The 56808-nt window shown below is 72.1% G+C and carries 49 protein-coding genes and 1 tRNA gene (2 of these 50 cut by a window edge); 21 read left to right on the top strand and 29 right to left on the bottom strand.

Features of this window, described 5'->3' with window-relative positions; all coding sequences use genetic code 11:
- The 5 genes in view from ACIBHY_RS04470 to ACIBHY_RS04450 are tightly spaced (at most 16 nt apart) and all read right to left on the bottom strand, a layout consistent with a single transcriptional unit that may run on beyond the window.
- Positions 1–714, bottom strand: partial view of an ABC transporter ATP-binding protein gene (locus tag ACIBHY_RS04470; protein WP_397256039.1) — the 5' portion only. The gene continues 21 nt to the left of window position 1, outside the view; only the first 714 of its 735 coding nucleotides appear in the window; the start codon lies at positions 712–714; its stop codon lies beyond the left edge, outside the window.
- A complete protein-coding gene (locus tag ACIBHY_RS04465; RefSeq protein ID WP_397305938.1) occupies positions 711–1481 on the bottom strand; it encodes an ABC transporter permease in 771 nt (256 codons plus the stop codon). Before ACIBHY_RS04465 ends, ACIBHY_RS04470 begins: the two co-directional genes overlap by 4 nt.
- Complete coding sequence (locus tag ACIBHY_RS04460) at positions 1478–2845, bottom strand: ABC transporter substrate-binding protein (protein WP_397305937.1); 1368 nt, start codon at positions 2843–2845, stop codon at positions 1478–1480. Before ACIBHY_RS04460 ends, ACIBHY_RS04465 begins: the two co-directional genes overlap by 4 nt.
- A gap of 16 nt (positions 2846–2861) precedes the next feature.
- Entirely contained in the window at positions 2862–3089 is a 228-nt protein-coding gene (locus tag ACIBHY_RS04455) for a ferredoxin family protein (RefSeq protein WP_184961290.1), read from the bottom strand.
- 2 nt (positions 3090–3091) lie between these two features.
- Positions 3092–3811, bottom strand: coding sequence for a GntR family transcriptional regulator (locus tag ACIBHY_RS04450; protein ID WP_397305936.1), 720 nt, complete (start codon positions 3809–3811; stop codon positions 3092–3094).
- A gap of 185 nt (positions 3812–3996) precedes the next feature.
- Between ACIBHY_RS04450 and ACIBHY_RS04445 the strand changes: the two genes are divergently transcribed.
- The 3 genes from ACIBHY_RS04445 (at position 3997) to ACIBHY_RS04435 (ending at position 7158) form a co-directional block, all read left to right on the top strand.
- Positions 3997–4908, top strand: a complete 912-nt coding sequence (locus ACIBHY_RS04445) for a hypothetical protein (RefSeq protein ID WP_397305935.1) — start codon at positions 3997–3999, stop codon at positions 4906–4908.
- Between the two features lie 238 nt (positions 4909–5146).
- Entirely contained in the window at positions 5147–5989 is an 843-nt protein-coding gene (locus ACIBHY_RS04440; RefSeq protein WP_397305934.1) for a sulfotransferase family protein, read from the top strand.
- Positions 5986–7158, top strand: coding sequence for a glycosyltransferase family 4 protein (locus ACIBHY_RS04435; RefSeq protein WP_397305933.1), 1173 nt, complete (start codon positions 5986–5988; stop codon positions 7156–7158). The genes ACIBHY_RS04440 and ACIBHY_RS04435 overlap by 4 nt, the downstream gene beginning before the upstream one ends.
- Here ACIBHY_RS04435 and ACIBHY_RS04430 read toward each other — a convergent pair.
- Complete coding sequence (locus ACIBHY_RS04430; protein ID WP_397305932.1) at positions 7146–8009, bottom strand: LysR family transcriptional regulator; 864 nt, start codon at positions 8007–8009, stop codon at positions 7146–7148. The two genes, ACIBHY_RS04435 and ACIBHY_RS04430, sit on opposite strands and share 13 nt — an antisense overlap.
- Positions 8010–8122: 113 nt before the next feature.
- Between ACIBHY_RS04430 and ACIBHY_RS04425 the strand changes: the two genes are divergently transcribed.
- The 6 genes from ACIBHY_RS04425 to ACIBHY_RS04400 all read left to right on the top strand — a co-directional run bounded on the left by ACIBHY_RS04425 (position 8123) and on the right by ACIBHY_RS04400 (position 14543).
- Positions 8123–9016 carry an MBL fold metallo-hydrolase gene (locus ACIBHY_RS04425; protein WP_397256055.1) on the top strand — a complete coding sequence of 298 codons (894 nt, stop codon included), beginning with the start codon at positions 8123–8125 and terminating at the stop codon, positions 9014–9016.
- Positions 9017–9111: 95 nt separating this feature from the next.
- Positions 9112–10785, top strand: coding sequence for an ABC transporter substrate-binding protein (locus ACIBHY_RS04420; protein WP_397305930.1), 1674 nt, complete (start codon positions 9112–9114; stop codon positions 10783–10785).
- Between the two features lie 2 nt (positions 10786–10787).
- On the top strand, positions 10788–11702 hold the full coding sequence (locus ACIBHY_RS04415; RefSeq protein ID WP_397305929.1) for an ABC transporter permease: 915 nt from the start codon (positions 10788–10790) through the stop codon (positions 11700–11702).
- On the top strand, positions 11699–12682 hold the full coding sequence (locus tag ACIBHY_RS04410; RefSeq protein WP_397256061.1) for an ABC transporter permease: 984 nt from the start codon (positions 11699–11701) through the stop codon (positions 12680–12682). Before ACIBHY_RS04415 ends, ACIBHY_RS04410 begins: the two co-directional genes overlap by 4 nt.
- Positions 12679–13623: an ABC transporter ATP-binding protein gene (locus ACIBHY_RS04405; RefSeq protein ID WP_397305928.1), complete on the top strand. Its 945-nt coding sequence runs from the start codon at positions 12679–12681 to the stop codon at positions 13621–13623. The genes ACIBHY_RS04410 and ACIBHY_RS04405 overlap by 4 nt, the downstream gene beginning before the upstream one ends.
- A complete protein-coding gene (locus tag ACIBHY_RS04400; RefSeq protein WP_397305927.1) occupies positions 13620–14543 on the top strand; it encodes an ABC transporter ATP-binding protein in 924 nt (307 codons plus the stop codon). Before ACIBHY_RS04405 ends, ACIBHY_RS04400 begins: the two co-directional genes overlap by 4 nt.
- A gap of 38 nt (positions 14544–14581) precedes the next feature.
- Here ACIBHY_RS04400 and ACIBHY_RS04395 read toward each other — a convergent pair whose 3' ends face one another.
- The 3 genes from ACIBHY_RS04395 to ACIBHY_RS04385 form a co-directional block, all read right to left on the bottom strand.
- Entirely contained in the window at positions 14582–15094 is a 513-nt protein-coding gene (locus ACIBHY_RS04395; protein WP_397256067.1) for a 2'-5' RNA ligase family protein, read from the bottom strand.
- On the bottom strand, positions 15091–15624 hold the full coding sequence (locus ACIBHY_RS04390) for a TetR/AcrR family transcriptional regulator (RefSeq protein ID WP_397256069.1): 534 nt from the start codon (positions 15622–15624) through the stop codon (positions 15091–15093). The genes ACIBHY_RS04395 and ACIBHY_RS04390 overlap by 4 nt, the downstream gene beginning before the upstream one ends.
- Positions 15625–15688: 64 nt before the next feature.
- A complete protein-coding gene (locus ACIBHY_RS04385) occupies positions 15689–16297 on the bottom strand; it encodes a DUF2867 domain-containing protein (RefSeq protein WP_397305925.1) in 609 nt (202 codons plus the stop codon).
- 80 nt (positions 16298–16377) lie between these two features.
- On the opposite strand from ACIBHY_RS04385, the gene ACIBHY_RS04380 reads away from it, so the two are divergent.
- Both ACIBHY_RS04380 and ACIBHY_RS04375 read left to right on the top strand, forming a co-directional pair.
- A complete protein-coding gene (locus ACIBHY_RS04380) occupies positions 16378–16974 on the top strand; it encodes a TetR/AcrR family transcriptional regulator (protein WP_397256073.1) in 597 nt (198 codons plus the stop codon).
- A 50-nt stretch (positions 16975–17024) separates the two neighbouring features.
- Entirely contained in the window at positions 17025–17510 is a 486-nt protein-coding gene (locus ACIBHY_RS04375) for a GNAT family N-acetyltransferase (RefSeq protein WP_397305924.1), read from the top strand.
- Here the strand turns inward: ACIBHY_RS04375 and ACIBHY_RS04370 are convergent.
- The 3 genes from ACIBHY_RS04370 to ACIBHY_RS04360 form a co-directional block, all read right to left on the bottom strand.
- A complete protein-coding gene (locus tag ACIBHY_RS04370; protein ID WP_397305923.1) occupies positions 17488–17970 on the bottom strand; it encodes a hypothetical protein in 483 nt (160 codons plus the stop codon). The two genes, ACIBHY_RS04375 and ACIBHY_RS04370, sit on opposite strands and share 23 nt — an antisense overlap.
- A 439-nt stretch (positions 17971–18409) precedes the next feature.
- Positions 18410–19141, bottom strand: coding sequence for a hypothetical protein (locus ACIBHY_RS04365; protein ID WP_397256078.1), 732 nt, complete (start codon positions 19139–19141; stop codon positions 18410–18412).
- 616 nt (positions 19142–19757) lie between these two features.
- Positions 19758–19834: transfer RNA gene (locus tag ACIBHY_RS04360), tRNA-Pro, on the bottom strand.
- A 146-nt stretch (positions 19835–19980) separates the two neighbouring features.
- Between ACIBHY_RS04360 and ACIBHY_RS04355 the strand changes: the two genes are divergently transcribed.
- Positions 19981–21924: a S9 family peptidase gene (locus ACIBHY_RS04355; RefSeq protein WP_397305922.1), complete on the top strand. Its 1944-nt coding sequence runs from the start codon at positions 19981–19983 to the stop codon at positions 21922–21924.
- 11 nt (positions 21925–21935) lie between these two features.
- Positions 21936–22715 carry a carbonic anhydrase family protein gene (locus tag ACIBHY_RS04350; RefSeq protein ID WP_397305921.1) on the top strand — a complete coding sequence of 260 codons (780 nt, stop codon included), beginning with the start codon at positions 21936–21938 and terminating at the stop codon, positions 22713–22715.
- On the opposite strand, the gene ACIBHY_RS04345 is transcribed toward ACIBHY_RS04350, so the two are convergent.
- Genes ACIBHY_RS04345 through ACIBHY_RS04330 form a run of 4 tightly spaced genes read right to left on the bottom strand, consistent with a single transcriptional unit; the run spans position 22703 to position 26655 of the window.
- Positions 22703–23356 (bottom strand): DUF2461 domain-containing protein, encoded by a 654-nt coding sequence (locus ACIBHY_RS04345; protein WP_397305920.1) that lies wholly within the window; start codon positions 23354–23356, stop codon positions 22703–22705. The genes ACIBHY_RS04350 and ACIBHY_RS04345 overlap by 13 nt on opposite strands.
- A gap of 17 nt (positions 23357–23373) precedes the next feature.
- A complete protein-coding gene (locus ACIBHY_RS04340; RefSeq protein WP_397256085.1) occupies positions 23374–24510 on the bottom strand; it encodes a 3-deoxy-7-phosphoheptulonate synthase in 1137 nt (378 codons plus the stop codon).
- On the bottom strand, positions 24507–26075 hold the full coding sequence (locus tag ACIBHY_RS04335) for a (2,3-dihydroxybenzoyl)adenylate synthase (RefSeq protein ID WP_397305919.1): 1569 nt from the start codon (positions 26073–26075) through the stop codon (positions 24507–24509). The genes ACIBHY_RS04340 and ACIBHY_RS04335 overlap by 4 nt, the downstream gene beginning before the upstream one ends.
- A 10-nt stretch (positions 26076–26085) precedes the next feature.
- The gene (locus ACIBHY_RS04330) at positions 26086–26655 is read right to left on the bottom strand and encodes a pyridoxal 5'-phosphate synthase (protein WP_397305918.1); all 570 of its coding nucleotides are present in this window, start codon (positions 26653–26655) and stop codon (positions 26086–26088) included.
- Between the two features lie 47 nt (positions 26656–26702).
- Between ACIBHY_RS04330 and ACIBHY_RS04325 the strand changes: the two genes are divergently transcribed.
- Positions 26703–27362, top strand: a complete 660-nt coding sequence (locus ACIBHY_RS04325) for a methyltransferase (RefSeq protein WP_397256090.1) — start codon at positions 26703–26705, stop codon at positions 27360–27362.
- Between the two features lies 1 nt (position 27363).
- On the opposite strand, the gene ACIBHY_RS04320 is transcribed toward ACIBHY_RS04325, so the two are convergent.
- From ACIBHY_RS04320 to ACIBHY_RS04280, 9 genes are read right to left on the bottom strand one after another with little or no spacing between them, the layout of a single operon-like run.
- Positions 27364–28113 carry an ABC transporter permease gene (locus ACIBHY_RS04320; RefSeq protein WP_397256091.1) on the bottom strand — a complete coding sequence of 250 codons (750 nt, stop codon included), beginning with the start codon at positions 28111–28113 and terminating at the stop codon, positions 27364–27366.
- Entirely contained in the window at positions 28110–28889 is a 780-nt protein-coding gene (locus ACIBHY_RS04315) for an ABC transporter permease (protein WP_397305917.1), read from the bottom strand. Before ACIBHY_RS04315 ends, ACIBHY_RS04320 begins: the two co-directional genes overlap by 4 nt.
- Positions 28886–29821: an ATP-binding cassette domain-containing protein gene (locus ACIBHY_RS04310; RefSeq protein ID WP_397256095.1), complete on the bottom strand. Its 936-nt coding sequence runs from the start codon at positions 29819–29821 to the stop codon at positions 28886–28888. Before ACIBHY_RS04310 ends, ACIBHY_RS04315 begins: the two co-directional genes overlap by 4 nt.
- A gap of 29 nt (positions 29822–29850) precedes the next feature.
- Positions 29851–30222, bottom strand: coding sequence for a nuclear transport factor 2 family protein (locus ACIBHY_RS04305; protein ID WP_397256096.1), 372 nt, complete (start codon positions 30220–30222; stop codon positions 29851–29853).
- Between the two features lie 23 nt (positions 30223–30245).
- Entirely contained in the window at positions 30246–31025 is a 780-nt protein-coding gene (locus tag ACIBHY_RS04300) for a thioesterase II family protein (RefSeq protein WP_397256098.1), read from the bottom strand.
- Positions 31022–32104, bottom strand: coding sequence for a Gfo/Idh/MocA family oxidoreductase (locus ACIBHY_RS04295; protein ID WP_397305915.1), 1083 nt, complete (start codon positions 32102–32104; stop codon positions 31022–31024). The genes ACIBHY_RS04300 and ACIBHY_RS04295 overlap by 4 nt, the downstream gene beginning before the upstream one ends.
- Positions 32101–33147, bottom strand: coding sequence for a saccharopine dehydrogenase NADP-binding domain-containing protein (locus tag ACIBHY_RS04290; RefSeq protein WP_397305914.1), 1047 nt, complete (start codon positions 33145–33147; stop codon positions 32101–32103). The genes ACIBHY_RS04295 and ACIBHY_RS04290 overlap by 4 nt, the downstream gene beginning before the upstream one ends.
- Positions 33144–38654: an amino acid adenylation domain-containing protein gene (locus ACIBHY_RS04285; RefSeq protein WP_397305913.1), complete on the bottom strand. Its 5511-nt coding sequence runs from the start codon at positions 38652–38654 to the stop codon at positions 33144–33146. Before ACIBHY_RS04285 ends, ACIBHY_RS04290 begins: the two co-directional genes overlap by 4 nt.
- On the bottom strand, positions 38651–45241 hold the full coding sequence (locus ACIBHY_RS04280) for an amino acid adenylation domain-containing protein (protein WP_397305912.1): 6591 nt from the start codon (positions 45239–45241) through the stop codon (positions 38651–38653). The genes ACIBHY_RS04285 and ACIBHY_RS04280 overlap by 4 nt, the downstream gene beginning before the upstream one ends.
- 311 nt (positions 45242–45552) lie before the next feature.
- Here ACIBHY_RS04280 and ACIBHY_RS04275 point away from each other — a divergent pair, with 311 nt between their 5' ends.
- From ACIBHY_RS04275 to pabB, 5 genes are read left to right on the top strand one after another with little or no spacing between them, the layout of a single operon-like run.
- Positions 45553–46269, top strand: a complete 717-nt coding sequence (locus tag ACIBHY_RS04275; RefSeq protein WP_397305910.1) for a Phenylacetic acid catabolic protein — start codon at positions 45553–45555, stop codon at positions 46267–46269.
- Positions 46248–46835: a hypothetical protein gene (locus ACIBHY_RS04270; RefSeq protein ID WP_397246757.1), complete on the top strand. Its 588-nt coding sequence runs from the start codon at positions 46248–46250 to the stop codon at positions 46833–46835. Before ACIBHY_RS04275 ends, ACIBHY_RS04270 begins: the two co-directional genes overlap by 22 nt.
- Entirely contained in the window at positions 46828–48354 is a 1527-nt protein-coding gene (locus ACIBHY_RS04265) for an AMP-binding protein (RefSeq protein WP_397305909.1), read from the top strand. The genes ACIBHY_RS04270 and ACIBHY_RS04265 overlap by 8 nt, the downstream gene beginning before the upstream one ends.
- Before the next feature lie 4 nt (positions 48355–48358).
- Positions 48359–49198: an aminotransferase class IV gene (locus ACIBHY_RS04260; RefSeq protein ID WP_397305907.1), complete on the top strand. Its 840-nt coding sequence runs from the start codon at positions 48359–48361 to the stop codon at positions 49196–49198.
- Positions 49186–51267: an aminodeoxychorismate synthase component I gene (gene pabB, locus ACIBHY_RS04255; RefSeq protein ID WP_397305906.1), complete on the top strand. Its 2082-nt coding sequence runs from the start codon at positions 49186–49188 to the stop codon at positions 51265–51267. The genes ACIBHY_RS04260 and pabB overlap by 13 nt, the downstream gene beginning before the upstream one ends.
- On the opposite strand, the gene ACIBHY_RS04250 is transcribed toward pabB, so the two are convergent.
- From ACIBHY_RS04250 to ACIBHY_RS04240, 3 genes are all read right to left on the bottom strand, one after another.
- Positions 51206–51913 (bottom strand): response regulator transcription factor, encoded by a 708-nt coding sequence (locus ACIBHY_RS04250; RefSeq protein ID WP_397246749.1) that lies wholly within the window; start codon positions 51911–51913, stop codon positions 51206–51208. The genes pabB and ACIBHY_RS04250 overlap by 62 nt on opposite strands.
- A gap of 74 nt (positions 51914–51987) precedes the next feature.
- Positions 51988–53184 carry a cytochrome P450 gene (locus ACIBHY_RS04245; protein ID WP_397305904.1) on the bottom strand — a complete coding sequence of 399 codons (1197 nt, stop codon included), beginning with the start codon at positions 53182–53184 and terminating at the stop codon, positions 51988–51990.
- A 70-nt stretch (positions 53185–53254) separates the two neighbouring features.
- Positions 53255–53833 (bottom strand): helix-turn-helix domain-containing protein, encoded by a 579-nt coding sequence (locus tag ACIBHY_RS04240; protein ID WP_397246745.1) that lies wholly within the window; start codon positions 53831–53833, stop codon positions 53255–53257.
- A 67-nt stretch (positions 53834–53900) separates the two neighbouring features.
- Between ACIBHY_RS04240 and ACIBHY_RS04235 the strand changes: the two genes are divergently transcribed.
- Positions 53901–54815, top strand: coding sequence for an NAD(P)/FAD-dependent oxidoreductase (locus ACIBHY_RS04235; protein WP_397246743.1), 915 nt, complete (start codon positions 53901–53903; stop codon positions 54813–54815).
- Between the two features lie 10 nt (positions 54816–54825).
- Here ACIBHY_RS04235 and ACIBHY_RS04230 read toward each other — a convergent pair whose 3' ends face one another.
- Positions 54826–55962 (bottom strand): agmatinase family protein, encoded by a 1137-nt coding sequence (locus ACIBHY_RS04230; protein ID WP_397246741.1) that lies wholly within the window; start codon positions 55960–55962, stop codon positions 54826–54828.
- A 40-nt stretch (positions 55963–56002) separates the two neighbouring features.
- Between ACIBHY_RS04230 and ACIBHY_RS04225 the strand changes: the two genes are divergently transcribed.
- Positions 56003–56808, top strand: partial view of a sodium:solute symporter family protein gene (locus ACIBHY_RS04225; protein WP_397305903.1) — the 5' portion only. 640 nt of this gene lie beyond the right edge of the window; only the first 806 of its 1446 coding nucleotides appear in the window; its start codon is at positions 56003–56005; its stop codon lies beyond the right edge, outside the window.

The raw sequence follows: 56808 nt of genomic DNA, 5'->3' as shown, positions 1-56808 counted from the left end.
GGCGCGCAGGTCGTCGCGATCGTCTTCTGGGCGGACCTCGATCACCGCGCGCAGCGCGCCGCCGCCGATCACCGCGACGCGGTCGCCGAGCAGCAGCGCCTCGTCCACGTCGTGGGTGACGAACACGACGGTGGCGCGGGTCTCACGCAGCACTCCGAGCAGGAGCCGCTGCATCTCGGCGCGCGTCTGCGCGTCCAGCGCGCCGAAGGGCTCGTCCATGAGTACGGCCCGCGGCGCCCCGGCCAGCGCGCGGGCGAGTTGCACCCGCTGCCGCATGCCGCCGGACAGCTCGCGGGGCAGCAGGCCGGCCGACCCGGTGAGGCCCACGCGGTCCAGCCAGGACGCCGCCGCTGCCCGGCGCGCGGCCCGCGGCACCTTCCTGAGCGCGAGCGGCAGTTCCACGTTGCGCCGCACGGTCCGCCAGGGCAGCAGGCCGTCGTCCTGGAAGACCATGGCGCGATCGGCGGAGGTGGCGGCCACCACGACGCCGTCGGCCAGGACCCGGCCGGCGGCGGGCGCCAGCAGCCCGGCCAGTGCGCGCAGCAGCGTGGACTTGCCCGACCCCGAAGCGCCCGCCACGGCCAGCACCTCCCCCGGCCGGATCGCCAGGTCCAGCTCGCGCAGCACGGGCGCGCGGCCGTAGCCGAGGGTGAGCGCTTCGACGGCGAAGGCCAGCCCGCGCACGGCGGGGGGCCGCTCGGTCAGCGTGGTCACGTGACGCTCCCTTCCCCGCGCGGCAGCCAGCGGGTGACCCGGCGCCCGGCCAGCTCGACGGCGGCGGAGGTGAGCCAGCCGAGCAGGCCGATGGTGGCCATGCCGACGATCACGGCGGGGTAGTCGACCAGCGTGTAGGAGTTCCAGGTGCGGTAGCCGACCCCGAACTCGCCGGAGATCATCTCCGCGGAGATCACGCAGATCCAGGCCACGCCCATGCCGACCGACAGCCCGCCGAACACGCCGGGCAGGATGCCGGGCAGCACGACGTGCCACAGCACGTGGCGGCGACCGGCGCCGAGCGTCCTGACCGCGTCCTCCCAGAGCGTCGGCAGCGCGCGTGCGGCGTGCCGCGTGCTCACCATGATCGGGAAGAAGGCGGCGGCGAAGGTGATGAAGACGATGCCCTGCTCGTCGGCGGGGAACAGCAGGATCGCGATCGGCACCAGCGCGATGGCCGGGATCGGCCGCACCACCTCCAGCAGCGGCAGCAGCAACGGCCCCGCCCGGCGCGAACGGGTGACCAGCACGCCCGCCGCGACCCCGGCCACGGCGGCGATGGCGAAGCCGGTGAGGATGCGCAGCAGGCTCTGCAGCAGGTCGAGGTAGTACAGGGAGGTGGTCAGCTCGGCGGCGAAGCGCACCGCGACCTCGTCCAGTGACGGCAGCCGGTCGAAGCGCAGCCACAGGCGGGCGTCGGTGACGGTGAGCACCTGCCACAGCGCGGCGGCGGCCAGCAGCGAGCCGATCCTGGCGGCCTGTCTCATCGCGCCGCCTCTTTCTCCAGGGCTTCGGCGTAGGTGACGGGCTTGGCGCCCGGGTGCGCCGCGCGGTAGGCGTCGGCGCCGTCGCGGGTGGTGAAGGGCAGGTAGTCGCCCTTCTCCCGGAGCCAGACCGACTTGTCGGCGAACCAGCGGGTGCCGGTGGCGGCGTCGGGCACGTACGCGGCGCGGACCTCTCCCGCCCCGGCGGCGGCGATCTGGCGCAGCAGGCAGGTGGGGGTGGCGGCGGGCCGGGTGCCGCCCGCCGCCAGCCACAGCTCCGAGGCGGTACGCGGGTCGGTCACGGGGACGCCGCAGGCCGGATCGGCGCCGGTGATCTTCGCGGGGTTGGCGGTCGAGGCGGTGTCGGCGTCGTAGGCGGGGCCGTACGCCTCGCGGAGGTAGGAGTCGTTGACGAAGCGGGAGAGGTCCACCCCGGCGAAGTCCTGACTTATGCGCTTGAGGTAGGGAATGTCGTGCTGGTGGGCGGCCTTCAGCTGCGGCTTGAGCGTGACGTCGAACGTCGCGATGCCGCCGGGCCCGTTGTACAGGTAGACCACCTCGGGCGGCAGCCCGGTCGCCTTCGCCACCAGCTCAGCCGCGCGCAGCGGGTTGTCGTGCAGGTAGCGGGTGGCGTCCAGCTGCGCCTTCAGGAAGGCGTCCACGACCTGCGGACTCTCCTTCGCATACGGCTCGCGGACCACCACCCCGTGGAAGGTCGGCACCCGCAGGGCGGAGCCGTCGTAGATCAGCTTGGCCTTGTCCTGGAAGACCAGCAGCCCCGGCCAGGCCACGAACTGCGCGTACGCCTGCACGCCGCCGGCCTCCAGCTGCGAGGCGCCGACCGGCGGCTGGTGGTTGACCACCTCGACGTCGGCCGCCGGGTCGAGCCCGGCCTTCTCCAGCGCCTGGACCAGCGTGCCGTGCCCGGCCGAGCCCACGCTGGCCGAGACCTTGGCGCCCTTGAGCCCGGCGAGGGTGGTGACCTTCGAGGCGGGCGGGACGACCACCATGTTGAGGCCGCCGCGCAGGTTGTAGCCGGTGATCGAGACCAGCTCGGTGTTCTTGGCGCGGGCGGCGTTGATCAGCAGCGGGTAGTCGCCCATGGAGCCGATGTCGATCTTCCCGGCGACCATCTTGGCGGTGATCGGGGCACCGGTGTCGTGATCCTGCCACTCGACGGCGTACCCGCCGCCCAGGCGCTTTTCCAGGTAGCCGAGCTCGCGCAACAGGGTTCCGGCTGTCACGGTGTTGATGGTCTTGGACTGGTAGCCGACGACCAGCTTCTTCTTGCCGGGGGCGGCGGCCGTACCGGACAGGGAACAGCCGGCGAGCGCCAGCAGGAGGGCGGCGGCGAGGACCACGCGCATGGCTCGTCCTTTCAGCTCAGCGCAGCAGGTAGGGGATGTCGATGGTGACGGCGTCGACGGGGCAGCGGGCCGCGCACGGACCGCAGTACCAGCACTCGTCGACGTGCATGTACGCCTTGCCCGTCTCGTCGCTGATCGCGAGCGAGTCGAGCGGGCAGGCCTCCACGCAGAGCGTGCAGCCGTCGATGCAGAGGGACTCGTCGATGGTGACGGGCACCTCGACCCGCTGGGTGATCAGAGCCATGGCTACTCCCGGTTCAGGTGGCCGCGCATGGTCAGCCGGTCGCCCCTGAAGCGGATGAACTCCAGGTCGACCGGGCGGCCGTCGGACAGGTGGGTGAGCCGCTCCACCATGAGCAGCGCGGCGCCGCGCGGCGCTTCGAGCGCGGCGGCGGTGTGGGCGTCGGCGTTGACCGCCTCCAGGCTGAGCTCGGCCGTGCCGAGCGGCTGCCCGGCGATGGCTTCGAGCAGGACGAAGATGTCGTTGTGCGCCAGGTCGGCGTCGAAGAGCGGCTCGCCGACCGCGCGCACCAGGTATGTGAGGTCGAGGGAGAGCGGCACGCCGTTGAGCCGCCGGAGCCGTTCGAGGTAGACGACCGCCTCGCCCGGCGGCACCCGCAGCCGCCGGCTGACGGCGGCGGGCGGCTCGATGAGGGTCATGGTCCGGACGAGGTTGACCACCTCGCCGTGTTCGTGGAGGGTCTCGGCGAGTCCGAGCAGCCGGTGCAGCCCGTGGGGGTACTTCTGCGCCGCCACCGTGGTGCCCACGCCGGGGCACCGCTCGACCAGCCCTTCCTCCCGCAGGAGGTCGAGGGCGGCGCGGACGGTGTTGCGCGAGATCCGGAAGTCACGGGCCAGCGCCGCCTCCCGGGGCAACCGGCCACGCCCGAACTGCCCGTCCACGATCTGCCCGCGCAGCAGATCGGCCACCTGCCGGGCCCGATCCGCCCGTCGCCGTGTCTCCACACGGCCTAACCTAGCAATCCGGTAGGTTAATAGGGATAACGGCGAGATTGCGCCACCCGCCCACCCACCCCACCAGCACGACCAGCCAAGATCTGCCACTTGCCTGCGGCGCCAGACCCCCTCCACTACTCTCTGACGCTGGGCGACATTTCCGTATCTTTCACACCTTCTGGCGGAGGAGGCGAGTGAGACAAGACAGGTGGGGCCTGGCGCAGATCGCCGGACTCGGCGGCGCACTGGTCGGATATCTGGGTCTCGGGGTGGCGATCTGGAACCTGACCCAGCAGATCCTCCCTCTGGTGGTGTACGCCCTCCTGGTGATCACGGCCATGCTGGCCACCCGCATCCACACCGGGCAGAGGGAGATCCGGCAGCTGGAGGCCCGCTGCCAGAAGCTGACGGCCCACACCCAGGAGAGCGCCCACCTGCAGAGCCTCACCCAAGGGCTGTCCGGCTTCGTCTCCTATCTCACCGAGGAGCCGCGCGCCGACTACGTTCACCACTTCACCCATGTGACCGAGGAATACGCGATCCACGGTGACGACGGCACGTACAACTGGACCCTTCGCGGGCACAACGCCACGGAACATCCGTCAGAGCGGCTCCACGTCAAGTTCTACGGCGACCGGCCGACCACCGCCAAGGCCCTCGACATCACGGTCGTGGACATGCTCAGGCCGGAGGAGGACCCGAAGGTCGAGCTGGTCAAGGACATGCCCCTGTTCAAGGCCATCGCGATCGCGTTCGATCCCCCGCTGCCGCCGGGCGGCGAGTTCTTCCTCAAGGTCAGCTGCCGGTGGAACGACACGTTCACCAGGGAACGCGAGCATGACTACATCATCTTCACGATGGGCAGGGTGGCGACCCAAGGCGTGGACCGCATCGTCGGCCGCCTCATCTGCGATCTTCCGATCTCGGAGTTCGTCATGGAGGAGTTCAGCCCGAGCGGGCTCGTGCGCGCGACGATCCAGCCGCACCAGGCCGAGTCCACCTTCCACCGCACCATCCTCGAATGGCAGGGCCGCGACCCGCGCAACATCTTCCTGCTGAAGTTCCGCAAGGAGGTTCCGCTAGGAAGTGCGGGCCGGGACGCGTGAGGGGTCCGCCTGCGCGGGGAGCTTCTGGCGGCGTGGGCATGTCAGCCGCACGGTCGCCCATACTCCGACGACCGTCAGCGTTGCGTAGAACAACACAATCCAGGCGATCATTGTCCTGACTCCCTTGACCAGGTTTCTCGAAAGATTCTTAACAATAGGTACGCGGCAAACAACCTAAAAAGGGCAAAGGATATGGCTGCCAGCTGGGCTTCAGATTCGCGGAGTACCGTCCGGCGGCATGACATGGCAGCGCAGGTTCAACAAGGCGCTGGCCAGATACACGGGATACCAACTCAAGCGCCCGGAAAAGGGAGAAACCCGTCCCGCTGAGCTCGGGACCGTCCGGCCGCCCGCCCATCCCGGCACCGATCGGCTGCTCGTCGCGCCGGTGTTCGTGATCTGCCCGGTGCGTTCCGGCTCGACGCTGCTGCGGGCGATGCTCAACGCGCACTCCCAGCTGCACGCCCCGCACGAGCTGCACATCCGCCGCCTGACCGTCGGATTCGGTACGAGGCTCGCGCAGCACGCCATGACCGAACTCGGGCACAACCGCGCCGATCTGGAACACCTGCTGTGGGACCGGGTGCTCCATCGCGAGCTGGTGCGCAGCGGCAAGCCGTACCTGGTGGACAAGACGCCCGCCAACGCCTTCGCCTACCGGCGGCTCGCCACGTGCTGGCCGGACGCGCGGTTCGTGTTCCTGGTGCGGCATCCGGCCGCGATCGCCGCCTCCTGGTACGAGGCCGCGCCCGAGCGGCGTACCCGCGAGGAGGCGGCGGCCGACGCGCTGCGCTACATGAACGCGGTCCAGCGCGCGAGAGAGGCCCTGCCGGGACCGACCGTCCGCTACGAGCACCTCACCGCGGCCCCCGAGCGCGCCACCCGCGCCGTCTGCGGCTTCCTCGGCCTCGCGTGGGAGCCCGGCATGATCGAGTACGGCCGGCCCGAAGTGATCCGCAAGGGCCTGGGCGACTGGACGGACAAGATCGCCTCCGGCGTCGTGCAGCCCGCGCGCGAGACCCCGTCCGGCACCCCGGAGATCCTCGGGCCCATCTGCGAGGCGTGGGGATACACACCATGAACGTCCGCTACCTGCTCCTGCACGCCTACGGCATGGGCGGCACCGTGCGCACCGTCCTCGGCCAGGCCGGGGCGCTGGCCCGCCTCGGGCACGAGGTGGAGGTCGTCAGCGTCGTACGCCGCCGCGACGAGCCGCACTTCCCCTTCGAGCCGCGGCTGCGCGTGTCCACGCTGGTCGACCAGCGTGACGGGATCGCCGCCGACTCCACGGCGCGCAAGGCGTGGCGGCGCGTGCGCGGCAAGGTCGTGCCGCCCGGCGAGTTCGCCGCCGACTACTTCACCGAGCGTGTGGAACGCTCCGTCATCGACTACGTGGCCGGGGTGCGCGGCGGCGTCCTGGTCACCACCCGGCCCGCGCTGAGCCTGATCGCCGCGCGCCGCGGTTCGCGCCGGGTGGTCCGCGTCGCGCAGGAGCACATGCCGCTGTCGGCCTACCGCGAGCCCGTGCGCGCGCAGATCCTGCGCCACTACGCCAAGCTCGACGCCGTGGCGGTCCTGACCGCCGCCAGCCGGGACGAGTACCGCACCGCCCTGCCCGCCACCCCCGTCGTCCGCATCCCGAACGCCGTGCACACCGACGGCACCGCCGCCGCCACGCAGAACAACCCGGTGGTGATCGCGGCCGGCCGCCTGGTCCACCAGAAGGGCTTCGACCTGCTCATCCCCGCCTTCGCGCAGGTGTCGGCCAGGCACCCCGAGTGGAAACTCCGCATCTACGGCACCGGCCCCAAACACCCCCAGCTGACCGCCCTCATCCGCGACCACGGCCTCCAGGCCAGGGCCCGCCTCATGGGCCGCACCCAGAACCTGGACGCCAAGCTCGCCGGTGCCTCCGTCTTCGCCCTGAGCTCCCGCTTCGAGGGCCTGCCCATGGTCATGATCGAGGCCATGACCCACGCGCTGCCGATCGTCGCCTTCGACTGCCCGACCGGCCCGGCCGACGTGCTGACCGACGGCCGCGACGGCCTCATCATCGCCCCCGGAGACGTCGGCGCCTTCGCCGCCGCCCTCGACCGCCTCATGTCCGACCGCGCCGAACGCCTCCGGATGGGGGCGGCGGCGGCGCGTACCGCGGGCGGATACGCGATCGAGGTGGTGATGCCGATGTGGGAGGACTTCTTCGGCGAACTGCTGAGCGGCGAGCCGGTCACCGACAGCTACTGGCCCTGACGCTCGCGGTAGCTCGCCACCGCGGTCCGGACGAACGAGCGGATGAGCGGGTTGGCGTCACCCTCGTTCCACGCCACCACCACCCGGCTGGGCGCCATGTCGGTCAGCGGCACCACGGCCAGTTCCGCGGGCGGGTGGTGGCCGAGCGGGGTGAGTCCGACCGTCCCGTTCCAGAGCACGGCCTGCACACACTCCTGTACGGCCCGCACCACCGGCCCTTCCCTGGCCAGCCCCCCGTTCCAGTACGCCTGCCAGATCGGATCGGTCCCGTCGGGGAACTGGAACCAGCGCCGTCCGGCCAGGTCGGCCAGGGTCAGGTGATCGCGGCCGGCCAGCGGGTCGTCGGCGCGCAGCACCGCGCCCACCGGGTCGGCGCGCAGCACGTGCACGCTCAGGCCGCTCTCGTCGAACGGCCCGCGGGTCAGCGCCACGTCGACGAGTCCGGCGCGCAGCCCGCAGGTCGGATCGGTCAGGTCGGCGTCGCGGATGCGGACCTCGACGCCGGGGTGCGACCGCCGGTACTCGGTGGCCAGCCGCGTCGCGCCCCGGTCGGCGCTGTCGCTCAGGAAGCCGACGGTGATCGACGATGCACCCGCGGCCACGGCGACGCGGGCGCGTACCCGGTCGGCCTGGTCGAGCAGGGTGCGCGCGTCGTCCAGCAGCGCCGCGCCGGCGGCGGTGAGGGTGACGCCCGCGGCGGAACGGAGCAGCAGCGTGGCGCCCAGGTCGGACTCCAGTTGCCTGATGGCCCGGCTCAGCGGCGGCTGGCTCATGTGCAACCGGGCGGCGGCCCGGCCGAAGTGGAGTTCTTCGGCGACCGCCACGAAGTAGCGCAGCGTGCGTAGCTCCATGACCCGCGACGATACCCGCACGGTATCGGCGCCACCCAGCCGGACTTGGACGGCGCGGCCGGCGCGGTGCTGCACTGGACGCGATCAGTCCTCTATGTCAAGGAGAGCGCCGCATGTCCGGATACTCCCATCCCGATCCCGTCGTGGACGTCACGGACGTTCAGGAACTGGGCCGCGACCTCGTGGTGATCCCCAACCGGGACGTGGAACTGGTGCCGAACATCGGCGTGATCGGCGGCACGCAGGCGGTCCTGGTCGTCGAGACCGGCCTGGGCCCGCGCAACGCCGCGAAGGTGCTCGCGTTCGCCGCCGAGTACGCGAAAGGCCGCCGCCTGTACCTGACCACCACCCACTTCCATCCGGAGCACGCGTTCGGCGCGAGCGCGTTCGGCGAAGAGGCGACCTTTCTCGTCAACGCGGCGCAGGCCGACGACATGGCCGTCAAGGGCGCCGGATATCTCGCCATGTTCGGTGGATTGGGAGAGCCGGTCGCGCGTGAACTGGAGGGCGCCCGGGTGCCCGTTCCGGATGTCACCTACGACGGCTCCCGCGAACTCGATCTCGGCGGCCGGGTGGTGCGCCTGCGTCCGACCGGGCGCGCGCACACCAAGGGCGACCAGGTGATCACCGTCCCCGACGCGGGCGTGATGTTCACCGGAGATCTGGCGGAGGCCGGGCAGTTCGCCATCTTCCCGTGGTTTCCGCCGCACGACACGGACGTCTCGGGCGTGCGCTGGATCGAGGTCATGGAGCGGCTGTCCGGGGAGCGGCCCCGGGTGGTGGTGCCGGGCCACGGCGCCGTCGGCGACGCGCGCCTGCTGGCCGAGGTCCGGGACTACCTCAGGGAACTGCGCGAGGAGACCTGGAGGCGCAGGGACTCGGCCATGCCGGAGGAGACGATCGCGCGGGAGGTCACCGCCCTCCTGGTGGAACGGCATCCCGAGTGGCGGATGCGGGAGTGGATCGAACGCGGGGTCGGCTGCCTGTGCGCCGAGCACCCGAGCTGATCCAGATCCACTCTTGTAGTGCTATGTGCAATGTGCAATGTTATACAGCAGTCTTCGGGGACCCGCACAGGCACCAGATCAGCAACGGAGCGATCATGAAAACGATGCCGAAGAAGCTCGGCCTGCTGGCCGTCGCGGCCCTCTTATGCGGCGCCTGCGGAGGCGTCAGGCAAGCGAGCGGCGACCGGCCCGCCGAAGAGGGCGGCACGAAGGGCGGAACGCTCACCGTCCTCGCGATCAGCGACTTCGGGCACCTGGATCCCGCGCGGAACTGGACCATGCCGGACATGATGTTCGGCACCCGCCTGATCTACCGCACGCTGACCACCTACAAGGCGGGCAGCTCGGAGATCGTTCCCGACCTCGCCACCGACCTGGGCACCTCCGCGGACGGCGGCACGACCTGGAAGTTCACGCTCAAGGACGGGCTCAAGTACGAGGACGGCACGCCGATCAAGGCCGCCGACATCAAGTACAACGTCGAGCGCTCGATGTCCCCCGACATCAGCAGCGGGCCGGACTACGCGCAGAAGCTGCTCGTCGGCGGCACGGACTACAAGGGCCCCTACGACGGCAAGAGCCTCGACTCGATCGAGACTCCCGACGACAAGACGATCATCTTCAAGCTCAGGCGCCCGGCCGGCGAGTTCCCGTACACGGTCACGCTGACCACCTTCTCTCCGGTGCCCCCGGCCAAGGACACCAAGGTCGAGTACGACAACCGCCCCTTCTCCTCCGGCCCGTACAAGATCGAGAAGTACGACCGCGGCAAGGAGCTCGTCCTCGTGCGCAACGAGCACTGGGACCCCGCGACCGACACGGTACGGCTCGCGCTGCCCGACCGGATCCACGTCAAGCAGGGCCAGGACAAGGACACCGTCACCGACCGCCTGATCGCCGCGTCGGGCGCGGACGCCACCGCCGTGGCCTGGGGCTCGGCGGGACCGCAGAGCCTGTCGAAGATCCTTCCCGACCCGCGGGCGAAGGAACGCCTGTTCACCGGCGTCACGGGCTGCACGAGCACGCTGGTGTTCAACATGAACAAGAAGCCCCTCGACGATCCGAAGGTGCGCCAGGCGATTCACTACGCGCTCGACAAGGAGTCGGTGCAGACCGCGATGGGCGGGCCGAACATGGCCGACATCGCCACCGCCTACCTGCCGCCCGCCATGACCGGCGGCGCCAGGCAGGACGTGTACGAGATCCCGCCCGCCGGCGACGTGGCCAAGGCCAGGAGCCTGCTGGCCGAGTCCGGGATCGCCACCCCGCTCAAGGTGAAGCTGACCGCCACGACCGGCTCGTCGAACAACGTCGAGGTGGCGATCCAGGAGAGCCTGAAGAAGATCGGCATCGAGGTCGAGATCAACGCGGTCGACGGCTCCGTCTACTACGACCTGCTCGGCGACCAGGCCAAGGCCGACGAGATGGGCGTCTACGGCTGGTGCCCCGACTACCCCAACGGCTCCAGCTTCCTCCCGCCGCTCTTCGACAGCCGCGGCATCAAGAAGACGGGCAACAGCGGCAACGTGGCCTACTTCAAGGACGCCGCGATCGACAAGAAGATCGACGACATCTACGCCATCCTCCAGAAGGACGCCTCCAACAAGGCCTGGCAGGAGCTCGACTCCCAGATCATGCGTCAGCTGCCGCAGGCGCCGCTCTACCTGGAGAAGCGCGGCTACCTGGTGGGCAAGAACGTCATGGGAGCGGTCAACCACCCGGTCTGGGCCGCCCAGCTCGACTACGCGGTCATCGGCGTCAAGAAGTGACCGTGGCGACCGCGGTCCGGCCACGCTCCCCGGGCGGCATCGCGCTGGCCCGGCTGCGCGCCGACCGCCCGGCGATGGCCGGCCTCGTCCTCGCGAGCACGCTGGTCATGCTGGCCGTACTGGCTCCAGTGATCACCGCGTGGACGGGCTGGGCACCCGAGACCCTCGACAAGGCCGCCGTGGACCCCAACCTCGGCGGCCTCCCCCGCGGTCCGTGGGGCGGCGTCAGCGCCGCCCATCTGCTCGGCGTCGAGCCGGTGACGGGCCGCGACGTGCTCAGCAGGATCCTGTACGGCGGGCAGATCTCGCTGCTCATCGCCCTGCTCGCCACGGTGATCACGGTGATCACGGGCATCGTCCTCGGCCTGCTGGCCGGGTTCCTCGGCGGCTGGGTCGACACGGTGATCAGCAGGCTCGTCGACCTGCTGATGTCCTTCCCCAGCCTGATCTTCATGATCGCGATTCTGTCCGTGGTGCGCGACATCAACCGGATCGTGCTGCTCGTGACCGTCATGGCGATCTTCGGCTGGACCGTGGTGGCCCGCATCGTCCGCGGCCAGGTGCTCACGCTCCGGCACAGCGAGTACGTCGAGGCCGCCCGGGTCGGCGGCGCGATGACCGGCCACATCCTGCGCAAGGAGGTGCTGCCCGGCCTGAGCGCGCCGCTCCTCGTCTACGCCACCCAGGCCATCCCCGCCTACATCGGGGCGGAGGCGGCGCTGAGCTTCCTCGGAGTCGGCGTCAGGCAGCCCACCCCGTCCTGGGGCCAGATGATCAACAATGCCCGGGGCTGGTTCATGACCGATCCGATGTACCTGGCCGTGCCCTGCCTCTTCCTGGGACTCACCGTGCTCGCCTTCACCCTGCTCGGCGACGGCCTGCGCGATGCCTTCGACCCGAAGGAGGCGAGTTCGTGATCGGGTACGCGCTGCGCCGCCTGGGCGCGATGGCCCTCATCCTGCTGGCCATCTGCGCCATCACCTTCGCCGTCTTCTACCTGCTGCCCGACGACCCCGCGCTGGACGCCTGCGGCAAGAGCTGCACGACCGAACGGCTCCAGGACGTCCGGCACGCGATGGGCCTGGACCAGACGGTGATCGTCCAGTTCGTGACCTATCTGGCCGGCATCTTCACCGGCCGCGCGCTGGGCACCACCGGGCTGGAGTGCGCGGCGCCCTGCTTCGGCTACTCCTGGCAGTTCGCCACCCCGGTCTGGGACCTGCTGCTGGACCGCCTGGCGGTCAGCGCCTCCCTGGCCGCGGGCGCCGCCGTCCTGTGGCTGGTGACGGGCGTGGCGCTCGGCGTCGTCGCGGCGCTGCGCAAGGGGTCGCTGCTGGACCGCGGGATCGTGCTGTCGGCGCTGACGACCACCTCCGTGCCGGTCTACCTGGTCGCCGCGCTCTTGCTGTACGTCGTGGTCCTGCGGGGCGAACTCCTGCCCTTCCCCGACTACCAGCCGCTTCTGGAGAACCCGGCCGCCTGGCTGACCAGCCTGATCCTGCCGTGGATCGCGCTGGCGGCCCTGTACGCGGCCATGTACGTCCGGCTCACGCGTGCCTCGATGATCGAGACGATGGCGGAGCCGTACATCAGGACCGCGAGGGCGAAGGGCCTGCACGAGCGGACGGTGGTGGTCAAGCACGGGCTACGCGCCACGATGACGCCGATCCTCACCATCTTCGGCATCGACCTGGGCGGCCTGCTGGCGGGAGCCATGATCACCGAGACGATGTTCGGGCTGCCGGGGCTGGGCAAGCTGACCTTCGACGCGATCGCCAGATCCGACCAGCCCGTGGTCCTCGGCGTGACGCTGCTGGCGGCGTTCTTCGTCACTTTCGCCAACCTGGCCGTGGACCTGCTCTACGGCGTGATCGACCCGAGGGTGAGGTACGCGTGATCCTCGACGTCACCGGCCTGTCCGTCAGCTTCGGCGCCACCGCGGTGGTCGACGGCCTCTCGCTGTCGGTGGACCGCGGCCACACGCTGGGCATCGTCGGCGAGTCCGGTTCCGGCAAGTCCGTCTCGTCGCTGGCCGTCATGGGGCTGCACCGCGAGGCCACCGTGACCGGTTCGATCCTCTTCGACGGGGACGAACTCGTCGGAGCGCCCGCCGAGCGGCTGCGGCGGTTGCGCGGCTCCCGGATGGCGATGATCTTCCAGGATCCGCTGACCTCGCTGCATCCCTTCTACACGGTCGGGGAACAGATCGCCGAGGCCTACCGGCTGCACCGCCGTACCGGCAGAAAGGCCGCGCGCGAGCGTGCGGTGGACATGCTCGCCGAGGTCGGCATCCCCGACCCGCGCCGGCGCGCCGGTGAGCACCCGCACCACTTTTCGGGCGGCATGCGCCAGCGGGTCATGATCGCGATGGCGCTGGCCTGCGAACCCGACCTGCTCATCGCCGACGAGCCGACGACCGCCCTCGACGTGACCGTCCAGGCGCAGATCCTCGAACTGATCAAACAGATCCAGGAAGACCGCAGGCTGGCCGTCATCATGATCACCCATGATCTCGGCGTGGTCGCCCGCGTCGCGGACGAGGTCCTGGTCATGTACGGCGGGCGCGCGGTGGAAAGAGCCGAGGCCAGGACGCTCTTCAAGGATCCGCGCCACCCGTACACCAAAGGGTTGCTCGCGTCGATTCCCGGCATGGACCCGGACCCGGCGGGCCGGCTTCGGGCGATCCCCGGCGCCCCGCCCTCGCCGCGGGCCTTCCCGGCCGGCTGCCGGTTCCACCCACGCTGCCCCTCGGCCATGGCGGTCTGCTCGGCAGAGGCCCCGGCGCCGGCCGGCACCCGCCGCATGATCGCCTGCCATCTCGAAGGAGCGCAGTCATGACCCTGCTGTCCGTCCGCGACCTGCGGGTGGGGTTCAAGACCGGTCGCCGCGCCGAGGTCAAGGCCGTGAACGGGGTCACCTTCGACCTGCCCGCCGGCGAGACGCTGGGGCTGGTGGGAGAGTCCGGCTGCGGCAAGTCCACCACCGGGCGGGCCGTCGTCCGCCTGCTGGAGCCGACCGCCGGCAGCGTCCACCTGGACGGGCGTGACATCACCCACGCCGGCCGGCGCGACCTCCTGTCGTCGCGCAAGGACATGCAGATGATCTTCCAGGACCCCTTCGCCTCGCTGAACCCCCGGCAGACGGTCCACCAGATCGTCTCCGGCCCGCGGCGCCTGCTCGACCACGCGGGCACGGCCGAACTCCTGACCAGGGTGGGACTCTCGCCCGAGCACGCCGGCCGCTTCCCCCACCAGTTCTCCGGCGGCCAGGCCCAGCGCATCGGCATCGCCCGCGCGCTGGCGTCACGGCCGAAGCTGATCGTCTGCGACGAGCCCGTCTCGGCGCTGGACGTCTCGATCCAGGCCCAGATCGTCAACCTGCTCGCCGACCTCCAGGCGGAGCTCGGCCTGGCCTACCTGTTCATCGCGCACGACCTGGCCGTGGTACGCCATGTGAGCACCCGCGTGGCGGTCATGTACCTGGGCCGGATCGTGGAGATCGGGCCCCGGGAGCGCCTCTACGCCGATCCCGCCCACCCCTACACCCGGGCGCTGCTGTCGGCGATCCCCGTGCCCGACCCCGACACGGAGGCGAGCCGTCAGCGGATCGTGCTCAGAGGCGACCCGCCCAGCCCGGCCGCCCCGCCGCCCGGCTGCTCCTTCCATCCGCGCTGCCACCTGGCACAGGACCTCTGCCGCGTGAGCGCACCGGAACTACGTGAGGTGAACGGCCGTCAGGTCGCCTGCCACCTGGCCTGAAGCCCCGCCCCCCGGACCTCCGGCGAGAGGCGATGGCGTCAGCCACGGTGATCCGCGGTGCGGGCACGGCCGAGAGAAAACCGGCGCAACACGGAGAAGGATCCCGCGCCGGCCTCGGTGAATCGGATCTCCGTCACCCTGAACTCCCCCGCGAGTTCACGCCCCGCGAGCGCGGCCGCGCACCGCGCGCCCCACGTGGACGTGCGCGGGTGGGCGATCGTGGCGTGGGGCGGGACGTCCATGGCGGCCATGGGTGGCGACAGCAGCTCGCGGCGCAGGTCCGTCCAGGCGCCGTCCACGTCGTGAACGCGGACGAACACGCCGCCGTCCATCGCGAAGACCCGGCCCAGCCGCAGGCGGAAGGGCGGCCGCTCGCCGGCGTGCGACTCGGCGCGCTTCAGCAGCAGAGTCTCGTCGAGGGTCTCCTCGGGATACACGAGGGTCACGTGCGCCGGCACCACCTCGGCCATGCGCGGGTCCCACTTCTGCCGCAACCGCTCCAGCGGCTCGGCCGCCGGCCCCCGCAGTGCGATGGACAGGTGCCGTCTCACCCGAAGTCCGCGCCGAGCACCACGGCGTACAAGGCGCGCAGTTCGCGGCCGGTGATCGGCGGCAGCATGTGGTTGGCGCCGACCAGGATCAGGTAGAGCAGCTTGCCCATCACCTCGGAGGCGGCCGGATCGCCGGACCGTTCCCGCCAGACCGTCCGCAGGAACTCGATCCGGGTGTGGTCCACCCTGCGCAGCATGGCGGCGACGTCCTGGTCCTGCATCGCCCAGGCGCGGATCGCGACCTCCGGGTCCGACGTGGGTTCCTTGGCCACCAGTTCCAGCAGGCGTTTGATCTTCTCCTCCGGGGCCGGGTCGCCCGCCAGGGCCGTCTCGATGTAGCGGGTGGTCATCGTCGCCTCGTAATGCTCCAGCAGGGCGGTCTTGAACCCGGGCATGCCCTTGAAATGGTGGTAGAACGAGCCCTTCGTCAGTTCCAGCCGGGCCATCAGCCGCTCGATGGTCAGGCCCGGTGCGCCGTGCTCGGCGAGGATCACCAGCCCGGCGTCCAGCCAATCCTGTCGGTTCGCCACGAAGCTCCTTCTGGGGTACGTGCCTCGACCATACCCCAGGGTATGCCGCACCCGAAGAACTTGATCACCTGGCTTCTCCCCAGGAGAGCAGGCGCGCGCGGTCCCGCCAGGCGCGTTCCCACTGGCGGGTCAGCGCGGGGTAGACGATCAGGTGACGAAACGGGGCGATGGCCGCCATGTACAGGCGCCCGAAGAGGCCGTTGGGCTTGACCAATGCCGTGCACCTCAGGTGGTACGTGCCGTCGCCGTTCGGCAGCCAGCTCAGGTGCATGATCGTGTGGACGGTCTTGTTCGCCAGTTCGCGGGCGGCCTCCCGGTCCAGGAAGTACACCTCCGTGAACGGGTCGGTGCACGGCGGTACGCCGTCGGCGGTCTGGGCCAGTTCGCGCGGCAGCCGGTCGCGCAGCGAGGCGACCCGGTGCCCCAGTCCGGTCCTGGGCGCGTCCCAGCCGAACAGGGCGCCGATCTTCCAGCGCAGCGCGAGCATGAATCGGACCACGGCGGGCTGTCCGCCGGCGTCGTAGGCGGTCCGTAGCGCGGCGAGCATCACGGGGAAGTCGTCGGGGCCGGCGCCGGGGGTGCGGAAGGTCCACACGTCCTCGACCCGGAAGTCGGGGGTGAACTCGTGGATCCGCCAGGGCTGGGCGAGATGGGCGGTTGCCGGGATGCGCATCTGTCATTCCTTCCGATTTTTCGAGACTCCAAGTTCCGTAACTACGAGTTCCGTAACTCCTAGTCCCGTATCATGCAACCATGACCGATCGAAAGCAAGTCCGCGGTCGCGGGGGCCGGCCCCGCGACAGCCGCGTCGACGACGCCATCGCCGCCGCCGTACGGGAGGTGCTGTCCGAGGCCGGGTACGCCCGGCTCACGATGGGCGAGGTGGCCACGCGTTCCGGGGCGGGGAAGGCGGCGATCTACCGGCGGTTCGCCAGCAAGCAAGAAATGATCTTCGATGTCCTCGTGGAGGGCGAGTTCCTGCCGGTGCCGTCCGACCGCGGTTCGCTGCGCGCCGACCTGGCGGCCGTGCTGGCCGAGAGCGCGGACAGTTTCGCCTCGGCCCCACCCGGCACGGTCCCCGGCCTGCTGGCCGACATCCAGGCCGACCCCGAACTCCACCAGCGGTTCGTCACCAGGTACGTCGGCGCCCAGCGGCAGACCTTCGAGGAGATCCTCGACCGTGCGGCGCTGCGCGGCGAGCTCGCCAGGCGGCCCGACCCGGCCATCCTCAACGCCCTGGTGGTCGGACCCGTCTTCGCCTGGCTGTTCCTGCTGGACGGCGCCCCGGACGGGCTCCCCGCGCTCACGTCCGCACTGCTCGACGCGGCCCTCGCACTCACCGCCGGCTAGGACGCCCCCAGACAATACCGTTTAGTATGCTATCGAAAGGAAGCTTTCCCATGGATATTCGCCCCGTCGAGCCCGCCGACCTTCCGGCCCTGGTAGATCTGGCCTGCACGGTGTTCGGGCCGTTCTATCTGGACTCCCTCCGGCCGGTGGTCGGCGAAACCGTCTTCGCCAACCGGCACGGTGACTGGAAGGGCGACTACCGGCGCCACCTGGCCGGTGTGCATGACCCGGCCAACGGGAAGTTCGCCGCCGTCGCCCTGGCCGGCGGCCAGGTGGCCGGCTTCGCCGGCTGGGCCGTCCAGGAATCCGAACGTCACGGCGAGATCGACATCCTGGCGGTCCACCCGGAGCACCGGCGGCTAGGGCTCGGCCGGGCGCTGCTCGAACACGCCCTGGACCAGATCAAGGCCACCGGGGCAGTGGAGATGATCTCGATCGGCACCGGCGGCGACGACTTCCACGCACCGGCGCGCGCCCTCTACGAGTCGTTCGGATTCACGCCGTTCCCGCAGGTCACCTATACGAGGCCGATCTGAGCGCCGCCGGACGGAACGGCGCCGCGAGAACGAGCCCGAAACACACCGCGGACATCACGGTGAACACGATGATCGGCTCGGGAAAGTACGCGACGCTCAGCCACACCGAGAATCCCGAAACCGCGGTGCACACCAGGCTGAAAGGCGACCAGCGCCGCAGCAGCCCCGGCGCCTCACGGACGGCGACGACCACCGCGACCGCGAACATCACCGCCAGCATCCCCATCTCGGCGCTGGTCCCGTCGTTGAAGTCCCGCACCGTGACCTGCCGCCCGTTCTCGAACATCGGACTCGCGGTGACCGCCGCCAGATCGGCGACGGCCCGCTCCCCCGCCGGAAGCGGCCCGGTGAGCGGCGAATGGAACATCAGCAGGTGCGCCACGCCGACCAATCCGATCAGCGTCGCACCGGTGTAGAACAGGCGACGCGACCACGGCTCCATGACAACCTCCAGGAACATACTATACCGTATGGTATGGACGTGAGACAGCGTACTCCCTCCATCCCCCCGAACGCCAGCGGCCCCCCGGACTACCCAAGCCGGGGGGCCTTAGATGTTGCCGCCATGTGCGGCGCCAGCTGCTTTTAAGAGGCTGGATCAGTCCTGACGACGTGTGCTCTGCCATTGAGCCACCGCGGCACGAAGAGCCGCGGGCCGGATTCGAACCGGCACCTCAACCATCACAGTCCACCTCGGTCGATCTGGCGCTCGACGGCAATGCTGAATCTGGAGCGAGAATCTGAACGTGATCGGCTGCCTCTACCGCTTGGGCTACCGGGACGCGTAGTGCCCCGGGAAGGTGTCGAACCTCCACTGTGGCCGTTTGGTCAGCTTCAGCCTCAGCCTCAGCTTGCGCTCCTGGCGCACCCTCGCACGCGGGCGAGGGGGTCGATGGGTCCTACCCGAGCAGGTAGGAGAACACCTTCTCGCCGATCTTCCGGTCGACGATGTCGGTGCCGTTGGCTTCCTCGCGGGCGAACTTGACGGCGTCCTGCAGCTTCTGCACGCGCGCCAGCAGTTCGTTGACACGACGCTGCGGCAGCGCGCCGGAGAAGGCGACCTTCGTCCAGTAGCCGACCACGATGTCCTCGGTGAACACCTGCACCTGGGCCGGGTGCTTGTCCGTGGCCTCGGCCAGCACATGGTTGCGCGGCACCTTCTTGGTCCGGGTCGTCTTGACCGGCTCGGTCCGCCACGCCTCGGTGTGCTCGTCCTGGCTCCAGGTCTCGGCCGGGTCGAGGGTCGGCAGCTTGGAGATGAAGGTGTGCACGTCCGTCAGCTGCTTCTCCAGGAACAGCAGGTAAGTGACCGGCACGTCCTCCAGCAGCACGGCGCCGTCCACCTTGACGCTGGCCGTGGCCTGGCAGTTCGCCCAGTCCTTGGTCGCGGTGACGTCGAACAGCCTGGTCAACGTGGCGCCGACACCCTTCAGCACCGCGTCGGCCTGCACCTGCACGCGCGTGGACTCCGGCGGCAGTTGCTCGCCCTCGTCGTCGATCGGCTGGTAGGTGCGGGAGATGCCGGACAGCAGCGGCGTCTTCTGGATCTGGTGGTAGGCGTCGGTCACCTTGCGCTGGACGTCGGACTTCACGCCCTTCTCCACGGCGAGGATCTGGTTGAGCTTGGTCACGAACCCGACCATAGAGGTACGTGCGCCGCGTCACATCCCATTTACCTCCTCGACGCACGCGCAGGCAATGGTGATCATCGTCCCCTGCCGCGCGTCCACATGGGTGAGACTCCCCGACCCGAAACACAGCCGGCAGGGAAACGCGGCGGACACGAAGGGGTCCTGCCACACCCGATGCTGCCAGGCCGGCGGCAAGGGAGGAGCCGGACGATCGGCCCCCCGCTCGGCCGGCTCATTGTCCCCCCCGACCCAGCCCAGCCCACCACAGAACTGACAGCCCAGAAACAGGCCGCCGACGCGCTGACCCTTCCGGCCCCCGCACTCAGGACACTCGATGGGGTCGGTCACGCTCTGCCGGTGCCTTGGCAGTGCGTACACGGGACCCAGGTGCGTTCCCGGTCCCGCGTACCGTTGAGCTCCATCCACTCCCCGCCGGCGCCGAGACACGTACCGCACACGGGTTTCTCATCCTTGCCCATGCTCATGACGGTACGGCGGGCAGCGGTGGTGTGTCTGCTACCAGAAGAGGCTGATGAGGGTAGCTTTACCGCGACCCCTCAAAAACGATCAAGGGCCCTGGCTCACCGAAGTAAGCCAAAGCCCCCATCCGACCATCTGGTCGGGACGACAGGATTTGAACCTGCGACCCCTTGACCCCCAGTCAAGTGCGCTACCAAGCTGCGCTACGTCCCGCCAAGGCCCTGCTGGAAGCTCGTTCCGTGCGGCCTTGCGTGGAAAACACTATCACGGGTGACGGACCTCTCTGTGCCATTAACGGCGAGGCCCGGAGGGGTGGGAACAAGGTCATCCGGGCCGTGGTCGAGGGTAAGGAGTCGGTCATGAAACCTTCGGATATTTCCCTGGTGCAGGTTCTCGGTACGCCGGCCGTCTCGCCTGACGGGCGCCATGCGGTGGTCGCGGTCACCCGTCCCGATCTGGAGGCGGACGCCTACCGGGGCGGGCTCTGGGTCGTTCCCACCGATGGGTCCGAACGGGCCCGGCGGCTCACCCATGGGCCGCTGGACAGTGCGCCGGTCTACTCGCCGGACGGGGTGTGGCTGGCGTTCTTGCGTTCGGGGCCGGGGGTCAAGCCTCAGGTCCATGTGATGCCGGTCGCGGGTGGGGAGTCGTGGCGGGTCACCGAGCAGAGGTCCGGCGCCGCGGAACCGGCCTGGAGCCCGGACTCGTCTCGGCTGGCCTTCGTGGCTCAGGTCAAAGAAGCTCAGGCCCAAGAAGCTCGGGGCACGGACGCGAGAGGCACGGACGCGAGAGGCACGGAGGAGGGGGCCGAAGAGGGCAAGCGTGGGCCGCGGCGGATCACGGCTCTGCGCTATCGGTGGGACGGGGCCGGGTTCACGGACGACAGGTACGCGCAGGTCTTCGTGGTCGATCCCTTCGGGGACGAGCCGCCCGTACAGGTGACGGAGGGCGAGTTCGATCATCGTGGGGTCGCCTGGAGTCCCGCCGGGGATCTGCTGGCCTTCAGCGCGGCCCGCCATCCCGGCCGTGGCGAGGACTTCTTCAGCGACGTGTGGGTGTGCGCGCCGGACGGCACCGGCCTGCGGCGGGTGACCCGGACGGATCTCACGGCCACGCAGCCGGGTTTCGGACCGGACGGCGGGCTGGTGTTCGTGGGCGCGGATCCGGGCGAGGAAGGGCGCAGGCTGGTCGCTCGGCAGACCGGGGTGTGGTCGGTGCCGGTGGACGGGTCCGCGCCGCCGCGCAGGCTGACCGATGCCGAGCTGCACAACATGCCGTCGATCGGCAACGAGCGGCTGGCCGTACCCGCGAAGGACGGGGTGCTGTGCGCGGTCGAGAACAGGGGCGCGGTCGAGTTGCTGCTCGTGCCCTATGGCGGCGGGGAGCCGGGGGTCGTGGTCGGGGGGCCGCGGGAGGTGCGGGGGGTGGGCCACGCGGGCGGGACGACGGTGGCGGTGGTGTGCGACGCGAGCAGCCCGGCGGAGCTGGTGGCGGTGCGGGACGGGGTGGAGGTGCGGCTGACGGAGTTCGGGGCGGGGCTGGAGGTGCTGCCGATCGAGGAGGTCGACGCGACCGCGCCGGACGGGTATCCGGTGCACGGGTGGATCGTGCGGCCGGAGGGTGAGGGGCCGCATCCTGTCCTGCTGATGATCCATGGCGGGCCTTTCGCGCAGTACGGCTGGCGGGTCTTCGACGAGGCGCAGGTGTACGCCTCGACCGGGTACGCGGTGGTGATGGGCAATCCCCGTGGTTCCTCCGGCTACGGGCGGGCCCATGGCGCGTACATCGTGGGTGATGTCGGGCGGCGCTCGGCCGTCGATCTGCTGGCGTTGTTCGACGCGGCGCTGGCGACCGGCGGCCTGGACGCCTCCCGGGCGGGCGTGCTCGGCGGTTCGCACGGCGGCTTCATGACCACCTGGCTGGCCGCGCACCACGGCGGGCGTTTCCGCGCGGCGGTCAGCGAGCGGGCGCTCAACGCGATCGACAGCTTCCACGGCAGCAGCGACATCGGCTGGGCCTTCCCCTTCGACCTGTACGGCGAGCCGTCCACCTGGGCCGGCCAGAGCCCGCTGACCCACGCCGGCCTGATCACCCTCCCCATGCTGATCATCCACTCAGAACACGACTGGCGGGCACCGGTGGAGCAGGCGCAGCGCCTGTTCGTGGCGCTGAAGCTGCGCGGCGTTGAAACGGAGATGCTGCTGTTTCCCGATGAAGGACATGAGATGTCCCGTTCTGGCCTGCCCAGTCGGCGAATTGCCCGATTCGACGCCATCCTTGACTGGTGGCAACGTCACCTCTGACGGAGAAAACCATGGAAAGGTCGCACATGCGCATCGCCCGATTAATGGCCGCGATCACCCTCGTGATCCCCGCGCTCTTAGCCACCTCGGCCCAGGCACGATCCCCCGCCTGCCCCGGCACCGGCACCGACGCCGCCGTCGACAGCCCCGTCGAGATCGACGCGGCGTCCGCCTGCCCGGCCGCCCACCCCCGCCTCACCGTCTCCTACGCCCCGGCCGTCGACGGCACCGTCACCCTTCAGGACAGGGAACCGCTGGGCGGCGCCCCGAGCGAACACGACGACATCCGCTTCCTCCCGGACGGCTCAGCCTCCCGCGTGGTCTTCGGCGGCAGGAGCTACACCCTGCTGAACGTGCACTACCACGGCCCGGCCGAGCACAAGTTCGCCGGACAGGGCTTCGCGCCCCTGGAAGCCCATCTGGTCCACGAGCTCGCCGGACCCGCCCAGGGCTACCTGGTCCTGTCGGTGCTGGTGAACGCCCGGCGCGACGACTGGTCGGAGCACGACGCCCTCCTGCGCGAGCCGCCTTCCACGGTCGGCGCCACCAAGCGGGTCCACGGGGTGAACCTCGCGGCCCTGCTGCCGGCCCCCGGCAGGCGGGCCTTCTACCGCTACACCGGCTCGCTCACCACGCCGGAGTACGACAAGCCGGTCACCTGGATCGTCTTCCGGCAGCCCGGCTCCGCCACCCCGCGCCACATCGCCGGCGTCCGCGAGCTGTGGGACGAGCACGGCAACAAGCGTCCCCTGCAGGACAACCCGGTTCCGCCGAACGTCTACCGGCACTGACGCGCCCCGGTCCCCCGTGTCTGGGAAGAGGCGCGGGGGCCGGTCAGCCACTCCAGCAGCGGTCGCAGGTCGCGCCAGGCGTCGCGGACCGCGCCGAGCGCCTGTCCGCCGGTCGTCCTCGACTTGGGCAGGCGTTTCTCGGCCCCCAGCGACTTGTAGCGCAGCAGGTCGATGCGCGGATGGTCGGCGGAGTAGCCGCGTGGCCGCGTCTTGACCCGCTCCCCCACGAGCGAGAAGCCCTTCTTCTCCAGCCGCTCGACGATCGTGCGCAGTTCCTCGCCCGCTTCGCCGTCCACGGCCTCGCGGTAGCGGCGGGTGTCGTCGGTGTCGAAGGCGTGGAAGCCGCCGCCGACGTGGATGCCGTCGGCGCCGAGCATGAGGTAGTAGCCGGCGTGGCCCTCGGCGGCCACGGTGACGCCCTGGCTGGTCTTGTAGGGCGACTTGTCGGTGCTGAAGCGGGTGTCGCGCTGGGGTCTGAACAGCTTGGCGGGCCCGAACTCGTCCTCCAGCCCTTCCAGCATCTCCTCCAGCGGCTCGCGTACGGCCCGCTCGTAGACGTCCTTGTGGGCGTGCCAGAACTCCTTGGTGTTGTCGGCTTCCAGCCGCTTGTAGAAGTCGAAGGCCTTGGCGGTCAGGGGCACGGTGGGTTTCCTCCGTTTCAGAGCAGTCCGGCGAACCGTTCGACGACCTCGGCCGCCTGGGCGGCGTTGAGGCGGGGGTCGCAGGCCGTGCGGTAGCGCGGCAGGCGTGGCGCCCGCGCGCACGGCGCGGGCGTGGCGATGCACTCGGTGACGTCGTCGGGCGTCATCTCCAGGTGCAGCCCGGCCGGATGGCGGTGGCGGGAGCGCAGGACGCTGACGAATGCCGTGACCTCCTCCAGGATCGCCTCCATGGGCCGGGTCTTGGGCCCGGCTCCCATGCGGACCGTGTTGCCGTGCATCGGGTCGCACAGCCACACGACCGGCATACCCCGCCTGCCGACCTCACCCACGATCTCCGGCAGGAGGCTGCGCACCCGGGTGCTGCCCAGGCGGACGATGAACAGCAGCCTGCCGGGCAGGGCGCCGGGGTTGAGCAGGCGGCTGAGGCGGGCGGCCTGGGCCGGGGTCGTGGCGGGACCGAGCTTGACGCCGACGGTGTTGCGGACGGACCGGGCGAAGGCGACGTGCGGGCCGTCGGGCCGGCGGGTGCGCTCGCCGATCCACACCGAGTGGGCGGAGGCGGCGTAGCCGTCGCGTACCAGCGGGCGCTCGTAGTCGAGCAGCAGCGCCTCGTGGGAGACGTAGGCCCGTTCGAGCGGCGGGCGGCCGGGCCAGGACTCGCGCACCACGCGCAGGACCGAGCGGGCGCATCGGTGGGCGCGCAGCAGGCGTCCGGGGTCGGGGCGGCGGGCACCCGGGTCTCCGGCGGGGCTGTTGACGGCGTCGCCCCGGTAGGAGTGAACGAGGGTGCCGTCGGCGGTGATCTCGTGGGGGGCGGAGCGGGGTTTGCCGTACTGGCCGGCCAGGCGGCCCAGCGGGAGCGTGGGGGCGCCGGTGCTCGCGGTGATCGTGGCGGCCAGGCCGTACAGCTGGGCGAGTTTCGCGCGCACGTCGGACGGGCCGGACTCGCGGAAGCGCTCGGCGCAGTCGCCGCCCTGGAGGACGAAGCCGCGGCCGTCGCCCGCGCGGGCGACGGCGGCGGTGAGCCGGTCACACTCGTGCGCGCCGACCAGCGGCGGCAGGCCGTGCAGGGTTTCGACGACCCGGCCGAGCAGCGCGGGGTCGTCCCAGTCGGGTTGCTGGGCGGCGATCACGGCGCCTCGTCCCGCAGCCGGGCCTTGTCCACCTTGCCGACGGGGGTGAGCGGCAGGCCGGGCACGACGACCATCCGGTCGGGGATCTTGTAGGCGGCCGCGCCGCGCTCGCGCATGAACGCGCCGATGGCGGGGAGTGTGGGCGGTTCGTCCCCGGCGACGATGTAGGCGCAGGTGCGTTCGCCCAGGTAGTGGTCGGGCACGGCGATCACGGCGGCGGCGCGCACGTGCGGGTGGGCCAGCAGGTGCTCCTCGACCTCGTCGGCGGGCACCTTGTCGCCGCCGCGGTTGATCACGTCCTTGACCCGGCCGCAGACGACGAGGTGGCCGCTCGGGGTGACGCGGGCGAGGTCGCCGGTGCGGAAGAACCCGTCGGGGGTGAAGGCCCGCGCGTTGTGATCGTCCGCGCGGAAATAGCCCCTGATCGTGTACGGCCCGCGCACCAGCAGCTCACCGGCCTGACCGGCGGGCACCTCGACGCCCGACTCGTCCACGACGCGGATCTCGTCATGCTCCGACAGCGGCCTTCCCTGGGCGCCGGCCCGCAGGTCGGGCCCGTCGTCCGGCGGGCTCTGGCTGAGCAGCCCCTCGGCCATGCCGAACGACTGCTGCACCCGGCCGAGCCGCGCCTCGACGTCGGCCACCAGTCCGGGGCCGGCCGCGGCGCCGCCGAGCTGCACCAGGCGCAGGCTGTCCAGGCGGTGCGGGGTCCACGCGGCGGCCTCGGCCCACAGCAGCCCGAGCGAGGGCACGAGCCCGGTGACGGTGACGCGTTCGCGCTCGATGATCGGGAAGGCGTCGTCGGGGCCGGGGGTCGGGGTGAGGGCGACGGCGCCGCCCGCGTGCAGGGTGCCGAGCACGCCGGGGCAGCCGAGCGCGTAGTTGTGCGCGACGGGCAGCGCGGCCAGGTAGACGTCGTCGGGGGTCAGCCGGGCGTTGGCGGCGCTGAGCCGGAGGTTGCACAGGTAGTCGTCGTGGGTGCGCGGGATGAGCTTGGCACGGCCGGTCGTGCCGCCGGACAGCAGGAAGAGCGCGACGTCGCCGGGGCCGGGCGGCTCGAGGTCGGCGGGTTCGGTGTAGAGGGCGTCCAGGGGGGTGAACTCCTCCGGCTGCCCGGCCACGATCACCTGGCGGGGGCCGTGGATCCGGCGGGCCAGTTCGCGGTGGTCGAAGCCCTGGTGGTGGTCGGGGATGACGTAGGCGGCCGGTTCGGTCCGCGCGGCGAGGTGGCCGATCTCGTCGTGGCGGTGCGGGGGCAGCGCGAGTACGGGAGCGGCGCCCAGCGTGAACAGGGCGAACAGGGTGTCGATGAGCTCCGGGGAGTTGGGCAGGTGCACGATGACGCGTTCGCCGGGCCGTACACCGAGATGGTGCAGGCCGGTGGCCAGGCGGGCGGCGCGCCCGGCGAGGTCGCGGTAGGTGCGGCGCTCGCCGGTGGCGGTGACGAGCGCGGTGCGCTCGTCGTGGGCGTGGAGCAGGGAGCCGAGGGTCCGGCCGCTCCACAGGCCGAGTTCGCGGTAGCGGCGGGCGCTCTCCTCCGGCCACGGTACGCATCCGGGGATCATGCGGTCCTCCTCAGGGGGCCAGCCGCGTCGCGTGCCAGCCGCCGGAGGCGTGGCGGTAGCGGACGCGGTCCTGGATCTCGTCGGCCCTGCGCTGCCAGAACTCCATCTCCCGCGGCGTGAGCCGGTAGCCGCCCCAGTGGACGGGGCGCGGGACCTCCTGGCCGGTGAAGCGGGCGCGGTGGTCGTCGAAGCGGGCGCGCACGGCCTGCCGGTCGCCGATCTCGCTCCGCTGGTCACTGCTCCAGGCCAGCAGCTGCAGGGTGCGGGGCAGGGTGGCGAAGTGGGCGTCGGACTCGACCTCGCCCAGCCGCGCGACCAGGCCCTCGACGCGGACCTGACGGCCCTTCTCCAGCAGGGCGAAGCACAGGGCGGCCATGGGGTTGACCGCGACGTCGGCGGCCTTGCGGCTGGCGTGGTTGGTGAAGTACACGAAGCCGTGGTCGACGTAGGCCACGTCCACCCAGCGGGCGGAGGGCCGGCCGTGGTGGTCGGCCGTGGCCAGCACGGCGAAACCGGGCATCTCCCAGCGGGCGAACTCCCGCAACGGATCCACTGCTTTTTCGGTGAGCATTTTCTGCATCTGCCATTCTCTGGTCAGTTGAAACACTATTGCCTATAATCGCATTCATGCAAGAAGCCGCAGCGAAACTCATCACCCGCCATCGCGAAATAACCACTCCGCGGACTTTCGAGCTGCTCGGCCTCGAATGGGACCTCCTGCCGGGCGTCTACGCCCCGCACCTGTCCCAGTCGTCGGCCCTTTACGCCGAATGGCTGCCCTATCCCCTGCACGGCTCGTTCTGCGAGGTCGGCAGCGGCACCGGCTACATCTCGGTGCTGGCCGCGCTGCGCGGCTGCGCCTCGGTGACGGCGCTGGACCTCAGCGCGGCGGCCGTGGACAACACCCGGCTCAACGCGGTACGGCACGGCGTCGACGAGATCGTCCACACCGCCCAGGGCGACCTGTTCGAGCCGCTGACCAGTGAAGACCGGTTCGATCTCATCTACTGGAACTCCAACTTCGTCGAGGGTGAGCCCGCCGACGCCCTGGAGCGCGCGTTCTTCGATCCCGGCTACGCCGCGCACGCCGCCTACTTCCGCGACGCCGCGGCGCACCTGGAGCCGGGCGGCCGGCTGCTGCTCGGCTTCACCGACCTGGGCGACGAGAACCGGGTGCGCGCGCTGGCCGCGGAAAACGGCCGGCGGGCCGCGACGCTGCGCGCCGCGAAATGCGCAGCGGAAAAAGGGCACATCGAATACCGCCTCCTCGAATTCCAGCAGCGATAATTCAGCGGTAAAGGCGGACGGCGAGCGGCGCCAATATGGCGGTCGCCGCCACCGCCCATGCCGCGGTGAAAAGCACGGGCACCAATACGGGACCGCCGCTCGAAAGGCCGACGAGCGCGTCACCGGCCACCGACAGCGGATTGGCCCGCACCACCGGCTGCAGCCAGCCGGGAAACTGCTCGGCCGGCACGAACCCCGACGACAGGAACAGCAGCAGCGTCACCGGCGTGTTGAGCGCCCCGCTGACCGCCTGCTCGCTGGAGGCCGACAGCGCCACGACGACGGCCAGCCACAGGAAGATCCAGGCGAACAGCGCCACCACCGCGAAGAAGGCGAGCACCGCCACCGGCCCCTGGCTGAACCGGAACCCGGCGGCGTACGCGACGGCCGTGGTGAACGCGCCCACGAGCACGGCCCTGGCCAGGTCGGCGGCGATGCGCCCGGCCAGCACCGGCAGGCGGCCGATGTCCATGGCCCTGAACCGGTCGGTGATGCCGCCACGCAGGTCGGCGAAGAAGCCCACGCCGGTGCCGACCGCCCCGTACGCGGCACTGAACAGCACGATGACCGGGGCGAGCCGGTCGATGTACGGGCCGCGGGAGGCCTGGCCGACGAGTTCGCCGAAGACCAGCAGCATGAGGAACAGCAGGATCACCGGGAACATCACCGAGTCCGCGACGAGGCGCGGGCTCCTGACGAAGCGGCGCAGGGTGCGACCGGCGAGCAGGCCGGTCTCGGCAAGGGTGCTCATGTCGCCCTCCTGAAGGCCCGGACGGCCGCCGCCGAGAAGACCGCCAGCAGCCCGGCCAGCCACGCCAGCGCCTTGACCACGGGCCCGGCCGTCGGCCCGCCCTCGGCCAGCGCGCGCAGCGCGTCCAGCACCGCGGTGACCGGCTGGTGGCGTACCACCGGCTCGATCCAGCCGGGGAAGGCGTCGGCGGGCACGAACGCCGAGGAGACCATCAGCAGCGGCAGGTAGATGACGTGCAGGGTCGAGGAGACCGACTCCGGGTCGCGGGAGGCGAGCCCGAGCGCGCCGGTGCCCGCCGAGATCGTCAGCGCGAAGGCCACGGACAGGGCGACGAAGCCCAGCGCGGCCAGGGGGCCGGCCTGGAAGCGGAACCCGGCCACGTACCCGGTCGCGACGATCACCGCGATGGCCAGCAGCGCCCGTACACCGTCGGCGGCCATCCGGCCCACCACCACGGCGCCCCGGTTGATGGCGAGCGCGCGGTAGCGGGCCAGCATGCCGCTGCGGCGGTCGGAGGAGGCGAAGAAGGCCGCGGTGATCGCCACGGAGAACATCCACTGCACGACGATCGCCGGTGGCAGGAACTGGGCGTAGTCGATGCCGCGTACCCGCAGCAGGTTGCCGAACAGGGCCAGGAAGCCGAAGACGAAGATGATCGGGAAGATCACCATCGTGCTCACGGTGTCGGCGGCCGAGTTGAGCCGGATGTTGCGCCCGGCCAGCAGGAGTCCCTGCCCGAACAGGTTGCCGAGCCCGGCCTCGCTCCTGGCCGTCATGACACGGCCTCCTCGCGCGGGTGCCCGGTGAGCGCGATGAACGCCTCGTCGAGCGTGGGACGGCGCAGCCGGATGTCGTCGGCCTCGACGCCCCGCTCGCGCAGGGCCGCGACGACCTCGGCGAGCGTGCCGCCGTCGGCGTCGCGGACGATGACCAGGCCGCCGGACTCCTCGACGTTCTCCACGGTGCCGCGCAGCGCGCGCAGGGCGTCCTCGGGCGGTTCGGCGCGTACTTCGCAGACCTGCCCGCCGACCTGCTTCTTGAGCTCGCCGGGCGTACCCTCCGCGATCACCTCGCCGCGGTCGATGAGCACGAGCCGGTCGGCCAGGCGGTCGGCCTCCTCCAGGTACTGGGTGGTCAGCAGCAGCGTGACGCCCTTGTCGCGCAGCGAGGCGACCACGTCCCACATCTCCTGGCGGCCCACGGGGTCCAGCCCCGTGGTGGGCTCGTCCAGGAAGATCACCGGACGGCTGACCACCAGGCTGGCGGCCAGGTCAAGGCGGCGGCGCATGCCGCCGGAATAGGACGTGACGGGCTGGTCGGCGGCCTCCGCCAGGCCGAACCCGGTCAGCAGTTCCCCGGCGCGGGCCACGGCCGCCGCCTTGCCGAGCTTGAGCAGCCTGCCGAACAGCACGAGGTTCTGCCGTCCGGTCAGCACGTCGTCGACCGCGGCGAACTGGCCGGTCAGCGCGATGGACGCGCGTACGCCCGACGGGTCGCCCGCCACGTCGTGCCCGGCGACCGACGCTCTTCCGCCGTCGAGCGGCAGCAGCGTGCTCAGGCAGTTGATCACCGTGGTCTTGCCGGCGCCGTTGGGGCCCAGCAGGCCCACCACCGCGCCCGGCTCGACGGTGAAGGACACCTCGTCCACGGCCGTCTTGCCGCCGAAGACCTTGCGCAGGCCCTCGACCTCGACTCCCCCTCCGTTCATGCCGCTCATCTCCTCGATGTGGGTGACCGTCAGCCGTCCTGCTTCACCGGCGTCTGCTGGTGGAAGGCGAGCTTCCAGGCGTTGCCGCCGCGCTCGTAGACGCTGGTCATGTAGAGCTGGAAGGCGAACCCGGCCTCCTTGAGCCGGACGGTGGCGCGGTAGGTGATCAGCGCCGCGTCGCCGCCGAACTCCAGCACCTTGACGTCCTCCAGCGTGTAGTCGTCGAAGGGGGCCTTGTTGGCCTCGATGTCGGCGGCCAGCTCCGCGCCGGTCTGCGGGCCGTCGGGCTCGACGCAGATCGTGCGCTCGGTGACCAGCTCGCGGTAGAAGTCGCCGTTGCCGACCGAGATGGCCGCCCAGCCCTGCTCCTCGAGCTCTCGCAGTTCCTTCTCGACGCTCATGCCCGGTGTCTCCTCTGCTTCGGTTACGGGGTCGAGGGCCAGCTGCCGGGCAGGCCACAGAACTGCAGCACCTGCTCGACCAGCTCGCTCTCGTGGGGGACGAGGTAGAAGTGGCCGCCGGGGAAGTCCCTGAGCCGGAACGGGCCGGTCGTGCAGCCCTTCCAGGCGGCGGCCTCGTCGTGGTCCGCCTCGGGGTCGGCCGCGCCGACGGCGGCGCAGATCGGGGTCGCGATCGGCGTCGTCCCGTGCGGCCGGTAGGTCTCGATCAGCCGGTAGTCGGCTTCGAGCGTGGGCAGGATCAGCTCGCGCAGCGCCGGGTCGTCGAGGACCTCGTCGCTGGTGCCGCCGAGCCTGCGCAGGTCCTCCAGCAGGGCCCGCTCGCCGCCGAGGTGCACCTGCGCCGGGCGGGCCAGGTGCGGCGCGGGGCGGCCTGAGACGACCAGGCCCGCGATCGGGCCGCCGAGCAGGCTCTCCAGGCGGCGGGCCGTCTCGTGCGCGACGGCGGCGCCCATGCTGTGGCCGAACAGGGCCAGCGGCACCTCGCTCATCGGGGCCAGAGCGGCCGCGACCGGTCCGGCCAGCTCGTCCACGCTCGCGGCGTGGGGTTCGCGCAGGCGGTCCTGGCGGCCGGGGTACTGCACGCCGTACAGCTCGACGCCTTCGGGAAGGCGCGCGGCCCAGGTGCGGAAGAACCCGGCGGCGCCGCCGGCGTGCGGGAAGCAGACCAGGCGCAGCCTGGGCACCTCCTGGACGCGCAGGGGCCGCAGCCACTGCTCGCGCTGCCGGGTGGTCGTCGTGGTCATGCCGGTGAGTCCTCCAGTTCGGTACGGGCGGCCGCGATCAGCTCGGCGGCGGGCATCGGGCGGGGCGGCGGCCCCGACAGCCGCTCGGGGAATCCGAGGGAGGCGGCCATCGCCTGCCAGATCCCGCTGACCGACAGGTAGTACTGCCCCTCGCGCAGCGGATCGATCCTGTCACCGGCGGCTTTCCACAGACCGCTGATCGCGCGGTGGGCCGCCGCGGGCCAGTGGACCGCCAGGATCTCGCGGTAGCTGGGCGTCTGAGCTGGGCCGATGACGGTGCTGGCGGGCAGGTCGAGGGCGGGGTCGGCGGCGTCGGCGAATCTGGTGGTCTTCCTGGCCTCCTCCGGCAGGTGCGGCCGCGGCGACCACAGGACGGGGCCGTGGGTGCCGGCCAGCGTGAGCGTGCCGCCGTCCGCGCCGACGGTGATCCGGTGCAGCAGGTGGGCGTGGTTGTCGGGGTCGGCGGGGTGGAGCTGGTTCTGCACGCGCAGCGTGAACGGCGTCCCGGCGAGGGTGCCCTCGATCGTGCGGAAGGGACCGGAGCCGGTCGGCGCGGGCAGCTCGTAAGGACGCAGCCCGCCGAGCGCCCGGCCCAGGATGTCGAACAGGTGGTAGGAGACCTGCACGCCGCACGCCGCCTCGACGTAGAGCGGGCGCAGCGCGCGGGCGGCGGCGATGAAGCGCCGCACCGGCGGCAGGTGCACGTAGTGGCTGTTGACCTGGTACACGGTGTGGTGCTCGCGGGCGGCGCGCAGCAGCCCGGCCAGTTCGTCGCGCAGCAGCGGCCCTTCTTGCAGCACATGCACGCCGCGGGCCGTCAGCTCGGCGGCGACCTCACTGGCCGGGCCGCCGTTCACCGCGCCGAGCAGCACGACGCAGGCCAGGTCGACGCCGTCCGGCACGTCCTCCACGCGGGTCCAGAGCGGCACCCGTGCCTCTTTCGCGCAGGCGCGGGAGCGTTCGCCACCCTTGGCGAGGATGCCCGCGAGCCGGAACCCGGAGCCGGGCGCGGCGATCGCGGCCAGGTGGATCCGGCCGAAACCGGTCCCGCAGACCAGCACGCGCGGCCGTCCGTTCACAGGACCCCCTCCTCGACGACGGCTTCCTCGACGCTGGAGGTGACCCGCACGGCCGGGTCCGCGCGCAGCTCGCCCAGCACGCGCTCCGGGTCGAGCACCCAGGCGGCCTCGTGCGCGCCCGGCGGCACCCGTCCCGCCGCGAGCGCCCGGACGGCGCTCGCGGCCACCGCGGCGGTCAGCTCGTAGCTGTCGGCGGCGCGCGCGATCAGCGTCCTGCCGTCGAGGTCGAAGACGAGCTGGAAGTACGGCTCCCGCCCCACCGCGTCCAGCCGGGCGGCCAGTTCCAGGTCCCGCGCCGCCTGCGCGGGGTCTCTGTCCGCGGCCCCGGCCAGGGCGCGCGGGGCGCGTTCGCCGTCGAAGACGCCCCACCACTCGACCTCGGCCAGCCCGAGCTCACGGGCCAGGCGGGCGCTCTCGCGGCTGAGGTAGGGGTAGGCGCCGACCCGGCCGGGGAAGTGCGGCAGGCGCACCCCGTCGAGCGGGCGCAGCGCGCCGCGTACCTGCCGGTGGCCGCGCCAGGCGGCCTGCGGGGTGGCGTACTCGCCGGTCAGGGAGGCGATGTAGTCGAGGGCGGCGGCCTTCGTGAAGCGGTCGAGGCCGCCGACATGGGCGACGAGGCGGTGCGGCGCGGGCCCCGCCATCGCCCGGGGCAGCAGCGCGGACAGGCCCGGCATCATGCCCGCCGCCAGCACCGCGCCGCGCGGCCCGCCCGGTGCCCGCAGGGCCAGGTCCGTGAGGAAGGCGAGGTCGAGCCGGTCGCCCGCGACGTCCACGTAGTGCGCGCCCGCGGCCAGCGCGGCCCTGGCCACGGTGTCGAGAACGATCGAGGACGGCCCGGCGCAGTTGACGACCACCTCGCACCCGGCGCAGAACCGGGCCGGCGCGGCGGCGTCGTCCAGGTCCAGGATGACGGGCTCGTCGTCCGGCCCTGCCTGGGCGCGCACCCGGGCGGGGTCCCGGCCGCCGAGCCGCAGCGGGCCGGGCAGCCGGCGGGTCAGCGCGCGGCCGACGGCGCCGTAGCATCCGGTCACGCCGATGGTCATGACTCCTCCAGCACGGCGGCGACCTCGTCCACGTGGGGCGGGCGCAGGCAGGTGAAGTGGTCGCCGGGGACGTCGGTGACGGTCAGCTCGCCCAGGCACAGCTCCCGCCAGAAGCCGGTCATGTCGTCGCGCAGCCACGGCAGGAAGCTCGTGCCGCCGCGCTGGCGCAGGAAGGCGATGTCGCCCGCGTACGGCTCCGGCTCGTGGGCGGCGACGGCCAGGAGGCTGTGCCGTACCACCTGGAAGGAGGTGGCGACGTGCCGCTCGACGTCGGGGCCGGCGGTCCCGGAGGTGGCGGCGTGGCCGATCGCGGCCAGCCGTTCCGCCTGCGGGCGGGCGGCCTGGGCGCGGAAGGCCTCGGCGGCGGGGGCGAGTTCGCCGGTCAGCGCGGTGACCGAGCCGGCGGGCACGCGGCCGGGGTCCTCGCGCAGCAGGGCGGCGAAGACCTTCGCCATGAGCTCCTCGTCGGCGGGATAGCCGGCCGCCGCCGGGTCCACGCCCATGACCTTGGCGAAGACGTATTCGGCCACGAGGTCGTCCTCGATGGTCCGGGGCAGCGTGTAGCTGCTGACCACGGTGAGGGCGCTGACGTCGGCGCCGGCCTCGGTCAGGTTCCTGGCGACCTCGGTGGCCAGCAGGCCGCCCATGCAGTAGCCGACCACGTGGAAGGAGGGCGCGCCGGTCTCCAGGAGGGTGCGGGCGTAGCGGGCGGCGCGGCGGGCGATCAGGCCGCGTGGTTCCTCGGCCAGGTAGGCGTCGACGTCGGTGATCGCGAGTCCGGCGAGCGGCCCGCCCTTGGCGGTCAGCAGCCGGGACAGCGCGCGGTAGGGGGTGAGGGTGCCGCTGCCCTCGTGGACGAGCACGCGCAGCGGTCCGTCGCCGGGCGGGCCGCCGCCGAGCGGGATCAGCGGCGTGCTCTCGGCGCGGGCGCCGTCCTCCTCGCCCGCGCCGCGGCGCAGCCCGTCGGCGAGCGCGGCCACGGTGGGCTGGTGCAGGATGCGGCGGACCAGGTCGTCCCAGTGCGCCTCGGCCGCCTCCGGTACGCGCTCGCGCAGCGTGGCGGCCAGCTTGGCGACCACCAGCGAGTCGCCGCCGAGGTCGAAGAAGTCGTCGTCGCGGTTGACCGTGTCCCCTGTGCCCATGCCGAGCACCTCGGCCCACACGCCGGCGAGCGCGCGTTCGAGGGCGTCGCGGGGCGGCCCGCCGGCCGAGGCGCGGTTCGCGGCGGCGCGTGGCAGCCATGAGCGGAGCGTGGTGGTGTCCACCTTGCCGTTGGCGGTCAGCGGCAGTTCGTCGACGATCTGCAGGTGGGCCGGGATCATGTAGCCGGGCAGCCGCCTGGCCAGGTGCCCGGCCAGGCCCGCGACGTCCAGGGGCCGCCGGTCGGTCTTGAACCGGGCGGCGAAGACGTTCTGGCCGAGCGCGCCGGTCACGTCGCCGGGGCCGGGCAGGCAGACGGTCGCGCCGGCGCCCGCCTCCCGCAGCAGGCCGAGCCACTGGTCCCGGCCGAGGAAGGTCTGGTCGAGTCCCTGGCGCAGGTCCTCGTAGTCCCATGTGCGGGGGTCCTTGTCCGGCATCATGAACTCCATCGAGGTCATGATCTGGTAGCTGTCCCGGGTGGTCTCGATGAAGACCAGCCAGCCGCCGGGGCGCAGCATGCGTACCAGCCGCTCCAGCACGCGGCCGGCGTGGCGGGAGTTGTGCAGCACGTTGGCGCAGAGGATGACGTCGAAGTCGTTGGGCGCGTAGCCCTGCGCGCGGAAGTCCTCGTTGATGTCGAACAGGCCGTAGCGCACCCAGGGCAGCTCGACGAAGCGGGCGCGGGCCTCGTTGAGGAAGAAGGGCGAGACGTCGGTGAACAGGTAGTCGACGTCGTGCCCGGCCAGGGCCGGGATCGTCCGCGCGCTGGTGCCGCCGACGCCCGCCCCCGCCTCCAGCACGCGCAGGCGGCCGGGGCGCCCGGCGGCGATGCGGCACAGGATCTCGACGGCGGCGTGGTTGACGTAGCGGCTGATGATGTTCTCCCGGTAGGCGGCCTCGGAGATCTCCAGGCGGCCCTCGGGGAACAGCAGCGGCAGCGGGTCCATATCGTCCCTGACCAGTTCGGGCAGGTGGGCGGTGCTGGTCCTGAAGTAGGCGATCAGCTCGGCCGGGTAGCTGTCCTCTCGTTGCAGCTCGCCGACCGCGCGCCAGGCGGCGTCCAGGTCCTCGGGAGCGGCCGTGCGGACGGCCGTGCGCAGATCGGCCGGGCCGCGTTCGAGGTAACCCTCGTGTTCCAGCACGCGCAGCCAGCGGCGCACCAGCCGGTGGTGGCGGGGCGCGGCCTCCAGGGCGTCGACGACCTGCTCGGTCGTGGCGGTGTCCCCCGCCTGCCGGAACAGGCCGCGGGTGGCGAGGGCGCGCACGATGCCGACGACCGCGGCCCGGTCCAGGCGGGCGATGAACTCGGTCAGTTCCTCGCGGGCGATGTGCGCGGTGTGCGGGTCGCCCGCGCGCGATCCGGCCGCGCGCAACTCCTCCGCCGCCCCGTCCATGTCCTCCGGGGTACGGCGGGCCGGCTCGGCGAAGGCGGCCAGGCGGCGCTCCATGCCGTCGCCGTCCACCAGCACGTGCGCGGCGGCGACCGCGGAATGGTCCTGGACGGCGGCCTCGACCTCGGCCGGTTCGATCCGGTGGCCGCGGATCTTGACCTGCCGGTCCTCGCGGCCCAGGAACTCGATCAGCCCGTCCTCGCGGTAGCGGCCGAGGTCGCCGGTGCGGTAGAGGCGTTCGCCGGTCGCGGGGTGGCTCACGAAGCGCCGGGCGGTCTTGCCGGGGTCGCCGAGGTAGCCGAGTGCGACGCCCGCGCCGCCGATGTACAGCTCTCCCGCCACCCAGTCGGGGCACGGGCGCAGGGCGTGGTCCAGCACGTGGAAGGTCTGGTTGGCCAGCGGCTTGCCGTACGGGACGCTCGTCCAGCCGGGCTCGGGCTCGCCGATCGGATGGAAGATCGACCAGATCGACGCCTCGGTGGCGCCGCCCAGGCTGACCAGGTCGAGCCGGGGCAGGCGGGCGCGGATGGCCGGGGGCAGCGTGACCGGGATCCAGTCGCCGCTCAGCAGGGCCAGCCGCAGCGTCGGCAGGCCGGGCTCGGGCTGCGCGGCCAGGTAGTGCTCCAGCATCTGGAGCTGGGCGGGCACGGAGTTCCAGAGGGTGACGCCGTGCTCGGCGACCAGCCGGGCCCAGCGGGCCGGGTCGCCCCTGCCCGCCGCGCCGGGCAGCACCAGCGTGCCGCCCGCGGCCAGGACGCCGAAGACGTCGTAGACGGACAGGTCGAACCCCAGCGCCGCCAGGCCGAGGACGCGGTCGGCCGGGGTCACCGAGAAGCGCCGGTTGATGTCGGCGACGGTGTTGAGCGCGGCCTCGTGGGAGATCATCACGCCCTTGGGGTCGCCGGTGGAGCCCGAGGTGTAGATGACGTAGGCCAGGTCACCCGGCCGCGCGGCGCTTCGCGGCACGGGGGTGGTGGCGGGCGGCAGCGTGTCCACGTCGTGGCAGCGCACGCCGTCCGGGCGCTCGCCGATCCACGACTGGGTCAGGACGGTGTCCACGCCGGCGTCGGCCAGGATGCGCGCGCGCCTGGCGGGCGGCTGGCCGGTGTCGACCGGCAGGTAGGCGGCTCCGGCCAGCAGGGTGCCGAGCACGGCGGCCACCTGTTCCCAGCCTTTGTCCATGAGAATCGCCACCGGCGCGCCGCCTCGGGCGAGGGGTTCCGCCACAGCGGTGGGCGGGGTTTCCGCCACGGTGGTGGCCAGGGTTTCCGCGACGGCGGTGCCTCGGGTGAGGTTCTCGGCCACGGCGGTGGCTCGGGCGAGCAGTTCGCCGTATGTCAGCGTGCGGTCTTCCGCGATGACGGCGGGTGCGCCGGGGGTGGCGGACGCGCGGGCGACGACCGGCTCGTGCAGCAGCCCGCCGGGGCGCGGCGCCGCGGTGGCGTTGGCGTCCGCCCGCCGCCGCGCCTGTACGGCCGGCAGCCCCACGGGCGCGGCCGCCGCCCACGCGTCGTCGCCGGCGGCCAGGTCGGCCAGCAGCTCGCGCAGCGCCCCGAACAGGTCCTCGGCCAGGCCCGCCGGGAACACGCCGTCGCGCACGTCGGCCCTGACCTCCAGGGTCCCGTCCTCGACGAGGGCCTGGCAGTCGATCCACACCTGCGGCGTCTGGCTCCTGCCGTACACCACTTCGCCCATGCCGTCGCCGGCTTCGCCGAGCCCGAGGGTGCTGGTGAAGACGACCGGCATGAGCGCGGCGTCGCGGCCCTTCACGCGGGCGATCTCGCGCATCACCTCCACCCCGGAGTGGAGCCGGTGGTCGAGGTCCTGCCACAGCCGGTCCTGGAGCGCGGCGGCGCGGGCGGCGAACGTGGCGTGCGCGCAGCCGTTCACCTCCAGGAGGCTGACCGTGGTGAAGTCGCCGACCAGTGCGTCGACCTGCGGGTGGAGGGGGCGGCGGTTGAGGAGGGTGAGGTTGAGGCAGAAGGCGGGCTGGCGGCTCCAGCGGCCGACGACCTCGGCGAAGGCGGCCATCACGGCGGTGGAGGGGGTGATGGCGTGCGCGGCGGAGCGCTCGCGCAACGCCTGCCACTGTCCGGGCGTGAACCTGGCCCGGTGGCGGGTGAACGTGCCGCGGTCCTGGGCGCTCTGGTCCTCGCGCAGGGGCAGTTCCGGCGCGCCGGGCAGGGTGCGGAGGCGGTCCTCCCAGTAGGCGCGGTCGCGTTCGTAGGCGGGGCCGTCGCGTTCGCCCCGGGTGGCGGCCACGTAGTCGCGGAAGGTGATCTCCAGGGGCGGCAGGTGCGCCGCGGAGTCCTGGTAGAGGGTGTTCAGTTCGGTGAGCAGGAGCTGGATGCTCATGTAGTCGGCGATGAGGAAGTCGACGGAGACGTGCAGCAGGTCGCGTCCGTCCGTGCGGGTGATCCGGAGCTCGAACAGCGGCCAGGACGCCGGATCGTAGACGCGGCTGTCCATGGCGGCTCTGACGGCCGTCAGGTGCGCCTCGGCCTCGGCGGCGGGGCGGCCGGTGAGGTCGGTGGTCTCGATGCGGTAGCGGGGCCGGTCGGGGGCGGTGACCTGGTAGCCCTCCGGATGGACGGTGGCGCGCAGCATGTCGTGGCGCTCGATCAGCCGGTTCCAGGCGTCCTCGGCGCGGCCGGGGTCCAGGCCGGTGAGGGCGAGTTCGGCGTAGACCTGGCAGGCGGTGCCGCCGTAGTCGTAGGCGGCGCCCCGGCCAAGCAGGTAGGCGGCCTGGACGTCGGTGAGCGGGAACGGCTCGTGGCGGGTGTCCGGGCCGGGGCGCAGCTCGGGCTGGTCGGGGCGGCTCAACTGCTCCAGCAGCGCCTCCTTGTGGGCGGCCAGCAGGGCGCGCCGTTCCTCGGTGAGGACGCCCTTGGGGGCGCGGAAGCGCAGCCGCCCCGACTCCGCCCACAGGTGGACGCCCTCCCGGGCCAGTTCGGCGATGAGCTGACCGGCAGTCATAGCGAGCCCTCCTCGAAGGCTGAGTCGTCGCGGTGGTCGATCAGGGCGGCGTGCTCGGCGATCGTCGGCCCGGCGAACAGTTCCCGCAGCGGGAGGTCGGCGCCGAACTCGATCCTGATCTCCTCGGCCAGGCGGGTGGCCAGGACGCTGTCGCCGCCGAGCGTCACGAAGTTCTGGTGCCTGCCCACGTCCGTCAGGTCGAGCAGGGACCGCCAGATCGCGGCGAGGGCCTGCTCGGTGGGCCCGGCGGGTGGGGCGTCGCCGCTCTGGCCGTCGGGCTCGCGGGCCAGGCGGGCGAGGGCGGCGCGGTCGACCTTGCCGTTCGCGCCGAGCGGGAGGTCGTCCAGCGGGGTGATCGTGGCGGGGACGGCGTAGGAGGGCAGACGGTCGGCGAGCCGGTCGCGCAGGTCGCCGAGGTCGCCGGCCGGGACGACGAAGGCGGCCAGGTGGCGATCCACTTGGGTGGCGACCGCGCGGTCGACGTGGGGGTGGGTGAGCAGGGCGGCTTCGATCTCGCCGAGTTCGATCCGGTGGCCGCGGATCTTGACCTGGTGGTCGAGCCGGCCCAGGAACTCCAGGGTGCCGTCGGGCCGGTAGCGGCCCAGGTCACCGGTCCGATACCAGCCGTCCACGAACTTCGCGCCGGTCGTCTCCGGATCGCCGCGATATCCCTTGGCGACCCCGGCGCCGCCGATCCACAGTTCGCCCGCCACCCAGTCGGGACAGTCCCGGCCCGCGGAGTCGACGACGCGGAAGCACTGGTTGGCCAGCGGCCTGCCATAGGGGACGGAGACCCAGTCGGACGGCACTTCCGCCGGGACCGCGCAGTGGTTGGACCAGATCGACGCCTCGGTCGCCCCGCCCAGGGCGATCAGCTCACAGTCCGGGGCCGCGGCGGCGAGCCGGGCGGACAGGTCGAGCGGAACCCAGTCACCGGACACCATGGCCAGGCGCAGTGATCCCAGAACCCCCCGATCGGCGGTGAGCAGCATGTCGAGCAGGGCCGGGACGGTGTTCCACACGGTCACCCCGTGCTCGGCCACCAAAGCGGCCCAGCGGGCCGCGTCACGCCGCTCGTCCTCACCGATCATGACCAGCGAACCACCCGCCGACAGCAGGCCGAACACGTCCCACACCGACAGGTCGAAATCGAGCGCCGACACCGCCAGAACCCGATCGTCACCGGTCACGCCGAAGCGCCGGTTGACGTCCATGACCGTGTTCAGCGCGGCCCGGTGGGAGATCTCGACCCCCTTCGGCTCACCCGTGGAACCCGACGTGAAGATCACATACGCGCTCGCCTCCGGATCCACCCCCACCGGAGCCGCCAGAGGCGGACCGGAGGAAAGATCGGTGAGGGTCAGGCGGACGCCTGCGCGGCGGAGCATCCGCTCCCCGCGCAGCTTCGGCTGGTCGGCGCCGATGGGCACGTAGAGCGCCCCGGCCGCCAGGACGCCCAGCACGGCCGCCACCTGGTCGGCGCCCTTCGGCAGGCAGACGGCCACGGCGTCGCCCGGCCGTACACCCTGCCCGGCCAAGGAGCCCGCCACCCGCAGCGCCCGATCCGACAGCTCGCCATACGACACGTCGGGCCGGATCGCGATCCGGGACGGATCGCGGCGGGCCAAATCGAAGAAGCGGGAGTGCAACGTGCCCTCGGGCAGGGAGGTGGCGGTGTCGTTGGCGCCGGCGCGGGTGACGAGCTGCTCCGACGGGGTCAGGCAGGGGACGGCGGCGTCCCAGTCCTCGGTGGACAGGCGCTCCAGCATCCCGGCGAAGGCGGCGAACATGCCGTCCAGGACGCCAGGCGGGAAGAGGTCCTCGACGGCGTCCCAGTTGACCAGCAGGTCGCCGTCGACCTCGACCACCTGATGGTCCAGCCAGACCTGCGGCGTCTGCGACACGCCCCAGAACGGCTCGGCGAACAGCGCGCCGGAGGGGGTGGCGTCCATGCCGAGCGTGCTGGTGAACACCACCGGCATCGCGGCGTCGGCCGCGCCGGTACGCCTGGCCAGCTCGCGCATCACCCACAGCGCGGAGACGTCGCTGTGCTCCAGGTCGCGCACGACCCGGCGCTGCAGGCGGCGGGCGCCGTCCAGCCAGGTACGGCCCGGCTCGTAGGCGACCAGCAGCAGCGAGGTGAAGTCGCCCAGGACGGTGTCGATGTCCGGGTGCACCTCACGGCGGTCGAACAGGGTCAGGTTGATCGTCATGTCGCGGCGGGCGCTCCAGGCGCCGAGCGCCTCGGCGAACGTGGTGGCCAGCACCGTGGACGGGGTCAGGTCGTGTTCCCTGGCGGCGTCCTTGACGGCCTGCCACCGCTCGGCGGGCACGCGGGCCTGGCGGCGGGTGAAGCGCGGGCGGCCGACGCGCTCCGGCTCTTGGGCCAGCGGGAGCCGCGGGGCGGGCGGCAGGTCGGCGACCCGCTCCGACCAGTACTCCTGTGCCCGGCGCAGCGCCCGCGGGCCCGGCTTGACCGTGAGCACGTAGTCGCGGAACGAGGGCCCGGCGGGCGGCAGCTCGGCGGCCGGGTCGTGGTAGAGCGTGTCCAGTTCGCGCAGGAGGGTCATGGTGCTGAGCGCGTCCAGGATGATGTTGTCGAAGCTGACGCCCAGCCGCGTGCGGCCCTCGCCGTAGCGTACGGCCCGCACGTCGAACAACGGCCAGCGGGTGGCGTCGATGAGCTGGTGCGACATGTCCGCGCGCAGCCCGGCGAGCGCCTCGTCGGCGTCCTCGTCCGCCTCGGTGACCGCGATGGTGAAGCGGGGCGCCTCGGGCAGTACCCGCTGGGTGCCGTCGGGCAGGAACACCGCGCGCAGCATCGCGTGCCGCTCGATGAGCCTGTTCCAGGCCGCTTCCAGCCGGGGCAGGTCGAGGTCCTCCAGGTCGTACTCGGTGTAGAAGTGGCAGCCCACGCCGCCGAGCGCGAAGTCGTCGGTGCGGCCGAGCCAGTAGGCGCGTTGCACGTCGGTGGGCGGGAAGGGCTCGTGGCGGCGCTCGGGGTCGGCGCGCAGCGCGGCCCGCTCGCCCTCCTCCTGCCCCGGCGTCAGGGTCGCGGCGAAGGCGGCGAGCTCGGGATGGTCGAACAGGTTCGACAGCCGCCCACCGGACACGCCGCCCTCGCGCAGCCGGGTGATGAGGCGGGTGGCCAGCAGGCTGTCGCCGCCCAGCGTGAAGAAGCTCTGGTCGCGGCCGACCGCGGGCAGTTCCAGCAGCTCGGCCCAGATGGCGGCGACGGCGCTCTCCACACCCGGCAGCGGCGGCTCGAACGGCTCGTCGCGCCGCGCATGGCCGGCGAGGATACCCCGCACCACCGTCCTGTCGATCTTGCCGTTGGGGGTGAGCGGCAGGTCCCGCACGGGCACGATCCGGTCGGGGATCATGTACGGCGGAAGCCGTTCCGCCAGCCGGTCGGTCAGGTCATCGAGGTCACCTGTGCCGACGACCACGGCTGCGAGGCGGCGGTCGATCTTGGTGGCCACGGCGCGGTCGACGTGGGGGTGGGTGAGCAGGGCGGCTTCGATCTCGCCGAGTTCGATCCGGTGGCCGCGGATCTTGACCTGGTGGTCGAGCCGGCCCAGGAACTCCAGGGTGCCGTCGGGCCGGTAGCGGCCCAGGTCACCGGTCCGGTACCAGCCGCCGGTGAACTTCGCGGCCGTCGTCTCCGGGTCACCCCGATATCCCTTGGCGACCCCGGCGCCGCCGATCCACAACTCGCCCGCCACCCAGTCGGGACAGTCCCGGCCGAGCCCGTCCACCACGCGGAAACACTGGTTGGCCAGCGGCCTGCCATAGGGGACGGAGACCCAGTCGGACGGCACTTCCGCCGGGACCGCGCAGTGGTTGGACCAGATCGACGCCTCGGTCGCCCCGCCCAGGGCGATCAGCTCACAGTCCGGAGCCGCGGCGGCGAGCCGGGCGGACAGGTCGAGCGGAACCCAGTCACCGGACACCATCGCCAGGCGCAGCGAGGTGAGCGCGGACTCGGTGCCCGTGAGCAGCATGTCGAGCAGGGCCGGGACGGTGTTCCACACGGTCACCCCGTGCTCGGCCACCAAAGCGGCCCAGCGGGCAGCGTCACGCCGCTCGTCCTCACCGATCATGACCAGCGAACCACCCGCCGACAGCAGGCCGAACACGTCCCACACCGACAGGTCGAAATCGAGCGCCGACACCGCCAGAACCCGATCGTCACCGGTCACGCCGAAGCGCCGGTTGACGTCCATGACCGTGTTCAGCGCGGCCCGGTGGGAGATCTCGACCCCCTTCGGCTCACCCGTGGAACCCGACGTGAAGATCACATACGCGCTCGCCTCCGGATCCACCCCCACCGGAGCCGCCAGAGGCGGACCGGAGGGAAGATCGGAGAGCAGGAGCCGGGCTCCGGCGCGGCGCAGGATCTGGTCGCGGCGCGCCTGGGGCTGGTCAACGCCTACCGGGACATACAGGGCTCCGGCCGCCAGGACGCCCAGCACGGCCGCCACCTGGTCGGGTCCCTTCGGCAGGCAGACGGCCACGGCGTCGCCCGGCCGTACACCCTGCCCGGCCAAGGAGCCCGCCACCCGCAGCGCCCGATCCGACAGCTCGCCATACGACACGTCGGGCCGGATCGCGATCCGGGACGGATCGCGGCGGGCCAGATCGAAGAAGCGGGAGTGCAACGTGCCCTCGGGCAGGGGCGTCCCGGACGTGTGGGGAGCCGGGCGGGACGGGTGGGGCGGGGGCGCGGACCAGTCCTCGGTCAGGAGCCAGTCGATCAGGCGGTCGTAGGCGGCGGCCATGCCGTCCAGGACGCCGGGCGGGAAGAGGTCCTCGACGGCGTCCCAGTTGACCAGCAGGCCGCCGTCGACCTCGACCACCTGGTGGTCCAGCCAGACCTGCGGCGTCTGCGACACCATCCAGCCCAGCGAGCCGAGGCCGCGCTGGACGTCCTCGGTGACCAGGTCGCCCATGCCCAGCGCGCTGGTGAACACCACCGGGGCGCTCACCTGGTCGTGGCGGCCGCCCCGGTTGAGGTCGCGCAGGACCTCGACGCCGGTGTAGGCCGAGTGCGCCACGTCGCGCTGGAAGCGCGCCTGCAGCGAGGCGGCGCGCTCCGCGAACGTCTGCGGCCGCGACAGGTCCACCTCCAGCAGGATGAGGTTGCTGAAGTCGGCCACCATGCGCTCGACCTCGGGGTGCGGCAGGCTCCGGTCGAACAGCGGGGCGTTGAGCACGAACCGGGGCGAGGCGCTCCACGCGCCGACGACCTCGGCCAGCGCCGCGGCCAGCGTCATCGGCAGCGTGAGGCCGTGGGCGCGGGCGCGCTCGGACAGGCGTTCCCGGTCGGCGGCGGTGATCCTGCGGTCGCGGCGGACCACCCGGACGCGTTCCAGCTTTCCGGGCTCCATGGCAAGCGGGAGGGCCGGGCCCGGCGGCAGGTCGGGCAGGCGTCCGGACCAGTAGCGGCGGTCGGCCTCGCGGTCGGCGGCGCGCTGCCGCTCCTGCCCGGCGAGGTAGTCGGGGAAGCCGTAGGTCAGCGGGGGCAGGGTGCCGCCCCGGTAGAGCGTGGCCAGGTCCTCCAGGAGGATCTGGATGCTGCGTACGTCGGCGACGAGCAGGTCGATGTTGGCGTGCAGGCGGTGGGCGCCGTCCGGCAGCAGGGAGAGCGTCAGGTCGAGCACCTCTCCGCGCTCCACCTCCAGGCGGCGGTGCGAGAGGCTTTCGCGCACCGCCAGCAGTCGCGCCTCGGGGTTCGCCTCTTCGCGCAGGTCGTGGACGGTGAGGCCGGGCCATGGGCTCCGCGGCAGGATCTGCTGGGTGGCGTCGTCGAGGAAGCGGGCGCGCAGCAGCTCGTGCCGGTCGAACAGGGCGCGGGCGGCGTGTTCCAGGGCGTCGGGGTCGAGGCCGCGGCCGTCGAACTCGGCGTAGAAGTGGCAGCCGACGCCGCCCAGCACCTGGCGGTCGCGGCGGCCGAACCAGTAGGCGTGCTGCAGGGGCGTGAGCGGGAAGGGGGCGTGCCGGTCGGGCGGCCCGGTCCGCGGGGGCGGCGGTGCGACCGGGCCGCCCGAGTTCAGGAGGGTGTGCCAGGAGGCGAGCGTCGGCGACTCCATCAGGTCGCCGAACTTGACCATGACGCCCTGGCGCTGCCAGTCGTTGGCGAGCTGCATGATCCGGATGGAGTCGGCGCCCAGGGCGATGAGATCGTCCTGCGCTCCGAGCTCCTCGGGCGCGACACCGAGCAACTCGGCCGCCGCCCGCGCGACCTCCCGCAGCCCAAGATCCGGCCGCCGCCGTGGTGTGTCAGCCCGCCGTGGTCCAGAAACGTCCTGCTCATCCCATTCATCCGGTACGGCCAGCGAGTCCGTCGCCAGCACGGGCAGCGCGCCCCGCCGCAGCCGGTTCACCAGCTCGGCCGTCTCCCCGGCCAGCGAGCCCGGGGTGAGCGTCACCACCGTCTCGGCCACCTCGCCGCAGGCGTCCAGGACGGCGGCGCGCACCCGCGCGGCCGAGGGCCCGCGATCGCCGTCCGCCTCCACCAGCAGCACCAGCCCGCCACCGGGAACCATCTGCACGGCACGGCAGGCCAGCCCGGTCAGCTCGCTCACCGGCGTCTCCAGCTCAGGCGAGGAAAGCAGCCGATCCTGAAAAGGCAGACGCGTCGCTGTTTCCGTCATAGTCAACAACGCTGGCACGCGGCGTAAGCGCACGACAAATGCGGAACTTTCTTTGGATGCTCACTGACTAGCCGTTCAGTCATTAATTTAGCCTTACCTAACTACCCGGCCGGAAGCGCGTGTTCTGCGGAGAAAGAAATAACGTGCCCTTCCGGCACGCCGCCAAAAGTCGCCACCCCCTCTTTCGAGGTGCCCGTCCGGGCACTTGCCGCTCTCTCCCACCGCCCTTAACTTCCGTCGATATGCCCCAGATGCTGATGGACGACGTCCACGACGCCGCCGCGGCGCACGCGCTCGGCGCGGAGTACGTCACCGCGCTCGGCAAGATCATCAACAGCCACGTGCGCAACGAGGCGGCGGGCGCGGCGGTGTTCGACGAGCCCTCCATTTCGCTCGCACCCACTCCGCACGAGAAATGGCTGGCCTGCAGAATGGCGATGGAGGAATACGGACATCATTTGAAGTTCAACAAACTCGCCGCGCAGCTCCGCCTCGAAGACGACCAGGACAGGCCGCCGCTTTCCGTCTTCGACTATCAGGTGACATCGTGGACCGGATATGTGATGACCAAGGCGATCGTGGATCTGGCCGAGGTCGTGCTGATGGAAGACCTGTGCGCATGCTCGTACGTGCCGCTGCGCATGTTGTGCCGGTCGCTGATGCGGGAGGAGCGTTTCCACGTCTCCTTCGGCGCCACGAAAGCCGCGCGGCTGGCCGCCGATCCCGCCCGGCGTGAAGAGGTGCGGTACTCGGCCCATCACCTCATCCGGATGACGCTGCCCTTCTTCGGCCGCAGCGACTCCAGGAACAACGAGATCTTCCGGCGCTGGGGCATCAAGCGGCTGAGCAACGACGAATCGCGGGCCGAGTTCGTGCGGCGGACCCGCGTGCTGCTGTGCGACGAGCTCGGCCTCGACTATCCGGAGGTGGGGACGCGGTGGAACGCCACTACGAGCTGACCGCCCCGCCGCCCGGCCTGCCCGCCGCGCTCGGGCCCGGAGGCGAGGACGTGCTCGCCCTGCTCGACGGCCTGTCCGCGGCGCCCGGCCGCGTACCGGAGGAGGTGGACGGCCTGCCGGTGCGGCAGGCCGGCCGGGTGCCCGCCGCGCTGCTCGACCGGGTGGAGCCCGGCTGGCTGGCCGCGCTGGAGGGCCGCCGGGCCCGCGCCAGATCGAGCCTGGTGGCGGCGGGCCGCGCGAGCCGGCTGGAGCTGGCCGAACACGTGGCGATGCTGGTGGCCACCCCACGCCTCGAACCCGCCGAGCCCGGCGACGGCGACGCCCTCGCTCAATCCGGCGCCATCCTCTGGCTGCTCGGCACCCTGGTCGCCACCACCCTGGCCGACGCCCCCGGCAGCACACCGCCCGCCGCCCGGCGCGCCAGCCCCGATGACCCGGCACCGACCGTCCCACGAGACGACGCGGCGCTCGCCGGGCTGGTCGCACGGGGCTGGTGGCCGGTCGGTCCCGTGGACGGCGTCTTCGTGATCGCCCCTCTCACCCTCCCGAGGACATGTCATGCGTGAGGTCCTGCCCCGGCGACGCCCCGCCCCGCCGGCCGGGGAACCGGCCGGCAACTGCGCCGCCCATCTGGCCGCCCTGGCCCGGCGCGAAGGGTGGTGGGAACTGCCCGCCTTCCACACACCCGGCCGTTCCTACACGCACGGCGAGGTGCACACGCTGGCCGCAGGGGCCGCCTCCGTCCTGGCCGGCCACGGCGTACGGCCCGGCGACCGGGTGCTGATCGCCCTGGGCGACGGCATCGCCTGGGTGAGCGCGTTCCTGGGCGCGGCCCGGCTGGGCGCGGTGGCGGTGCCGGTCAACCCCGGCCTGACCGCCGACGACCACGCCTTCATGGCCGCCGACTGCCGGGCGCGGCTCGTGGTCGGCGACGACCACCTCGCGGGGCGGTTCGGCGGCCGTGCCGTACTGGCCGATGAGCGGTTGACGGCGCTGGCGGCGAGCGCGCCCGCCGGGCCCGTGCGGAGTGTCAGCGGCAGGGCGCCGCTGTACGCGCAGTACACCTCGGGCACGACCGGCACGCCCAAGGCGGCGCTGCACCGCCACGCCGACCTCGCCCGCTACATGCGCGCGGCCGGCACCGGCGTGACCGGGGTGACCCGCGACGACGTGACGCTGTCGATCTCGAAGATGTTCTTCGCCTACGGCCTCGGCAACGCGCTGGTCTTCCCGCTGTTCTCCGGCTCCTCGGCGGTGCTGCTGCCGCACCGGGCCGTGCCGGGCGACCTCGCCGAGGCCGTGGCCCGCCACCGCGTCACGCTCCTGTACGGCGTGCCGACCGCCTACGCCAGCCTGCTCGCCGACTGCCCGCCCGACCCCTTCTCCACGGTACGGCTGGCCGTCTCCGCCGGCGAACCCCTGCCCGCCCAGCTGGGCGAACGGGCCCGTGACCTGCTCGGCGCACCGGTCCTGGACCAGCTCGGCTCGACCGAGGCCGGGCACGCGTTCTGCTCCAACACCGCCTGGAGCGACGAACCGGGCACCATCGGCCGCCCCCTGCCGGGCTACGAGGTCGCGCTGCGCGACAAGAACGGCGCGCTGGTCACACTCGGCCGGGGCGAGATCTGGGTGCGCGGCGACGCGGTCATGATCGAGTACCTGGGGCGGCCGGAGCAGACCGCCCGCGCCCTGCGCGGCGGCTGGCTGCGCACCGGCGACCTGGCCGAGTACGTGGACGGCGGCGCGCTGAAGCATTGCGGCCGGGCCGACGACATGGAGATGGTCGGCGGCATCACCGTCTCCCCCATCGAGATCGAACGGGTGCTGGCCGAGCATCCCGCCGTCGCCGAGGTGGCCGTGGCGGTCGTGCGCGACGAGCGCGGCGCCGGGCGGCTGCGCGCCTACGTCGTGCTCGGCGTCGAGGACGGCCCAGGTGCCGCCGGCCTGGAGGACGAGCTGATCGGGCTGGCCCGCCGCCGGCTGGCCCCGTACAAGGTGCCGCGCAGCGTGGAGGTACGCCCCGCGCTGCCGCGCACCCCGACCGGCAAACTGCGCCGTTTCGCGGTGCGCGAGGGAAAGTGGTGATGGCATGCTGACCGTCCGCGCGGGCGAGCGCCTGGCGTGGGACCCGGGCTCCGGCCTGGTGCCCGCCGCCCCCCGGCCACCCGGCGAGCCCGCGGTCGTGGACTCGTGGCTGGTCACCGACGAGCGGGTGCGCGACCTGCCCCTGCACGAGGAGCGCTTCGTGCGCGCCAGCACGGAGCTGGTGCCCGGCCTGCGGGCCGCCGCGGTCCACGACTTCCTCGACGCGGTACGCCACCGGCTGCCCGGCCACGGCCGCTGGTTCCCCCGGGTCGAGGCGTACACGGGAGCCGGTCCCCGGCTGGCGCTCTGGCCCAGGCCCGCTCCCGAGCCGGGCGACGCGGAGGTCACCCTCTGGATCCCGACGGCCGCCGACCCGCGCCGCCGTCCCACCGTCAAGGGCCCCGACCTGCGGGTGCTGGCGGAGCTGCGCGATCGGGCCAGGGCGCGGGGGGCCGACGACGCGCTGCTCTACGACCGTCGCGGCACCGCGCTGGAGAGCGCCCACAGCGCGCTGGTGTGGTGGCGCGGCGGCACGCTGTGCGTGCCCGATCGCGCCCTGCCGGTCCTGCCGTCGGTGACCAGGATCCATCTGGAACGGCTGGCCGCCTGCTGGCGTTGCCCGGTCAGGCAGGAGCGGGTGAGCGTGGCGGAGCTGATGGAGCTGGAGACCTGGAGCGTCAACGCCCTGCACGGGCTGCGTCCGGTGCGGGCGTGGGTCGACGCGGCCGGCCGTACCAGGGCGGCGGCCCGGATCTCGGCGCGGGCGGCGGAGTGGCGGCAGGCCGTCAGCCACCGCGCGGTGCTGCCGGTCCTGCCGGCCCGGGAGCAGCCGTGCGCACCCTGATCGTGGACAACCACGACTCCTACACCTACAACCTGTTCCAGCTCGCCGCCCAGGCCTACGGCGTGGAGCCGGTCGTGCTGACCAACGACGACCCGCGCTGGGACGGCCTGGATCCCGGCCGGTTCGACGCGCTCATCGTCTCCCCCGGTCCCGGACGCCCGCAGAAGGAGCGCGACGTCGGCGTCACGCTGGAGGTGATCCGGCGTTCCGGCCTGCCCGTGCTGGGCGTCTGCCTCGGCCACCAGGCGCTGGCGTGGATGTCGGGCGCCGACGTGGTCCCGGCGCCCATCCCGATCCACGGGTACGTGGAGGAGATCCGGCACTGCGGCCGCGACCTGTTCCGCGGGCTGCCGCAGGACTTCGCCGCCGTGCGCTACCACTCCTTGTGCGTGGCCACGCCGCCGCCCGCGGACCTGGAGATCACCGCGTGGAGCGCCGACGCGGTGGTGATGGGGCTGCGGCATCGCGAGATGCCCTGGTGGGGGGTGCAGTTCCATCCGGAGTCGATCTCCACCGAGCACGGGCCGGCGTTGATGCGCAACTTCCGCGACCTGGCGTACGGCCGCGCCGTCACTCTCACCTCGGCACCCGCCTGGTCGCTGCAGGTGGAGCGCGTGGACGGGGTGCCTGACGCCGAAGCGGTCTTCCCGGAGGTGTTCGGGGCGGAGCCGTACGCGTTCTGGCTGGACAGCAGCCGGGCCGAGCCTGGGCTGGCCCGGTTCTCGTTCCTGGGGGACGCGGGCGGGCCGCACGGCGAGGTGCTGTCCTGCCAGCCGGGCTCGGGCAGCGTGGTGGTCAGCTCGGGGGGCGCCGAGTCGGCCGTGTTCGCCTCCGTCTTCGACGTGCTGGCCGATCGGGTGGCGGCGCGGGCCGTACCGGATGAACTGCCGTTTGATCTGAACTGCGGATATGTCGGGTATTTCGGGTATGAGCTCAAGCGTGACTGCGGCGCTCCGGCCGCGCACGTCTCCCCCTTGCCCGACGCCGTCTGGATGTCGGCGACCCGGCTCGTCGCGCTCGACCACGAGCGCGGACAGTCCTGGGTGCTGGCGCTGACCGACGGCCGCGGCGCGAGCCGGTCGGCGGCGCGGGCCTGGGTCGCCAGGACCGCCGCCGCCTGCCGGGCCGCGCGAGCGGCACCGGCCGCCGCGCCCGCCGGCCCCGAGGAGGGGTTCGATCCCGAGCCGTGGCTGGTCAGGGACCGTGCGCGCTATGTCGCCGACATCGAGGAGTGCCTGCGGCTGCTGCGGGCGGGCGAGAGCTACGAGATCTGCCTGACCGACACCGCCGAGATCCCCTTCGACGGCTCCCCGTTCGAGCTCTACCTGGCCCAGCGGCGGCTCAACCCGGCCCCCTACGCCGCGTACCTGCGCCTGGACGACACGCACGTGCTGTGCTCCTCGCCGGAGCGCTTCCTCAAGGTCGGCAGGGACGGCGTCGCCGAGTCCAAGCCGATCAAGGGCACCGCCCCCCGCTCGCCCGAACCGCGCGCCGACACCGCCCTGCGCGAGGAACTGGCCACCTCGGACAAGACCAGGGCGGAGAACCTCATGATCGTGGACCTGCTCCGCAACGACCTCGGCCGCATCAGCGACGTCGGCTCCGTGTCCGTGCCGCGCTTCATGGCGGTGGAGTCCTACGAGACCGTGCACCAGCTCGTCTCGACCGTGCGCGGCCACCTGAACGACGGGGTCGGCGCGGTGGCGGCGGCCCGTGCCTGCTTCCCCGGCGGCTCGATGACGGGGGCGCCGAAGCTGCGCACGATGGAGATCATCGACCGGCTGGAGGGCCGGGCGCGGGGTGTGTACTCCGGCGCCATCGGCTTCTTCGGCCTGGGCGGCGGCGCCGACCTCAACATCGTGATCCGCACCGCCGTGGCCCGTGACGGCCGGCTGTCGGTGGGCGCGGGCGGCGCGATCGTGCTGGACTCGGACCCGGCGGCGGAGTACGAGGAGATGCTGCTCAAGGCCCGCGCCCCGCTGCGCGGGCTGTCCCGGCGGCCGGAGGTCACCCTCGCGGGCGGCGTGAGTTCCCCGGATCCCCCGGATCGCGCACCAGTCCGCGACTGATCGCCACCGCCGTCGCCAGCGTCCTGTTCGGGCAGTTGAGCTTGGCCAGGATGTTGGCGACGTGCCGCTTGGCGCCGTGTTCGGAGATGCCGAGCCGGCGCGCGATCTGCTTGTTGCTCAGGCCCTCGGCCAAGAGTGCAAGCGCTTCCATTTCACGGCAGCTCAAAAGCGCGTCCGGTGTCTCCTCCCGCGGCGCCGGGGCCGCCTCGCGGCTCCGGGTGTCCGGCCCGATCTGGGCCATCAGCTTGCGCGCCACCGCGCCGGGCATCGGCACGAGCCCGCTCTCCAGGTCGCTCAGCGCGCTGGAGAGCGTCTCGCGGGTGAGCACGTTCTCCAGGAGATAGCCGTCGGCGGGGATGGGCGCCACCTGGGCCAGCGTCCTGTCACTGGCGGTACGCAGGACCAGCAGCACGCGGACGCCGAGGTCGCTGGCGGTGCGCGCGAGCTTCTCCGCCCGCTGCGGCTCGGGGGTGTCGCTCAGCACCAGGAGGGTGGGGCGGCCGGAGTGCAGGATGCCCATGCTCTGGTCGACGCAGGAGCTGCCGACCACCTCGTCCAGGGTGCCGAGCTCGCGCAGCATCGCGCAGAGCCCGCACCGCACCACTTCACTGCCCAGGGAGACCAGGGCGACTCGTTCTGATGTCATCGTCATCCGCCGTCACGTCGGGGGTAACGAAGGACTACCCATCGGACTTCACGATATGTCCGTGAACATGAGCCTCACTGCAGTGGCAGCCGCCGTACGCCGGTCATGGTCGGCGTGGGGATGAAGGCGACCGGGTCGGCGGGGTCGGTGCGCAGGGTGGCGTTCCGGTCGAGCAGGATGTTCAGCGCGACCCGGCCCTCCAGCCTGGCCAGCGGCGCGCCCAGGCAGAAGTGGATGCCGCGGCCGAAGGCCAGATGCGGGTTGGGGTCGCGGCCGGGATCGAACACCTCGGGCCGGTCGAACTGGCGTGGGTCGCGGTTGGCCACCGCGGGCCAGGTCAGCAGCATCGCGTCCGCGGGGATGGTCAGGCCGCCGAGCTCGGTCTCGCGGGTGGTGGCGCGGCCCAGCGCGGCGAACGGGGTGACGTAGCGCAGCGACTCCTCGATGACGTCGGGGATCCGGCCGCGGTCGGCGCGGACCTCCTCCTGCCTCGCGGGGAAGGCGTCCAGGCACAGCACCGTGTTGCCGAGCAGCATGGTGGTGGTGATGTGCCCGGCGAGCAGCAGGATGATCCCGAAGTTGACCACCTGCTCGTCGGGCAGGCGCTCGCCGTCCACCTCGGCCTCGACCAGCTTGGTGAGCAGGTCGGCGCGCGGCCGGCGGCGGCGTTCCGCGGCGTGGCCGGCCAGGTAGTCCGTCATCTCCTTCCACGACCCGAGCGCCGCCTCCGTGCCGGGGTCCCGCCGGTCCTGCTCGTTCATCGAGATCTTGGTCTCTCGCGAGAACAGCGTGTCCGCCCACCGCTTGAACAGCTCGCGGTCGCCGGCGGGCACGCCCAGGAGCTCGGCGATGACGATGACCGGCAGCGGGTAGGCGAGGTCGGCGACGAGCTCCAGCCCGCCGCGCTCGCGCGCCGCGTCGAGGAGTTCGCCGGTGAGCGCGGCGATCCTCGGCTCGAGGTCGGCGACGACCTTGCGGGTGAAGGCGGCGCTGACGAGCTTGCGCAGCTTGCCGTGCTCCGGGGGGTCGATCTGGGTGAGGAAGCCCTTCAGCGAGAACCCCTCGTCCTCGGCGAACGCTCCCTTGGGCAGCAGGCGCATGGTGTCGGAGGAGTAGGTGCCCGGGTCGGCGAGGACGTCGTGGAGCTCGGGGTATCCGAAGACGTTCCACAGCCCCGCGGCCTCGTCGTACGCGACCGGCGGCCCCTCGTACGGGCCGTGCAGCCAGAAGTGCTGCGGGGGAACGTCGTACCGTTCGACGATGGCGGCCATCGCCTCTCCTTTGGGTTGGAGCGGATCTGACTGCCGGCAAGATTCGATTTTACTCCCGGGTTCCGCCCGGTCAACGGCCGGCGGGGCGGGCGCGTACGTGCATGCGCTCGCCCTGGGCGCCGAACAGGCAGAGCAGTTCCGCCGGCCCGGGACCCGCGGTGGTGAAGGCGTGCGGCAGCCGGGTGTCGAACTCGGCCGCCTCCCCCGCCGCCAGCTCCAGGTCCCGCTCGCCGAGCAGCAGCCGCACCCGCCCGGCCAGCACGTAGAGCCACTCGTAGCCCTCGTGCGCGCGCTGCTCACTCATGTCCTCCTGCCGCAAGATGATCATCTTGTACGCCTGAAGCCCGCCGCCCATCTGCCGGGTCAGCGGGACGAAGGTCCGGCCGTAGCGGTTGAAGGGGCGCAGGTGGATGCGCGGGTCACCGGTCTCCGGCGCGCCGACCAGCTCATCCAGCGGCACCCGGTACGCCTGCGCGAGCGGCAGCAGGAGCTCCAGGGTGGGTTTGCGCTGCCCGGACTCCAGGCGCGACAGCGTGCTGAGCGAGATCCCGGTCGTCGTGCTCAGCTCGCTCAGCGTCACGCCGTGCTCGACCCGTAGCGCGCGCAGCCTCGGCCCCACGGACCCGAGGACGGCAGCCAGTTCTTCCACGGCCCCAGTTTGCCAAAACAGCAACGGTGTTTGTCAATTCGCCCGCCCATGACGCACTCTCTGCGGCATGACAGAGATGCGACGTTACGACGTGATCGTGATAGGCGGCGCGGCCGCGGGTCTGAGCGGGGCGACGGCGCTCGCGCGTTCCCGCCGGGCGGTCCTGGTGATCGACTCGGGCGAGCCGCGCAACGCTCCCTCCGACGGAGTCCACAACTACCTGGGACACGACGGGCTGCCGCCGGCCCAGCTGATCGCCAAGGGCCGTGCGGAGTTCACCGGCTACGGCGGTGAGATCCGCGAGGGCGCCGTGTCGTCGGTGACCCGGCTGCCCGATGACGCCTTCGCGGTCACCCTGCGCGACGGCGGTGTGGCCGAGGGGTCCCGGATCCTGGTGGCCACCGGGCTGAAGGACGAGCTCCCCGGCATCCCGGGGCTGGCCGGGCGCTGGGGCCGGGACGTGCTGCACTGCCCGTACTGCCACGGGTGGGAGATGCGCGACCGGGCGATCGGGGTGCTGGCCACGGGGCCGCTGGCCGTACACCAGGCGCTGCTGTGGCGTCAGCTGAGCAAGGACGTGATCCTCTTCTCGCACACCATGGCCGATCTCGACCTGTCCGGTCACGACATCGAGGTGGTCGACGGCGTCGTCACCGCCGTGGAGACGCACGACGACCACCTGTCCGGCGTACGGCTGGCCGACGGCGGGACCGTCGCCCGCGACGTCCTCGTCGTCAGCCCGGTCATGCGCGCCCGCGCGGACTTCCTCAAGGACCTGGGCATCGAACCCGTGGTCCAGGAGATGGACGGCCACCTGATCGGCAGCCAGATCCCCGCGGGTCCCACGGGCGCCACCGACGTGCCGGGCGTGTGGGTGGCGGGCAACGTGTCGGGCCTGATGGAGACCGTGATCGGCGCCGCAGCCGCGGGCCTGCGCGCCGCGGTCGCCATCAACGCCGACCTGATCATGTCCGGGAAGTAGGCCGGGGCGATCAGGCGGCGGGGCCCCAGGCGGGCCGCGCCCCGGTGGCCGGCTTGCGGCCGAGCTTGCCCGACCTGACCTGGACGGCGAGGCTGTCGAGGATGACGCGGGAGCTGAGCAGGGCGGTCTGCTCGGCCCAGTCGTAGGGCGGCGAGCACTCGACGACCTCGATCCCGGCCAGCCCGGGTTCCGAGACCAGCCGGACCAGGTTGAGCGCCTCGCGGGGCAGCAGGCCGCCCGGCTCCGGCCAGCCGGTGCCGGGGACGAACCCGGCGTCGATGACGTCGATGTCGAAGGACAGGTAGACGGCCTCGGCGTTCCGCCAGGCGAGCTCCAGGGCGGTCTCGGCCACACGTTCCACGCCGACGCGCTCGACGTCGCCGACGGTGATCACGGTGGTGCCGCGCTCGCGGCCCACCTGGACGCCGGGGCGGGGCGCCTGCCAGCCGCCGATGCCCACCTGGACGAGGTTGGTGGCGGGGGCGTTCTTGATGTTGGTGGCGTGGAACCACGGCGTGGTGTGCATGCGTTCGTCGAGGTCGGTCTCCTGCGTGTCGACGTGCCGGTCGAAGTGGATGATGCCGATGTTGCCCTCGTGGAACGGGGCCAGGCCGCGGATGGTCGGGAAGCCGATCGAGTGGTCGCCGCCGAGCACCACGGGCATCACCCCCTGCCGCACGACGTGGCTCATCGCCTGGCTGATCTGGTCGAACGACTTCTCCAGGTTGCCGGGAATGGTGAAAACGTCCCCGATGTCCACCAGGTTGAGCTGTTCGCGCAGGTCGACGCCGAGTTCGTAGCTGTAGGTGCCGAACAGGTTGGTGCTGCGCCGGATGCCCTGCGGGCCGAACCGGGTGCCGGGGCGGTAGGTGGCCCCCGCGTCGAGCGGCACCCCGAAGATCGCCACCTCGGCGTCCCCGACGTCATGGACGTCCTCCAGGTAAGGACATTTCAGGAAGGTTCCGCGTTCGCCGGCGAAATGCGGCCGCTCCCCCCGGGCGAACGTGGGAATCGTCCTGTCGTTGATCGTCGGCGCGCCCTCCAGACCGTGGGCCAGCGCCCGCTCGATCTCCTCGTCGTGCCGCATCGTCGGAAGTTCCGCCTCGGCCCGCTGGGCCCAGGCGCCTTCTTGATTTACGTTGGTCATGTCTTCGGAGTCTTCGCTCGCAACGATCGGCTGTCCAGCAATGGTCATTCTGGGCGTGGCGCTCGCCATCTTCTCCATGATCGTCGTCGGCCTGCTGGTCGCCCGCCGGGTCGCGGGGGACAGCAGAAACTTTCTGGTCGCCGGCCGTACGCTGGCCTTACCCGTCGTGGCGGCGACGCTGATGGGCCAGGCCGTCGACACCAACGCCACCCTCGGCGCCACCGACCAGGCCGCGAAGCTCGGCTTCTGGGCGGGCGCCACGCTCCCTCTGGGACTGGCGCTGTGCCTGCTGCTCACCGGCCTGTTCTTCGCAAGACCCATGAACCGCATGGGCCTGACGACGCTGCCCGACTTCTTCCGCCTGCGATACGGCCGCGCCACCGAGGTCGCCGCCGCCGTGCTGATGATCATGGCGTTCGCGATCCTGGTCGCGGGGAACCTGGTGGCCGGGGGCTTCCTGTTCGAGAAGTTCCTCGGCACGCCGTACGCCGTGGGCGTGCTCATCATCGTGGCCGCCGTGCTTGTCTACACGCTGGCCGGCGGCATCCTCAGCGACGCCTACAGCTCGATCGTGCAGATGGCCGTCACCGCGGCCGCCTCGCTGGCGCTGCTGTTCTGGGTCGCGGCGACCTTCGGGCTCAAGCACGAGCCCGGCATGGGCCCGCTCGACCTGGGGCAGCTGTCCGATCCGGCGCAGGGCGCGGTGGTCAACTGGGCCACGCTGGCCGCGCTCGGCGTCGGCGACATCGTCGCGATCGACTTCATGCAGCGCGTCTTCGCCGCCCGCTCCCCCGACGTCGCGCGCCGGGCCTGCTTCCTGGCCGCCGCGGGCACGGCGGTGGTCGG

The organism is Nonomuraea sp. NPDC050547, assembly GCF_044457345.1.
Lineage (GTDB): Bacteria > Actinomycetota > Actinomycetes > Streptosporangiales > Streptosporangiaceae > Nonomuraea.
Note: the sequence above shows the minus strand (reverse complement) of the source record. Positions and strands in the feature narration are given on the sequence as shown.

Coding starts and splice junctions, on each gene's coding strand:
- ACIBHY_RS04235 (WP_397246743.1), top strand. CDS start 53,901: ATGACAGAGATGCGACGTTACGACGTGATCGTGATAGGCGGCGCGGCC.
- ACIBHY_RS04285 (WP_397305913.1), bottom strand. CDS start 38,654: ATGACTGCCGGTCAGCTCATCGCCGAACTGGCCCGGGAGGGCGTCCAC.
- ACIBHY_RS04380 (WP_397256073.1), top strand. CDS start 16,378: ATGACCGATCGAAAGCAAGTCCGCGGTCGCGGGGGCCGGCCCCGCGAC.
- ACIBHY_RS04300 (WP_397256098.1), bottom strand. CDS start 31,025: ATGACCACGACGACCACCCGGCAGCGCGAGCAGTGGCTGCGGCCCCTG.
- ACIBHY_RS04320 (WP_397256091.1), bottom strand. CDS start 28,113: ATGAGCACCCTTGCCGAGACCGGCCTGCTCGCCGGTCGCACCCTGCGC.
- ACIBHY_RS04435 (WP_397305933.1), top strand. CDS start 5,986: ATGAACGTCCGCTACCTGCTCCTGCACGCCTACGGCATGGGCGGCACC.
- ACIBHY_RS04335 (WP_397305919.1), bottom strand. CDS start 26,075: ATGATCCCCGGATGCGTACCGTGGCCGGAGGAGAGCGCCCGCCGCTAC.
- ACIBHY_RS04355 (WP_397305922.1), top strand. CDS start 19,981: ATGAAACCTTCGGATATTTCCCTGGTGCAGGTTCTCGGTACGCCGGCC.
- ACIBHY_RS04400 (WP_397305927.1), top strand. CDS start 13,620: ATGACCCTGCTGTCCGTCCGCGACCTGCGGGTGGGGTTCAAGACCGGT.
- ACIBHY_RS04455 (WP_184961290.1), bottom strand. CDS start 3,089: ATGGCTCTGATCACCCAGCGGGTCGAGGTGCCCGTCACCATCGACGAG.
- ACIBHY_RS04260 (WP_397305907.1), top strand. CDS start 48,359: ATGCTGACCGTCCGCGCGGGCGAGCGCCTGGCGTGGGACCCGGGCTCC.
- ACIBHY_RS04465 (WP_397305938.1), bottom strand. CDS start 1,481: ATGAGACAGGCCGCCAGGATCGGCTCGCTGCTGGCCGCCGCCGCGCTG.
- ACIBHY_RS04310 (WP_397256095.1), bottom strand. CDS start 29,821: ATGAACGGAGGGGGAGTCGAGGTCGAGGGCCTGCGCAAGGTCTTCGGC.
- ACIBHY_RS04315 (WP_397305917.1), bottom strand. CDS start 28,889: ATGACGGCCAGGAGCGAGGCCGGGCTCGGCAACCTGTTCGGGCAGGGA.
- ACIBHY_RS04350 (WP_397305921.1), top strand. CDS start 21,936: ATGGAAAGGTCGCACATGCGCATCGCCCGATTAATGGCCGCGATCACC.
- ACIBHY_RS04430 (WP_397305932.1), bottom strand. CDS start 8,009: ATGGAGCTACGCACGCTGCGCTACTTCGTGGCGGTCGCCGAAGAACTC.
- ACIBHY_RS04420 (WP_397305930.1), top strand. CDS start 9,112: ATGAAAACGATGCCGAAGAAGCTCGGCCTGCTGGCCGTCGCGGCCCTC.
- ACIBHY_RS04325 (WP_397256090.1), top strand. CDS start 26,703: ATGCAAGAAGCCGCAGCGAAACTCATCACCCGCCATCGCGAAATAACC.
- ACIBHY_RS04245 (WP_397305904.1), bottom strand. CDS start 53,184: ATGGCCGCCATCGTCGAACGGTACGACGTTCCCCCGCAGCACTTCTGG.
- ACIBHY_RS04460 (WP_397305937.1), bottom strand. CDS start 2,845: ATGCGCGTGGTCCTCGCCGCCGCCCTCCTGCTGGCGCTCGCCGGCTGT.
- ACIBHY_RS04330 (WP_397305918.1), bottom strand. CDS start 26,655: ATGCAGAAAATGCTCACCGAAAAAGCAGTGGATCCGTTGCGGGAGTTC.
- ACIBHY_RS04425 (WP_397256055.1), top strand. CDS start 8,123: ATGTCCGGATACTCCCATCCCGATCCCGTCGTGGACGTCACGGACGTT.
- ACIBHY_RS04290 (WP_397305914.1), bottom strand. CDS start 33,147: ATGACCATCGGCGTGACCGGATGCTACGGCGCCGTCGGCCGCGCGCTG.
- ACIBHY_RS04375 (WP_397305924.1), top strand. CDS start 17,025: ATGGATATTCGCCCCGTCGAGCCCGCCGACCTTCCGGCCCTGGTAGAT.
- ACIBHY_RS04370 (WP_397305923.1), bottom strand. CDS start 17,970: ATGTTCCTGGAGGTTGTCATGGAGCCGTGGTCGCGTCGCCTGTTCTAC.
- ACIBHY_RS04230 (WP_397246741.1), bottom strand. CDS start 55,962: ATGACCAACGTAAATCAAGAAGGCGCCTGGGCCCAGCGGGCCGAGGCG.
- ACIBHY_RS04305 (WP_397256096.1), bottom strand. CDS start 30,222: ATGAGCGTCGAGAAGGAACTGCGAGAGCTCGAGGAGCAGGGCTGGGCG.
- ACIBHY_RS04250 (WP_397246749.1), bottom strand. CDS start 51,913: ATGACATCAGAACGAGTCGCCCTGGTCTCCCTGGGCAGTGAAGTGGTG.
- ACIBHY_RS04385 (WP_397305925.1), bottom strand. CDS start 16,297: ATGCGCATCCCGGCAACCGCCCATCTCGCCCAGCCCTGGCGGATCCAC.
- ACIBHY_RS04265 (WP_397305909.1), top strand. CDS start 46,828: ATGCGTGAGGTCCTGCCCCGGCGACGCCCCGCCCCGCCGGCCGGGGAA.
- ACIBHY_RS04440 (WP_397305934.1), top strand. CDS start 5,147: ATGACATGGCAGCGCAGGTTCAACAAGGCGCTGGCCAGATACACGGGA.
- ACIBHY_RS04275 (WP_397305910.1), top strand. CDS start 45,553: ATGCCCCAGATGCTGATGGACGACGTCCACGACGCCGCCGCGGCGCAC.